Source organism: Novosphingobium sp. G106, assembly GCF_019075875.1.
Classification (GTDB): Bacteria; Pseudomonadota; Alphaproteobacteria; order Sphingomonadales; family Sphingomonadaceae; genus Novosphingobium.
In genome coordinates this window covers 113611-168890 of record NZ_JAHOOZ010000002.1, presented here as the reverse complement: position 1 = coordinate 168890, position 55280 = coordinate 113611, and the positions used below count along the sequence as shown (strand labels likewise).

Below are 55280 nucleotides of genomic sequence, written 5' to 3'. Positions count from 1 at the left end.
ATGATGCGGACTATTTCCTGTGTGGCCCCCGCCCGTTCCTGCGCGCCTTGGTGGCCGCGCTTTCGCTAAACGGCGTCGCCAGCGATCGCATCCACTACGAGTTCTTCGGCCCGGCCGACGAACTGCTGGCAGCGTAAACGGGCGTCAGTCTGCTTCTGGGAGAAGGTGGTGATGGACGACTTCACGCTGGCGCGGATGCTGCATATCCTCGCTATTGTCGTCTGGATTGGGGGTGTCGCGTTCGTCACCACCGTTCTCATGCCCGCGATCAGACGGCATAATCCCCCGAATGCAAGACTAAGCGCTTTCCATCGCTTCGAGGCTGGGTTTGCCTGGCAAGCTCGGCTGTGGGTAGGTCTCGCCGGCCTATCCGGCCTTTGGATGATCCTGCGTGGCGATCTCTGGAACAGGTTTGCTGACGTCCACTTCTGGTGGATGCACGCGATGGTCGCCCTTTGGGTCATATTCGCGGCCATGCTCTACCTGATCGAACCGCTGTTTCTGCATCGGCGGATGGAGCAATCGTCATCGCCGGGTCGTGATTTTGCTCGCATGGAACGGATGCACCGGGTCCTCCTGCTAGCCTCGGTCATTACCATTTTGGGCGCAATGGCGGGCTCCCACGGTTTGCTGTAGCTGGATTTACCCTTCGATCGACAAGGGCGCTTTGCGGTAGGGTCATAGTCCTGCGGCGGGCAAGGCCGGTCAACCGGACGACTTTATCGCCCACCTCCCGTTCGCGGAACGGCTTTTCGAGGATACGATCGAAACCCTAAGCCAGCGCACATCGACGAGGTCGGCGAAGAGATGCGCCGTAATGAGGATCGCCGGGCCCGGCCAGCCGCGTTCCCAGAATTGTGACAACACCGTGAACCCATCGGTGGTGGCGAGCCTGTAATCCGTGATGAATCACCAGGCCTCAAGCACAAGGAGATCACCCGGAAGTGAGCCGCCCTCTCCCAGGACATCGAACCCACCGGCGCAAAGGAGCAACTGTTACGATCGGCGAACCGCTGCGTCGACCTCGACCGCCCTGCACCCTGGTGCGTAGAGTGTTCGGGCTCTATGGCCTGATCCTTGTGCAGAGTTGGTGAAGGTTTTTGGCTGAAACCCGCGCATGAATGAGCTGGAGCGTGGCGGAGACGAACATCATGACGCCGAGGAAATAGGCGGCGCCGACGGTCGCGAGAAACAGTTTTGCCGAGGCGATGATGCCGAAGATCCAGAGCGCCGCGCCAAGGCCCAGGAACCATTTCCAGGGTGAATGGACCGCTACGACCCTACCTTCGTTGCTCCCGACTGCTCGCGTCATAGTCAATTCCTCGATTGATGGTCCTTCGGCTTAGCAGCTCGCCCCCGGTGCCCCATTTCACGGATCGTGCCTTGGCGGCGGCCGTATGAAGCGCGGGCGCGGCCTTTCATGTGGCCGGCACTTTAGCGGTCTCCATCGACCGCTTGCTCTAAGGATTGTTACGGATGGCTGCGAAACGCGGCTGTGCCATTTGTCGGCCCTGGGCGAGGTTCCGGGTCTTTCCGAGGACTCCCGCGACGACACGCCCTGCAATCGCAATTTCTCGGCCCAGAGAGCGCTCGACTTATGCCGTCTGAAGAAAACTGCGCGCGGTCTTTCTCGCTCGATATCGAGGATCTAGGCGACATAACCGCAAAGCTCGCGAATAGTCGGGCCTCGATTGAAACAAAGCGGTCCATGTCGCAAGCTTCCACGCCCCCGTTCCCCGAGCCCGACACACCCGCACCAAGCGGGACAAAGAGCATGCGGGGATTTCTGCGCGCTCTGGGCCCAGGTCTCGTGACCGGCGCTGCCGACGACGATCCCAGCGGCATCGGCACCTACAGCCAGGTTGGCGCGGAATTCGGATATGGGCTGTCCTGGACCATCGTCCTCAGCTTTCCGCTCATGGTGGCGATCCAGCTGATCGCTGCCGAGATCGGGCGGGTCACGGGTGCGGGCATCTCCCGAAACTTGCGGCGCCACTATCCTCGGCCGGTTCTCTGGAGCGTCGTCGTCCTCCTACTGATCGCCAATGTGATCAACCTCGGTGCCGATCTCAGCGCCATGGGCGCGGCTCTTGCATTACTGGTCGGGGGCGACGGCCCGCTCTTTACCTTGTTGTTCGGGATTCTCTGTATCGTGCTCGAGGTGGTCCTGAGCTACCCCCGCTACGCCGCCGCATTGAAGTGGACGACACTTTCGCTCTTCACCTATGTCGCAGTCGTCGCGGTGGCAGGAGTGCCCTGGGCTCATGCTTTGCGGTCGCTGGTCGTGCCGGAGCTGCAGTTCAACATAGCCTATGCGACCGCCCTAGTTGCCGTTCTGGGGACCACAATCAGCCCCTACCTCTTTTTCTGGCAGGCCGGACAAGAAGTTGAGGAAGAGCGTCGACATCATGCCAAGCCGTTGTGTTTGACGCCTCGCAGCGCAGGCCCGGAACTGAGACGCATCCGCCTCGATACGCTGACCGGCATGGCCTTCAGCAACATCATCTCGCTCGCGATCATTTTTGCCACGGCCGCAACTCTCAATGTCAATGGCGTCCATAAGATTCAAACGTCTTCGCAGGCGGCGGAAGCCTTGCGTCCAATCGCCGGCCATTTCGCCTTTGCCATGTTTGCGCTGGGTATCATCGGCACCGGACTCCTGGCAGTGCCCGTGCTTGCAGGGTCTGCCGCCTATGCCGTCACCGAGATGGCGGGGGTTGCAGGCAGCCTCGATGCGAAACCCTTTTCCGCCCGGCTGTTCTACGGTACCATAGCCGCGACGACCCTCGCGGGTGCCTCACTCACCGCCCTTGGCATCGATCCCGCGCGGGCGCTTTACTGGGCGGCTATCGTGAATGGCGTTCTCGCAGGCCCGCTCATGGTCGTCATGATGCTCATCGTGCGCAATCCACGGGCCATGGGCCGACTTGTCATTTCGCGGCGCCAGGCGGCGTTTGGGTGGGCTGCTACGCTTGTAATGATCGCGGCATCACTCGTCTTCCTGGGGTTCCTGCTGAGCGGCGCGGTCTGAGCTAGCGAACACCGCGGGCCGACCGGCTGATCCTATTGTGATTGATCCGCCCGGTTCGCGTTGCAAACCTTTTGAGGCCATCGGCGGCGGCCAGATAGGTCCCGACCAGAACCGCGATGAAGGCCAGGAGCCCAGCCTCCGGGAGAAAATGGCAAGGAAGAAGCAACGGCCAGTGCCGTCAGCGCCGTCATGACCAGAACCTTATCGGGACGGGCAAGCCATGCCGGCTTTACCGAGCGAATGACAAATACCAAGCGCCGAGGAACGCCATTCCGACGAAACCGAGAGCTGCGGCATTAAGGGCGGCTTCGACGCCGCGGTCCGATATTCCAAGGAAAAGGAGGGCGAGCGGTACGAGCACGACCAGCCGGCCGAGCCAGGTGAGAGTGCCACCGGCCAGCAAAGCGCTCTGAAGGGTCAAGCTGCGCTGCGTGACGATTGCGAAAATCATCGAGATTGCAACGCACAGCGCCATCTCGAGGAAGACGCCGCGCAGGAAGCCTCTTTCGCCAAGATCCCGGGACGGCGGCGCGATCGTATCGATGCCGATGATTTCCGGTCTCATCATCATTGCTCCTCGAACAGAGTCTTCAGCGAGAAGAGCAAAGGGAGCGATCAAACCGAATTCGGTAAGATACGTAGCCAATCGGCGGCTGCGCGCCGTTAGTCTGCTACACGACGATGCTTCGCGAGAGTGCATTTGGCATGGCACGAAAAAGCAGACCGCAGGAAGCCGCGCTCACGGGATGGCGCGCCTGGTTCTTCGGACTCCTGTTGCTCGCCGCGCTCTTCGGCGCCGTCGCGCATTGGGGCGAGATCCAGCGATTCGCCGCTCTTGCACGCCACACCCGACCTGGTTGGCTCGCGCTGGCGCTCGGCTTCCAACTATCCACCTACCTCTGTGTCGCCAACGGCTGGCGGGCAGTTCTCGAGCGCGCGGGCACGCCTCGCGGGCTTGGTCCGCTCATGCGGATCGCGGTGACGAAGCTCTTCGCCGACCAGGTGCTTCCCACGGCGGGCATCGGCGGAAACGTCCTGCTCGTAGATCAACTACGCCGGATCGGCGTGTCATCGAGCACTTCGGTCGCGGCGCTGCTGCTCTCCATGGTCGGCTTCTACGCAGCTTATGGGCTTTTCGCGGTCGCGATGCTCGTCCTGCTGTGGCTTCACGACCAGGCGACGCCTCTGATGGCGGGCCTCGTGACGATATTCCTCGTGATTGCGCTCGGCATCCCGGGACTGGCGCTCTGGCTGCGTCATCGCGGCAGCCGACCGCTTCCCCGCCGTCTCGAGCGTATCGGCTTCATGCGGTCGCTGCTCGAGGCCGTCGGAGAGGCGCCCTCCCGGCTGCTGCGCGACCGGGTCCTGATCGCACGCGTCACCGGCTGGAACGCCCTCATCTTCCTCGCGGATGCCGGGACCTTCTTCGCATGCCTTCACGGCCTGGGTCAGGACGCGTCCTTCGCGACCGCCTTCATCGCGCTCATCATGGCCTCGATGATGGTCACCCTGGGCCCGATTCCGCTTGGGCTCGGCAGTTTCGAGACCACGGCAACGGCAACTCTGCGGCTTCTGGGCGTGCCATTCGAGGCCGCCGTCACGGCCACTCTCCTCTTGCGGCTGCTGACACTTTGGCTTCCCCTGCTTCCCGGTCTGGTGCTGATGCGCAAGGCCGTCAAAAAGCGCACGCACTCCTCGCGCCGTCCCAGCCATGCCGGCAAGCATTCAAACGGAGCCATCGATTCCTAAAGTCCGGAAAAGGTGACGGCACGCGCACTCCCTCGCGGCGATTGAACGGCCTCAGGCCCCACCGGAACTCGGACATCCTTTCCGCCGGCCAGGTGTTCGCCGAACGGGCGCTGAAGCGCCGCTTCAAGCCGCCAGAAGCCCGGATACGTCCAGTGTCGCCGCGAGGAGGCGATCGTTATGGATCAGTCCAAAGGGTCCGGGCACGGCATCGGTCGCGGTCAGCGCCGACAGGCCGCCTCCGAGCAGTCGCTCGGTCGCGCAGGTCTTCGGGTGCATCGGCCTCGTTTCGCAGGACCGTCAGGACGTCGCGCGCCTCGAGGACCGGCCCCACGCCGCGTGACATCGTCGTTCTCCTTTCGGCGACTGGAATATGCAGCCCCGCAATGAGATTGCATTGATCTAGGTCAAGGAGCGGTCATTGGATTGCCCTCGGCTATCGACTTGGCCGACGGCAGGGTCCCTCCCCTTTCGATGCCCCATTAGACCTGTTCCTCGGCGCGGCGCCTGAAGTAAAGGGTTAGATATGGACCTCTTCCCGGACGAACTGATCACGCTGCCGGCCGTGTCTGCGCTGACCGGGCTCTGCCGCCACCGCCTATCACTTCTCATTCGTCTCAATCTCTTCCCGTGGCCCGCCAGCGCTTCGAACCGGCGCTGGAACAAGCAGGAAGTGCTCGAGTGGGTGCGGCTGCAGAGCGAAAACAGCTAGCGGACCGACTGCTCGAACGGCCGGTAAGCCATTCGGCATCGGACAATTACCTAAAGCATGGAGCCCCGGTCCTGTGCTTGCCATCAAGTGCGCGGATAGCGCCGCTTTGGGACCAGGAGGCTGATGTGGACGAAGCACTTCGCAACAAGATCCTTCAACTGTTGAATTGAAATCGTAGGCGGCCTGGAAACCCTGGCGACAGGTCCGCGCCAGAGTTGACCTACTCGGACATGGCAGGCGGGTCGCCGGATCGCTCCATTAAGCCCGCTCCCGCGACGCGCCGATCCAGGCATCAACCGATCGCCGGCCCCAGAGTGCCGGACGCCGAAGACCGGGAAGCCGGTGGCAAGCCCCCTCGACTTCGCGGAGCCGATCCTGTGCGTCCGCGAACCGTTGCTCGCGCCCCGCCTCGCCCCGTCTCGCGCCTAGTAGGGGCGCCGAGACTTTGCGCTCCGTCAATGTTTGCAGTGCCCAGGCGGCATAAGTTCGATCCGAACGCCGGCAGGCCGATGCGCCCCGCCGGCTCCGAGACAACTCAGAGGATCCACAGGACGATGAATGGAACGAGCGCTACCACCCTGCTGGCAGGCTATCGCTGGGATTTGTCGCTGATCGCCGCAGCCGGGATCCTGGTTGCGAGCCTCATCGGCAAGCAGATCGTCTTGCTCTCTCCCACCTTGCGCGAAGCCTACGCGCTCAACCAGGCGACATTTGCCGCCAAGATGGGACGACCGACCTATGCCGCGAACCAGAAGCGCAATCGCCGTTGGGGCCTATTCTATTGGCTCGCGATCTTCGGCCTGATCCTGCCCTTCTGCCTGACCGCGGCGCCGCAGCCGTGGTGGAAGGTGGTGACGGATGTGGTCGTCATCCTGATGTTCTACGACTTCTTCTACTACCTCGTGCACCGCTTCCTGTTTCATGACGGCGGTTTCCTCGGCGGCCCGCTCATGTGGGTTCACGCGGTACACCACCGGCAGCACAATCCCTGCCGGGGGGGATTCGAGCTATATCCATCCGCTCGAGGTCGCGCTTGGCCTCGGCCTCTACGTCGCGAGCATCTTCGTGCTCTCGCGGATCATGGGCAATTTCCACGTCGTCACGATCGTGATCACCTGGATCGCCTTCTCGCAGATCAACCTGCACAATCACGACCTGTGGACGGCGGACCGCTTCCCCTTCCGCTACCTCGCGACCATGTCGAAAATGCACCACAATCACCATGCCCGCTTCACGGGCGGCAACTACGCGACGATCTCGCTGCTTTACGACTGGATGTTTGGCACGCTCGACTACGGACAAGGCTTCAAGCGCAAGACCGCGCGGAATTCCTCGCCGAGACAGGCCTCGTGATTGCGGCCCGTGCGCACCTCGGAGCTGCCGCGCTGCTCCTCGCCGCACCGGCCGCGCTGCTGTCGTTCGGCGCACAGGCGCAGCCGGCACCTTCCGACAGCGACAAGGAGATCGTCGTCGAAGCGCCCCGCTCGGTGCCGCCTGCCGAGGCGGCCGAGAGAAGCGAGCATACGAGTGCGCAGTTCATAACCACGACGGTTAGGATCGGCGCTCTCTACGGCGATCTCGACTTGTCCCGCCCGGACCATGCGATGCGCCTCAGTACCCGATCGAACGCGTCGCGCTGGCTGCCTGCCGTCAGCTCGACCGGCTCCTGCCGCTCGACCCCGATCCCGATTGTCTATCAAGCGCGGTCGCGAACGCCCGGCCTACCATGGAAGCCGCGATCGCCTCGGCCGCGCGCTGATTGCCAGGCACGTTTCTCAAACCCAAAGGCCCGACGACATGCAAACGAGCACTCAAGCGACCGCCCAGCCCCGCACTGCCTACGACCTCGTCGGCGGCCGCAGCGTGGTTCGAGATTTCGTCGACCGCTTCTACGACCTGATGGCTGCCGATCCTGCCTATGCCGAACTGCGAGCGCTTCACGCACCGGACCTTGCACCCATGCGCGCGTCGCTCACTGACTTCCTCTCGGCCTGGCTCGGCGGCCCGCGCGACTGGTTCGACGAACGCCCCGGCGTCTGCATGATGTCCGCCCATCGCGGCGTCGCGATGAGCGAAGCCGCCGCGCGGCAATGGGCCGAGGCGATGACGCGAGCGGTGACGGAACGTGTTCCGGACAAAGGCCTGGCAGACAAACTCGCTGAGGCGCTGTCGTCCATGGCGCTCGGAATGGCGGGTGTAGAGGCAGCCTAGCTGCCGGGCGGCCGAGACCGGTGAAGACGCAGAGGCCGTCCACCTCAGGGGAACAATAGCGTGCTCGTCCAAAAGCCGGCGCTGCGGGAAAAGCGGCGCCGTTCGTGCAGCCGGTGCGGCCTGTCGAGCCAGAACTCCATGGCGAAAGGCACGATGCGATAGCCCGACCAGTAGGCGGGCCGCCGGACTGCCTGATGCGCGTGGCGGCGGCGCTCATCCTCGAAGCGCTCCAGGAGCACGGCCCTCGATTCGAGGGGGCTCGATTGGTCGGATGCCAGCGCGCCAAGCTGCGAGTCTATCGGTCGGCTGACGAAGTACGTGTCCGCCGTTTCTTTGTCGACGCCCACCACGATGCCTTCGATCCGGACTTGCCGCCGCAGCGACTTCCAATGGAAAAGCAAGGCCGCCTTGGCGTTGTCCTCTAGTTCCCGGCCCTTCCGGCTCGCGCTGTTCGTGTAGAAGACGAAACCGTTAGGGCCGTGCCCCTTGAGCAGAACGGTGCGGACGGACGGCGTCCCGTCGAGCGCGGCCGTTGCCAGAGCCATGGCATTGCTGTCGCTAGGCTCGCTGGCGCGCGCTTCCTCGAGCCACGTTCCAAACAGGTCGATGGGGTCGCCTTGCGAGATGAGAATGTCGGCGAGACCCGCTGTCACGACGATCCGCACTCGAGTCCCAGGTCGAGGATCGGACCATCGAAATTGCCACCGAGCATTCGGTTCGCCGCGGCGAGCCTGGCTCCCGGCTCACCCGCGATGTAGGCGTCGATGAGTCGCTGGTAGTTGCTGATCAGGCCTTCGCGTTCCCGCGACAGGCGCAGGACATCGAGCCCCTCCGAATGCAGGCCTTTCTGCTGGATCGGGATGTTCGAATAGTCCTGCCGCGGGATCATCGGGAAATCGCGGCTGTCGAACGGCAACATCGTCGGCTCGCGCAGCGGCTCTGGCTCTTCGCCCTCGGGATAATGGGTCAGCGACCATATCTCGAAAAGGCAGGTCTCGGGTCCCAAGGGCCGGACGCGGTAGCTCGACATAGAGGTGAAGTAGGTCAGCAGGAAATAGTGCGGGAACAGGAATTCGACCGCCTCGACCGGGTGTTCCTGCATGACCTGCACAAGGTCGGGCACGTCTTCGCCGCGCTCGCGCAGTTTCTCGGTGATGGCCTGGCAGACGAGACCGTACCACGCCATCATCCCCGTTTGCGGATCTTTGGGAAGTTCTGCTTCCGCGAGGCTTCGGGCGATTTCGACCTCCTTGCCGTGGACGAGCCCGGCCATGCCTTCGCTGAGCAATTCCATCGAATCGAGCGCTTCGCAGACATTCTGCCGAACCGTGAGGTTGGGGTTGAGCAAGGACCCAAGCCCCCCGGTTTCGTTACCGTAGCGTGCGTTGTAGAGGCTGGGCTGCGCGTGCTGAAGCTGCGGATGGGTCTTCATCACATGATAGCCTTCCATGAAGGCTTCCATCGCGACTTTCCAGTTGGCCGGCAGGACGGTTGCGAACCACCATTCGGAGCGAAGCTTGCTCATGCCGTGAGCCTCGAGCCGATCTAGCACGGGCCCGAGGCTCTCGCGCAGCGAGGGCGCCTCGGCATCATGGTTGATGAAGGCGCAGCCGCCCCAGGTCTCGACGCGAACCGGGCGCAGCGCGAGTTCGTCCTTCTGGAGCAGTTCCTCGTCGAATAAATGACGGCCGTAGACGAAGGTGCATTCGCCTTCCATGTTCCAGCGCCAGCCATGAAACGGACAGATGAACCCGCTCTTGGCACAGTTGCCATGCGCGCTGGCGCCCTCGGCGTTGCCCTCCCCGCCGGCAATCGGCACGCCGCGGTGCCGGCAATGGTTCTGGTGCGCCTTCACCCCGTCCTTAGTGCGCACGACGATCACCGACTTGCCGACGTTCGAATACTCGATCCAATCGCCGACATTGGGGATCTGTTCCAGCCGGCAAGCCATCTGCCAGGCCTTCGGCCATAGCCGCTCGCATTCGAGACGGTAGAATTCTTCGTCATAGTAGCGTGCGGCGGGGATCAGCGCGGGGTTCTCGATCCTGAGCGCGTTGCCCGGGCGCAGGTCGGTGAGATCCATTTCGGCCATCGAGGCACCTCTTGGTTTGACGTTGGAAGGTCAGGCGAAAGCCTCTTCGCCCTGGAGGATCGTGCGGTGCAGCAGCCGGCCGCAATCGGGATCGTAGGGCATCGCGCGGTGCAGCGTGCCGGTGTTGTCCCACATCACGGAATCGCCGACCTGCCACTTGTGCGCATAGTGGTAGGGCTCCGACGTCGCGATCTCGCGCAGGCCATGCAGGATGCGCGCGCTTTCCTCGGGCTCGAGCCCGACGACATATTGCGCGGTGTTGCCCAGGACCAGCGACTTGCGGCCCGACTTGTGCTTCCACACCAGCGGCAGTTCGCGCTTGCCCTGCCCGCGGCTCTGCCAGTTCGAGAGCTGGGCCAGCGTCGGCTCGGGCGTGTGATAGAGCTGCGAGGCCCACATCGTGTGAACGACGCGAAGGCCGTCGATCCGCGCCTTGGTCTCTTCGGGGAGATCGTCGTAGGCGGCATAGCAGTTGGCGAATTCGGTATTCCCGCCCCAGCTCGGAAGCACCTTGCTGGTCAGGATCGAGCCGCGCACCGGCACGTCGTTCATCGTCCCGTCGATATGCCAGAACAGGGAGCCCTTGAGGTATTCGACGACCTCCTGGTTGACGCTGCGATCGAGCGAGATGGGGAAGACCGCCTGCCCGCGAAAACCGATCTCGGTGGCATTCCCGCCCAAGGCGTTGGTGAAAGCGACCTGTTCATCGTCGGTGAAATGGAGCTGCTTGAAGACCAGGACGCCGCGCTGTTCGAGCAGTTCATTGATCTCGCCCGTCAAGGCGCCGCTCAGCAGCTCCTCCTTGGTATTGAGGATGCGGCTGCCGATCTTCGGTTTGATCTCTTCGGCGCGAAGCCGGGTAAGCGTGGTCGTGGCCATCTGGCGCTCTCCTGTGATTGGGTGCGAATGTGGACCCGCCCGACGCGCGCCGCTTTGATCTGACGCAATTACCGGCGGGGTTGGACAATCAGTCGAGTGGGCGCGGCGAGCCGGTGCCCATGTATTTCGCAAGGCCCCGATGAAGGTTGGTCACCTTGCGCTCCTGCCACGGGTTCGGAAGGTTGCCGCGGAAGCCGCGCGACTTGTAGCCGCGGTGGACCTCGACCATGTTCGAGATGTCCTGCGAGATGACGTAAGGCCATTTGTCGAGGTCCTGCTCGACGTAGATCCATTCGGTTTCGGGCTCCTCGCCTTCGGCAAACCGGTCGAGCGCGACCGCCTCGAAAATGCACTTGTCGGGGTCGGTGCCGAAGGGCCGCACCCGGTAGGCCAGAGCAAAAGTCGGGCCCGGAATGAAATTGACGTTGGGGAAGATCGAAAGCGCGAGGCCCGCGGCGGCGACCTGCGCGTCTGTCAGGTCGGGCCATTTTACACCGCGCGCGGCGTCCTCGGCCACGGCCATTTCCATCCAGCGCCTGTGGACCTCGGCCGCCGGCGTTCCTTCGGGCAGTTCCACCGGCAGGCGCTGGGCGGTGCGCACCAGCGTCTCGCTGGTGCTGGCGCCAATCGTTTCCCAGTACTCGGCCTGCATCTGCGCGATCGTCGTGCGCGGATCGCCATCGCCAGCCGCGCGGTGGACCGAGGTCTCGACCGCGGTGCCGCTATCCCTGTGCGTCTTCGAATCGAAGCCCGTCTGGCCGTGCAGGCCGAAGGCCTTGCTGAACGAATAAAAGTCCCCGTACTTGATCAGTTGCGGGTGCGTGCCCTGGACGTGATAGGGTTCGAGGAAGGCCTCGAGCGCGACCTTCCAATTGCAGTCGAAAATGCCCCAGTAGCGGAAGCGGTAGCGCATATTCTCGAATTCGAAGGGATCGATCAGCGAGGCCACGGGCTCGAGCCATTCGCGCAGCGGCCCGGCGCCGAGGTCCATGTTGATCCAGATCCAGCCGCCCCAGCAGTCGACCTGTACTGGCGCCAGGCTGGTGCGGACGCTGTCGAGCGCGCCGTTCCAGTCCACGCGGTCGGGAATGTAGGTTGCCTCGCCGTCGAGATCGAAAGTCCAGGCATGGTAGTTGCAGCCGAATTTCAGCCGGTTGCCGCGCGCGCTGTGCGTGCCCGTGTCCTGCGCGATCGTCTTGGGACCGCCGCCGGTGTTGTTGCCCACGAGCCGCCGGCCGCGATGCGGGCAGACGTTGTGGAACGCCTTGAGCGTTTCGGGAGTGTCGCGCACGATCAGGATCGAGTCGTGGCAGATGTTGTAGGTGATGTAATCACCGACGACCTTCAGCTCTTCTACGCGCCCGGCCTGCTGCCAGACCTTCGACCACAGCCGTTGGGGCTCCGCCTCGGCATAGTCACGGCTGATGAATGCCTCGGAGGGGTAGGTCAGCGCTTCCGACAGGTCCTCGGAGACGATCTTCTCGGGCTTGTTCATGGCCGCTTCCCTCAGACCGCGACGGCTTCGCGGGTCAGCGCGAGGCCGTCCAGCGTTCCGGCATCGCGCCAGCGCTGCAGCATGTCCTCGAACGCATAGTAGCCCTCGCCCCAGGGCTCGCCGAAGATGGAGCGCTTCTTCTGCTGGTCGCCTTCATTGTTGAAATAGGAAGGCGTGCACTCGGTCTGGAACACGGAGTTGTCGACCGCGACCGAGCGCAGGTGCCGGATATAGGCGTCCTGCGCTTCCTGCGTGGGCTCCACCGTCTCCGCCCCGCGCCTCAGCGCCTCGCTTGCGACGTAGCCAATATGAAAACCCTGATCGATGAAGGTCTTGGAATTGGACGCATTGGTTCCGGCCTGGGTGAAGCCGGTGAAGAACATGTTGGGAAAGCCGTGCGCCATCATGCCCTGGAAAGTCCGATAGCCCTCGCGCCAATAGTCGTAGATCGATAGGCCATCGCGGCCTTCGATCGTGTCGATGCCCCAGCGCCGGTCGAGGTCGTTGGTCACCTCGTAGCCCGAGGCCATGATCAGGCAGTCGATCTCGTATTCGTCGCCGTTGTGTACGAAGCCCTTCTCGGTCAGACGCTCGAGCCCCCTCGTCTCGGCCACGTCGATCAGCGTCACGTTCGGTTGGTTGAACGCGGGATAGTAATTGTCATTCGAGGCCGGCCGCTTGCAGAGGTAGCGGTAATAGGGTTTGAGCGCTTCGGCCGTCACCGGATCCTCGACCACGTCGCAGCGGCGGCGCAGCCGCTCCATAAGCCGGTAGTCCATGATCTCGCGGCGCGCGGCATATTCCTCGGGCGCGACATCGGGCCAGCCCTCGGCTTCGAGCTGCGCCGCGCAGTTGCGGCTGATCTCGGTCCAGATGTCCTGCACCATGTCGGGCTCGCCCGGGGACAGCCGCTCCATCGCCGCGTGGTGGAAATTCCTGATGCGCTCCTGCTGCCAGCCCGGCTTCAGGCCGGCGAACCATTCGCGATCGATCGCCCGGTTGTCGCGTGCATCGATCGTCGAGGGGGTGCGCTGGATGACATAGGTCTGGCCGGCGTACTTTGCGAGATAGGGGACGACCTGGATCGCCGTGGCGCCCGTGCCGATGATCGCCACTTTCTTGTCGCCGAGCTTGTCGAGAATGGGCTCGCGCCAGGCGCCGCCGGTATAATCATAGTCCCAGCGGGCCGTGTGGAACACCTTCCCTTTGAATTGATCGAGGCCGGGGATGCCGGGCAGCTTCGGCTTGTTCAAAGGCCCCATAGCCAACACGACGAAGCGCGCTTTAATATCGTCGCCCCGGTTCGTGCCGACGTGCCAGCGGTTGATGGCAGCGTCCCATTTCAGCGTCTTGATCAGCGTGTGGAACAGCGCGTTTTCACGCAAGCCGAAGGTGTCGGCGATGATCTGGCAATGGTCGTGGATCTCGTAGCCGTCGGCGAACTTCTTCGAAGGCATGTAGCCCGTCTCTTCCAGCAGCGGCATGTAGACGAGGCTGTCGTTGTCGCACTGTATCCCCGGATAGCGGTTCCAGTACCAGGTGCCGCCGAAATTGCCGCCGTGGTCGATATTGTGGAACTTGGTGATCCCGGCCTTCTTGAGCTGCGCCGCGACCATCATGCCGCAATAGCCGGCGCCCAGGATGACGACGTCGGTTTCACCCGTGATGGGATCGCGCGGCGCGACCGGGGTGTAGGGATCGACTTCGTAGATTTCGCCCCACTTGCCGCTTGCAGCGACATACTGGTCGTTATGGTCGCGCTTCAGGCGCCGGTCGCGCTCGCGCCGGTATTTGGCGCGCATCGCGGGAATGTCGATTTCGCTGGCGGGAGGACAGTCGGACGGTTTGCAGATCATCTCGCGTGTTCCCTTAATCAACAGGTCTGTTGATTTGAGGTCTAGCACGCCCGGTCATGTTGGCTTTGATCGGGATCAAAAAACGGCGTTCACGGCCCGACTAAACAAAATCGTCGATGTTTGATCAGCGTCAATGTCGCTCGGTAATGCCTGGCTCACAACCCACTTACCAAGTGCAGATTTCCGAACCTCGACCCGTTTGCACTTGTTCTCCCGCCTCGAGCGGCCGGTTCCAGCAATCGGCCGCTCATTTTTTGGCCTTATGCATCTGTCCGTCGCAGCGGGTCGAACGCGGCAAGTGTTTCCCGTCCGCTCGGTCCCGGCATTGCAAGCGCGGCCGATGTTTGACCGAGATCAATGCAACATCGGCCGCCTCGGCCGAGCGTTCTCGTAACAGGCGCATGGCCTGACGGAGAACCCGCTATGCAAATGAACGATATGGTGGTGATCAGCACCGACGACCACATCTGCGAACCGCCGACGTTGTTCGACAACCAGCTTTCGGGCGACCTACTGGCTTCGGCCCCCAAGCTCAAGACCGACGCCCAGGGCAAGAACTTCTGGCAATACCAGGGCTATATTCGCCCCTCGGTCGGCCTCAACGCCGTCGTCGGCCGGCCATTCGAGGAATACGGTATGGAGCCGACCTCGCTCGACCAGCTCCGCGACGGCTGCTGGGACGTCCACAAGCGCATCGACGACATGGACGTGAACGGCATCGCCGCCTCGATGTGCTTCGGCAACTCGATCGGCTTCGACGGCCAGACCTTCCACAAGGCGGCCGACAAGGCGCTCGCGCTGCGGCACATGCAGGCCTACAACGACTGGCACTACGACGAATGGTGCATGGCCTATCCTGGACGCTTCATCCCGCTCGCCATCCTCCCGACCTGGGACGCGGCGGCGACCGTCGCCGAAATCCATCGCTGCGCGAAAAAGGGATTTCGCGTCGTCTCGATGAACGAGAACCCCACCGTCCAGGGCTTGCCGTCGATCCACAACGACTACTGGAACCCGGTGTTCAAGGCCTTGATGGACAACGACATGACGATCGCGCTTCACATCGGAAGCGGCAATCCCGCCCCGCACGCCTCGATGGAATCGCCGATCGAGGCCTGGATTAGCACGATGCCGATGTCCGTCGCCCAGGGCGTAGCCGACTGGCTCCAGCTCGAGGAACTGCACCAGTACCCCGACATGCGGATCATCGTCTCCGAAGGATCGATCGGCTGGGTGCCCTATCTGATGGAACGCGCCGACTTCTCGAACTGGCGCCACAAGGCCTGGACGCGATCGCGTTTCCAGAACGTCAAGCCCAGCGAACTGATGAAACGGCACTTCGCGCACTGCTTCCTGTGGGATCCCTATGGCCTCAAGAACTTGTCCGAGGTGGGCGAGGACAATGTCACCTACGAAGTCGACTATCCCCATTCCGACGCGCTCTGGCCCGATGCCGCCGAGCTTCTGTGGGTGCAGGTCAAGAATCTCACCAACGAACAGATCGACAAGGTCACGCACCTAAACGCCATCAAATGGCTGCGTCACGACGCGCTGTTCACGTACAACAAACGCGACGACATGACCGTCCGGGCCTGCCACGCGCGTGCGCTGGCCAAGAACGTCGACATCGCCCCGAAGAGCTCTGGCGGTTCGACCCCCACCACCGAGACACGCCCCGTGACCTCGGGCGATATCATGGAGATGTTCAAAGCCCATGCCGAGAAGCGGGCAAGGGAGGCCGAACCGGCCTGACGCCTCGCACATTTCTGGAGCAAAGCGCCGCCTCGAACTCTGTCCGGGGCAGCGTTACTTTTCCTCTTCTGCCGCCAGCAAGGCCTTCGCTGCCGGGGTGGCCTTGGCGGCGGCGCGAGACACGCAATCGGGATCGGGGCTGAGTGGATAGAGCCGGTCGAGCGTGACGCAGGCGTCGTGCGCGACGCGCTGTATTCGGGTCATCAACCTGGCCGCGCTTTCGGGCTGCTTCAGGTCGAGGTCGCCGTAGAGGACCGAAATCCGCACGACAGTCGTGACAATCTGTGCACCCGTGAACGGGCTCTTTTCGCCGGGCGACGCGGGGAGAGGGGATGGCAGCGTCCGCGGCGCTTCGACGACGATCGCCGGCTCTTCCGCCGGTTGCGCTGCCAAGGCTGCGCCCGGGACAACAATGGCCAGAGCGGCCAACTCGGCCGCCACGACGTAAAATGCGATACGAATAGAGTTCATCGGTCCGTCCCCTTCAAATCCGTGCTTTGCGCTCAGATGAGAGGAAGGGGCCTGCGCCGCGATCCGGAATGTCCCTTAGTCAGGTCATTCCCGGATCGCGGCCGAGAAGTCAGAACCGAAAATAGACCCCGCCACTGACGACCCAGGGGTCGAGCGAATGCTTCGTGGTCAGAGCCTCGGTCCCGCTGACCGTGAAGAAGTGCGCGGTCGTGTCCATGAAATATTTCTTGGCTTCGAGGCTGACGCCCATCCCCGAGCGGTTGATCGGTACGTCAACGCCGGCTTGCAGGGCGACGCCAAGATCGTTGCTCATCCGGACCCGGGTCACGCCGAGCGTGCGCGCGGTCGCGCCGGGCTTCTCGCCGAAGAACATGAACATGCTGGGACCTAGGCCGACATAGGGCCGGACCGGCCCGGCGGCGAGATGATACTTGAAAGTGAGCGTCGCTGGCAGGATCAGCACGTGATCGACGATCCTCGTGCCGGCGATGGCCCCCGCGCCGTCGACATGATGCTGGGTGAAGCAGCAGATCGTCTCGACCGACAGATTCGGCGCCGCGAAATATTCGATCGCGAGCGTCGGTACGACGTTGTCGTCAGCCTTGGTCTGGCTGGCCGCGGGGAGGCCCACGGCGTTCTTCTTCAGCTCGGCGATCTTGCTGTCGGGGCAACACGCCGCTGCCGAGCACCTTGACCTGCCAATGGCCCTCGGCGCCTTCGGCAAAAGCCGGGGTCGCTGCGGCAGCGGCGACGACTGCACTCAATACAATAAAACTGCGCATGATCCTTCATCCGGCGCCGCAGCGTTCGCCCCTCGCGAACCAGGATGTTTGCGGCGTCAGGCGCAATTCTCGCGGCGGTGAACCTGCCGGTGCTTTGATCCCGCGCAAGATCAGGGACTTGTGGAAATTACGGATACGCCGGGATTTTGATTCCCCTCAAGGAAGAGCCTGCAAACGGCGGCCAAGGGGCCTTTCATCTTCATCTCCATCGAGGGGGCGTCTTCCATGGAAACGGTTCTAACGCGCGCCGGCTGGTGGTCGGCGGCGCTGCTCATCGCGATCATGGCCACGGCCAACGCGGCGGACAGCGGCTTTGCGGTCCACATGGTCATCATAGCCATTGCCGCCGGCATCGGTCTGTGGGTTTCGATCAGCCGCGTCGACTACGCAGCGCTGGCGCGCGGCGTCATTCACGCACCGGTCGATCTCGGAAAGTACGACGACGATCCTATCCGCTGGGGGGTCATCGCCACGGTCTTCTGGGGAATGGCCGGCTTCCTGGCGGGCCTCTACATCGCGCTCGAGCTCGCGTTTCCCCTGCTCAACCTCAACCTCGAATGGACGACTTTCGGCCGGCTGCGCCCGCTGCATACCTCGGCGGTCATTTTCGCCTTCGGCGGCAATGCGCTCATCGCGACCTCGTTCTACGTGGTTCAGCGCACCTGCCGGGCAAGGCTCGCCTTTCCCCGCCTCGCCCGCTTCGTTTTCTGGGGCTACCAGCTCTTCATCGTGCTTGCAGCGACGGGGTATCTGCTCGGCATCACCCAGTCGAAGGAATATGCCGAACCCGAATGGTACGTCGACTGGTGGCTGACCGTGGTCTGGCTCGCCTATCTTGCCGTCTTCGTCGGCACGATCGTCAAGCGGTCCGAACCGCATATCTACGTCGCCAACTGGTTCTACCTCGCCTTCATCGTCACCGTGGCCATGCTCCACGTCGTCAACAACATCGACATCCCCGTCAGCCTTCTCGGCTCGAAGAGCTACCCGCTATGGGGCGGGGTCCAGGGAGCCCTGGTGGAGTGGTGGTACGGGCACAATGCTGTCGGCTTCTTCCTCACCGCCGGCTTCCTGGCCATGATGTACTATTTCGTGCCCAAGCAGGCAGAACGGCCGATCTATTCCTACCGGCTCTCGATCATCCACTTCTGGGCGCTCATCTTCCTCTACATCTGGGCGGGACCCCATCATCTTCACTACACCGCCCTGCCCGACTGGGCGCAGACGCTCGGCATGGTCTTCTCGGTGATGCTGTGGATGCCGAGCTGGGGCGGCATGATCAACGGCCTGATGACGCTCAACGGCGCCTGGGATAAGATCCGCACCGATCCGATCATCCGCATGATGGTGATCGCGCTGGCCTTCTACGGCATGAGCACCTTCGAGGGGCCGATGATGTCGATCAAGTCGGTCAACAGCCTCTCGCACTATACCGACTGGACGATCGGCCACGTCCACTCCGGCGCGCTCGGCTGGAACGGCATGATCACTTTCGCGGCGATCTACTATCTCGTCCCCCGCCTCTGGCACCGGGAACGGCTCTATAGCCTTCGCTGGGTGAACTGGCACTTCTGGCTCGCGACCGTGGGCATCGTCTTCTACGCCGCCTCGATGTGGGTCGCGGGGATCACCCAGGGCCTGATGTGGCGCGAATACGGTTCCGACGGCTACCTCGTGAATTCTTTCGTCGATACGGTTGCCGCACTTCACCCGATGTTCGTGCTGCGGGCCTTCGGAGGCCTGCTCTATCTCACCGGCGGCGCGATCATGACGGCCAATGTCTGGCTGACCATCCTGGGCAAGCAGCGCGAGGAAGCCCCCCTCCACCAGGCGAGTTTCGATCCTGCCAGGGATCGTCCGATCACGGCGGCGCGCGCGGTGCCGATCTCGCAGGATGCCGGTCCATCTTCGGGCGGCGATGCAGCCGATCCAGTTCCAGCCGAATGAGGCCAAACGCCATGACCGCCAAGACATCGCCAGTGCTCGAAGGGCACAAGAAGATCGAGCGCAACGTGACGCTGCTCGCCCTGTTCGCCTTCATCGTAGTCGCCATCGGAGGCATCGTCGAGATCGCGCCGCTGTTCTGGATCGACAACACGATCGAGAAGGTCAAGGGCATGCGACCCTATACCCCGCTCGAACAGGCGGGCCGCGACATCTACGTGCGCGAGGGCTGCTATGTCTGCCATAGCCAGATGATCCGGCCCTTCCGCGACGAGGTGGAACGCTATGGCCACTACAGCCTCGCCGCCGAGTCCATGTACGACCATCCCTTCCAGTGGGGCTCGAAACGCACGGGGCCGGACCTCGCCCGCGTCGGTGGTCGCTATTCGGACGAGTGGCACGTCCAGCACCTCAAGGACCCGCGCTCGGTCGTGCCGGAATCGATCATGCCCCCTTACGCGTTCCTCGCCGACAGGGACCTCGATACCGGCGACCAGACGGCAAAGCTGACCGCGCTCTACCGCGTCGGCGTTCCGTATACCAAGGCGGACCTCGCCAAAGCGGAGGCGGACCTCAAGTCGCAGGCCGACCCCGACGCCGACAATATGGACCTCATCAAGCGCTATCCCAAGGCGCAGGCGCGGGACTTCGACGGAGATCCCAAGCGGCTCACTGAAATGGATGCCCTCGTCGCCTATCTCCAGGTGCTGGGAACCATGGTCGATGTCGATGCCGCGGCTGCGCAGGAAGACCTCGCCAAGGAAAAGGGCCGGTGAGCCTCCACTCCACTTATGACGCGCTGCGGCACCTCGCCGACAGCTGGGGCCTGGTCGTGATGGCAGCCGTCTTCCTGGCCTTTGCCGCCTGGCCTTTCCGCCCGGGCGCCGGCGATCGCAACGCCGCGGCAGCCCGCACTATCTTCGAAAGCGACGATCAATGACCAAGCGCATCGACGAACCCACGGGCACCGAGACCGTCGGCCATGAATGGGACGGCATCGAGGAACTCGATACTCCCATGCCGCGCTGGTGGCTCTGGACTTTCTACCTGACCATCCTCTTCGCAGCGGGCTACGTGGTCGCCTATCCGGCGATCCCGCTGCTTCACAAAGGCACCGATGGACTGCTGGGTTGGTCGAGCCGGGGCCAGCTCGCCGCCGAGATCGCGCAGGCCAATGCCGGCCGCGAGGGCGTGCTCCGTCAGATCGCCGCTACCCCGATCGACCAGCTGCCGGGCAAGCCCGCATTGATGCAGGCTGCCGTTGCGGGCGGGCGCGCCGCCTTTCGCGTCAACTGTGTGCAGTGCCATGGTGCTGGCGCCGCGGGCGTTCCCGGTCTCTATCCCAATCTCAACGACGACGACTGGCTCTGGGGCGGCAATCTCAAGGAAATCGAACAAACGATAACCCACGGCATCCGGCAGCCTGGCGACGACCAGACCCGCAGCAGCCTCATGCCCTCGTTCGGCCGCGATGCGATGCTGACCCCCAGCCAGATCGAGGACGTCGTGAGCCACGTCCGAAACCTGTCCGGCAAGGAAAGGCCAAGCGCGTCATCGACGCGGGGCGCTGCGATCTTCGCCGATAATTGCGCGGCCTGCCACGGCCCCGCCGGGCATGGTGGCCGGCAGGTCGGCGCACCCAATCTTACCGACGCCATCTGGCTCTATGGCGGCAGCCGCGAGGCGATCGCGGCGAGCGTTACGAACGCCCACGCCGGCGTGATGCCGGCATGGGCGCACCGCCTCGATGCGGTCACCATCAGAATGCTGGCAGCCTATGTCCACTCGCTGGGCGGCGGCGAGGGCTTCGCGGCCCCGCCGCCAGCGCCAAGTTCGGGAGCGCCGGCCGATGCCAGGCCTTGAAGCTCCTCCAGTCGCCCCGTTCTACGAGAAGCGAAAGTCCGTCTTCCCCAAGGCGATCGATGGAAAGTTTCGCCGGATCAAGTGGCTGTGGATGGGTGTCACGCTTGCGATCTACTACGTGACGCCCTGGCTGCGGTGGAACCGCGGCCCCTATGCGCCCAGCCAGGCGGTCCTCGTCGATCTGGCGCACCGGCGTTTCTACATGTTCGGCATCGAGATCTGGCCTCAGGAGTTCTATTTCGTCGCGGGCCTTCTCATCATGGCCGGCATCGGCCTGTTTCTGGTGACGAGCGCAGTCGGGCGCGCCTGGTGCGGCTATTCCTGCCCGCAGACCGTCTGGACGGATTTGTTCCAGCATGTCGACCGCATCGTCGACGGCGATCGCAATGCCCAGATACGGCTGCAGAGCGGACCGTGGAATGCTCAGAAGATCGGCAAGCGCGCAGTCAAATGGTCGATCTATCTTTTCATCAGCTTCTGGACCGGCGGCGCGTGGATCCTCTATTTCGCCGACGCCCCCACGCTCGTGCGCGACTTCTGGGCGGGTGAGGCAGCGCCGGTAGCCTATGCAACGGTTGCGGCACTGACGGCGACGACCTTCGTCCTTGGCGGCTTCCTGCGCGAGCAGGTCTGCATCTACATGTGTCCCTGGCCGCGCATTCAGTCGGCGATGCTCGACGAGAATTCGCTCATCGTCACCTACAAGGATTGGCGCGGGGAACCGCGCGGCAGCGTCAAGCAGGCAAGCGGCGCGGCGCCCCCGCTGGGCGACTGCGTCGACTGCAACCAATGCGTTGCCGTCTGTCCCACCGGTATCGACATCCGGGACGGACCGCAGATCGGCTGCATCACCTGCGCGCTCTGCATCGATGCCTGCGATGCCGTCATGGCCCAGGTCGGCCGCAGCCGCCGTCTGATCGACTACGTGACGCTCGAAGGGGCGGAAGCGGAAAAGGCGGGCGCGGCCCCGCAGAACGTGCTGGAGACGATCCTGCGTCCGCGAACGCTCGTTTACTTCGGCATTTGGTGTGCGATCGGTCTCGCCTTGCTGTTCGCGCTCGGCGTGCGGCGGCACATCGACCTGTCGGTCGCGAAAGATCGCAATCCGCCGTTCATGGTGCTGAGCGACGGATCGCTGCGCAACGCCTTCACCGTGAAACTGCTCAATATGGAAAGCCGCCCCCGCCCCATGGAGATTGGCCTTTCCGGCCTGCCGGGCGCGGTGATGTGGCGCGACGACATGCCGCGGTCTGCCGCGAGCCGCGTTCTGCGACAAAAGGTCGAGGCGGACCAGGTGTCGGTCCTGCGCGTCTATGTTGCCGCGCCTCCCGGCAGCTTGCCTCAGGATTTCAGCTTCATGCTTCGCGCTCTCGATAAGGAAGGGGAAGGCGACGCGCACACGACCCGTTTTGATGCTCCGGGAGAATCCGAATGAACGATCCAGCGCCCCGCCCTTTCACCGGCCGGCACATGGCCATGATCATGGTCTCGTTCTTCTCCGTCGTCATCGCCGTCAACGTTTTCATGGCGCGAGAGGCCATTTCCACGTTCAGCGGCGTCGTGGTCGAGAACTCCTATGTCGCCAGCCAGCACTTCAATCGCTGGCTCGACGAGGCCCGCGCCGAGCGTGCCCTGGGCTGGAAAGCCGCTATTTCGCGGCGCAGCGACGACCGCGTCGAACTGGCCCTGTCGGGCATGGCGGCCGCGCCGGCGGCTGTCTTCGCCGTAGCGCGCCACCCTCTCGGGCGCGCTCCCGACGTGGCCCTGCGCTTTCTTCCAGGCGGCGGAGGCCGCTGGCTGTCGGTGCAGCCGCTCCCGCCTGGCCGCTGGCGCCTGCGCATCGAGGTTCGAAGCGCGGCAACCAAGGGCACGACGACCTGGCGCAGCGAGGGAGACGTGCGGTGAACGCCGCGGTCTCCATCGTCGACGAGCCCTTGGCCGAGACCGTCCTCGTCGTCCCCGGCATGCATTGCGCGAGCTGCATGGCTAAGGTCGAGCGGGGCCTCGAGCAATTGCCGGCCGTCGCCAAGGCGAGGGTCAACCTTTCCGTACGCCAGGTGCGCGTCGCGCATCATCCGGCGCTGACAGCACCCGAACTCGTCGCAGCGCTCGAGGCTATCGGTTTCGTCAGTCAGCCGCGCCTTGAAGATGCCGGTCCCGCGGCTTCGGCCGTCAGACCCCTGCTCGCCCCGCTTGCAGTGGCGGGATTCGCATCGATGAACGTGATGCTGATGTCGGTCTCCATCTGGTCGGGCGCCGATGGCGGCACGCGTGACCTGTTCCACTGGATCTCAGCGCTGATCGGGGTCCCGGCGACCGCCTATGCCGGCCGGCCCTTCTTCGCTTCGGCCTGGAGAGCGCTCAGGCGGCTGCACACCAACATGGACGTGCCGATATCGATCGGCATCCTGCTTGCCACCGCGCTCAGCCTCTATGAGACGATGACTCACGGCCGCACCGCGTGGTTCGACGGCACCTTGATGCTCCTTCTGTTCCTGCTCGCGGGCCGTGCGCTCGACGCGATGATGCGCGACCGGGCAAGGGCCGGTGTGGATGCGCTCCTGCGCCAGGCTGCTCCTGGTGCACTGGTCCTGACGCCGGAGGGAGAGCTCGCCTGGACCGAGGCCCGCGACCTCGAGCCTGGCATGCTCATGCGCGTTGCCGCAGGAGAGCGACTGGCCGCCGACGGAGAAATCGTTGCGGGCCGGACCAGCCTAGACCAGTCGCTCCTGACCGGCGAAAGCGCGCCCGTCCCGGCCAGTGTGGGCGAAGCGGTGCATGCAGGTACACTCAACCTCGATGCGCCCATCGACGTGCGGGTTTCCGCGACCGGCGAGGACACCTCGCTTGCCGAGATCGCGCGGCTGATGGAGGCGGCCGGGCAGTCGCGCTCGTCCTACGTACGCATAGCCGATCGTGCCGCGGGGCTCTACGCTCCCGCCGTACATACGCTGGCGCTTGCAAGCTTCGCGGGCTGGATGATCGCAGGAGCCGGACTTTACCAGTCGACCGTGATTGCGATCGCCGTCCTTATCATCACCTGCCCCTGCGCGATCGGGCTCGCGGTGCCGGTTGCACAGGTGGTCGCCTGCGGCGCGCTCATGCGGCAAGGGGTGATGGTCAAGGACGGCAGCGCGCTCGAGCGCCTCGCCCGCGTCGATCGCGCCCTGATCGACAAGACCGGATCCTTGACCATGGGCCGCCCGGCGCCCGATGCCATCGCGCTCGTAGCACTCTCGCAGAGGGACGCAGGAATCGCGCTGGCCCTGGCCTCCCACAGCCGCCATCCGCTGTCGCGCGCTCTCGCAGATGCCTTGGCCGGTCATTCGCCCGCTCCGCTCACCGACGTGACCGAAACCCCTGGCTACGGTGTGCGAGGCGTCTGGAACGGTCGGCCCGCGGCGCTGCGGCGTCCAGACAGCGCTGGGACGATCGCGGTCGCCCTCGACATCGCCGGCGAGCCGGTGCGGCTCATCGCCTTCAGTGATCTCCTGCGCCCGGACTGCAGGACCGCGATCGACGAATTGGCTCGTCTCGGCGTTCCGTCCTCGATCCTTTCGGGCGACAACGCGCGCTCCGTCGCCGAGGTCGCGCGCGCCATCGGCCTCACCGGGCAGGCAAGCGCCAGTCCCCGGGACAAGACCGAGGCGATCGTTCGGCTGCAGAACGGCGGCCACAGCGTGCTGATGGTAGGCGACGGGCTCAACGATGGTCCCGCCCTCGCCGCCGCCGACGCTTCGATCGCGCCGGGCACGGCCAGCGACGCCGGCCGCCAGGCGGCGGATATCGTCTTCCTCGGAGACTCGCTGAGCGCCCTTCCGCGTTCGCTGCGGACCGCGCGCCGGACCATGCGCGTGGTACGGGAGAACTTCGCGCTCGCCGTCGGCTACAACGTCCTTGCCGTGCCGCTGGCGATCTTCGGCTACGTGACGCCGCTGATCGCGGCCGTGGCCATGGCGACAAGCTCGATTCTCGTGATCACCAATTCGCTTCGCCTGGTGAGGGCGGCGCGATGACCAGCCTTGCCGCTCTGATACCCATCGCGCTGTTCCTCGGGCTCTGCGGCCTCGCCGCCTTCTTCTGGGCGCTTCGGGAAGGCCAGTTCGACGACCTCGAAGGTGCGGCCAGCCGCATCCTGATCGACGAGGAGGGCGAGGAACTGCCATGAGCTGGCGCACCGTCTTTGCGCTGCTCAGCCTGGGTCCCGCGGCGCTCACGGCAACGGTTCCGGCCGCGATGGCGGTCTCCGCCCCGACCTGCGCCGGCGGCTACCGTGTGGCAATCATACCCTTCGCTCCTGGCGCGCCCGCACGCGAAGGGACGCAGCCCTGCTGCGCCAAGGGCTGTCACACCGGCGGCTCGCGCAAAAGACGGTATCGCTGCTGCTGACTCCGCAATTTTTGACCTGCCGCAATGAACAAGGCCCGGCCCTCTGCCAAGCAAAGCGGCATGTGGCATTATCATCCCGATCTGCTCGCCGCGCCCGTCCCGCGCTACACCAGCTTCCCGACGGCGGCAGAGTTCGGGCCGAGCGTCGGCGCCGGGGAGTTCGAGGCGGCGCTCGCCCGGACGAGCGGCGATGTGTCGCTCTACGTCCATATTCCTTTCTGCGAGGAAATCTGCTGGTACTGCGGTTGCAACACCGGCCGCAGCAATCGCCACGCGCGGCTGGCGAGCTATCTCGATGCGCTGCACCGCGAGATCGCCCTCGTAGGGACGCTGCTCCCTCCATCCGCCAAGGTTCGCCGCCTCGCTTTTGGCGGAGGCAGCCCGAATGCGATTGCACCCACGGACTTCGTCCGCCTCATGCTCTCTCTTACCCATGCCTTCGCGCTCTCTAACCCGGTCATATCGATCGAACTGGATCCGCGCTCGCTCGATGAGGCCTGGGGCACCGCGCTCGCCGGCGTCGGCGTGACGCAGGCAAGCCTCGGCGTCCAGACGACGGATGCCGGAATCCAAGCGGCAATCGGCAGAATACAGCCTCTGCATCTCGTCGAGGCCTGCTGCGACCTCTTGCGCAAGGCGGGCGTGACGTCGCTCAACTTCGACCTCATGTACGGCCTGCCCGGCCAGACCGCCGCCGCGCTTGAAGATACGCTTCGCGAGGCCGTGCGCATGGGTGCCGATCGCATGGCTCTTTTCGGCTACGCCCATGTCCCGCACATGCTTGCGCGTCAGCGGCGCATCGATGCCAGCGCGCTGCCCGACCAGCAAACCCGGTTTCGCATGGCAGAGCAAGGATACAGCCATCTCGTCGCTGCCGGTTACCTGCCGGTCGGGTTCGATCACTTTGCCCTGCCGGGCGATCCTCTGGCCAAGGCGGTGCAGGACGGCCGCCTCCATCGCAATTTTCAGGGTTTCACGGACGACGCGGCCCCGGTGCTCGTCGGTCTCGGTGCCTCTGCGATCAGCGCGTTTCCCGAAATCATCGTCCAGAACGAGAAGAACGCGGGCCGATACCAGATGTTGCTGTCGCAGGACCGGTTGACCAGTATTCGCGGCATAGATCGCTCCCGGGTGGATCAATCCCGCGCCAGGATCATCGAAGACCTGCTTTGCCACGGCCGGGCGGAAATCGACGAAACCTTGCTGGGGGAGACGGCTTCGCGCCTGGCCCCATTCATCGAGAAAGGGCTGGTCGAACGCCAGTCGAGCGGACTCGTCCTGCGGGAGGAAGCGCGTCCTTATGCGCGTTCGGTCGCTGCCCTGTTCGATCCCTACCGAGCCGACCCCATCCAGCGCTTCAGCACCGCGATCTGAGCGATTCCAACTTCAGACCCCTTCGGTAAATTACGGATACCTGGCTGCGAACCGCCGGCCGATAGCATTTGCAACGAAAAGATCGACGAGGCGGTGAGATAATGAATGCCTGTGCCCAATGCTCTGTCCGCGAGACGGCAATCTGCAGTTCGCTGTCGCCAGAGGAACTCGGCGCGCTCAACAGTCTGGGCCGTCATCAGCTGCTCAGGCGCGGCCAGACCATGGTCTGGCAGGGCGACGAGTCGCTGCTCGTGGGCAATGTCATCGAAGGCGTTCTCAAGCTCAGTTCATCGACGGTCGATGGCCGCGAGCAGACGCTCGGGATCATCTTTCCCAGCGACTTCATCGGCCGGCCCTTCGGTCCGACCGCAACCCACTCCGTCGTTGCCCTGACCGATGCCCAGGTCTGCACGTTCCGGCGCTCGGCCTTCGACGAGTTCGCCCAGCAGCACCCCCACCTCGAGCATAGCCTGCTTCAGCGTACGCTGACCGAGCTCGACCGCACGCGGCAATGGATGCTACTGCTGGGCCGCAAAAGCGCTACGGGGCGCGTGGCCTCCTTTCTCCTCGAAATGGCAAAGCGGGCAACACCCTATGCGGGCGCCGGAGGCGGGGCGGAAACGATCGAGTTCGACCTGCCGCTCGGCCGGCAGGACATCGCCGACCTCCTTGGCCTTACGATCGAGACGGTCAGCCGCCAGCTTACGGGTCTCAGGGACCAGGGGATAATAGCCATCCCCAACCGCAGGGCGATCGAGGTCCTGGACATGGAGCGCCTCGAGAGCTGCGCCGAAGAAGCCTAGGCCGGCCAATTCACCTCAGACACGACATTGGAGACGAGATGACCGCTCCCACTCTTACGATCCACGGCGCGGCGCAGACCGTCACGGGCTCCTGCTTCGAATATGCCTTTGGCGGCCGGAGAATCCTGGTCGACTGCGGCCTGTTCCAGGGCTCTCGCAGCCTCGAGGCCCTCAATCGCGCGCCGTGGGATTTCGATCCCAAGCAGATCGCCGCAGTGCTCGTGACCCACGCCCATATCGACCATAGCGGACTCCTGCCTCGCCTGATCGCGGAAGGTTACGACGGACCAATATGGTGCACCCGGCCCACGAGCGACCTCCTCGCAGTCATGCTGCCCGATGCCGCGCGGATCCAGGAACAGGACGTGGAGAGGCGTAACCGCCGCGCAGACCGCGCCGACGAGAACGGCATCGAGCCGATCTACACCGTGGAGGATGCCTCGCGCGTCCTCAAGCTCATCCAGACTGTCGAGCTCGGCAAGCCGTTCACGCCCTGCCCTGGCATATCCGCCCAGTTCTGGAACGCCGGCCACATCCTCGGTGCCGTTTCCATAGAGATCAGCGCGGGCGACGTGCGCACGCTCTTCTCCGGCGACCTGGGCCCTGAAAACAAGAGCTTTCATCCGGACCCCTCCGCGCCTTCGGGCTTCGATCATGTCATCTGCGAAAGCACCTACGGTGATCGCGACAGGGACACGGTCACGATCCCGCAGCGGCGCGATCTTCTCGAGGCGGAAGTATCCGCAGCGCTAGGACGCGGCGGAAATCTGGTCATTCCCGTGTTCGCGCTCGAGCGCACGCAGGAACTACTCCTCGATCTCGCCATGCTTATCAACACGGGCAAGCTTCGCGGGATCTCGGTTTTCATCGACTCCCCCCTCGCAAGCAGGGCCACCGAAGTTTTCTGGCGTCATCGCGGCGAGCTTGAGGACCTCGGCGGCGCGGAGATATTCAAGCATCCCTCGTTCCATTTCGTCGAAAGCACGCTGGAATCGATGCACCTCAACACCGTGTCGGGAGCCGTGATCCTCGCCGCCTCCGGCATGTGCGAGGCTGGACGGATCCGCCACCATCTCCTTCACAATCTCCCCCGGCGCGATTCGACGGTCCTCTTCGTCGGTTTCCAGTCGCAGGGCAGCCTGGGCCGGGCCATCGTCGACGGCGCGGAGCGCGTGCGGATTTCAGGGCGCGACGTTGCGGTTCGCGCTCAGATACGGCGGATCGATAGCTATTCGGCGCATGCCGATCGCAGCGAGCTCATGGATTGGATCAGGAAGCGCTCGCCGATCGCGGGCACCCTGTTCCTCGACCACGGCGAGGCAGGCGCGATTGACGCGCTGCGCCAAGAGATGGCGAAGACCTATCCAAGCGTGGTCGCATTCGAGATCGGCGAAACCTTCGAGCTGTGCGCCGGAGCGCCGGCACGGCGCCTCTGCTCCGGCAAGGCGGAGCTGAGGTCCGTGCTCGCCAAGGATTGGCAGAACGCTTACGCGGACTTCAGCGCCAATCTGAAGCGCGAGCTCCAGCGGATCGAATCCGCCGAAAAGCGAGCGGAAGCGATCAAGCTGATGCGCGAAGTCATTGATGGCATGGCTGAATTCCGCGAGCGCAGAAAAGCCTGAAACGAGAGCGCCTTCTCTCCATTCGTCCCGGCGCTTCTGTTACGCTCGCTAGAACCATACCCATCCCACTCCGGCAAAAATGGCAAGCGCGGTGACGGCCAGACTGGCCGCAGCCAGGCCGGCCCGCCGTCCCGCCACTGCCAGCACGACGCCCAGCTTCAGCAGGGTATTGAACAGGACGGGGCCGACGATGGCCAAGGCGGCGAGCGGCTGCGCGAGCGTGCCCGCCGGAAGCGCCCCGACAGCCGCAACCGAGCTGTCGACGTCGACCATCCCGCCAAGAGCTATGACGAGTGCTCCGCTTTCGCTGCCATAGCGTTGCCCGGCCCAGCGCGCGCCGAAGGACAGCGCCGCGACGAGCCCGGCAAAGAGAAAGGCCAGGGCCAGGCTCGGGGGCCGCGCAACGGTCTCACGTTCCCCAGCGCCGGCAAGCGCCCGCTTCAGGCTGAGAGCAAGGACGACCAGGGACACTGCAAGCGCTGGACCGAGCAAGCGCAGGAGATCCCCCGCAACTGCGGGAGCGATGGCAAGGGTCAATACGATCACGCGAACGAGCATGATCGTCGAGGCGAGCGAGACCGCGCCGTCGTCGGCCGGACTGGTTCCGCTTTCCCGGATTCGCCGTGCCGCCTCGATAGTGACGGCGGTCGAGGATACGAGCGCACCGACCAAGGCGGCCATGAGGGGCCCACGCCGTCCGCCCTGCCAGCGGGCCAGGACATATCCGCCGAAGGAAATGGCCCCGACTACGACGACCACGAACCATATCCGGCGCGGATTGATCCCGCCCCACGGTCCGATGTCCGCGTCGGGCAGGATCGGAAGAATGAGGAACGTGACGAGCGCCAGCCGGAGAAGCGCGGTCATTTCCGCCTGGCTCGTGCGGCCGATCGCGCCGTGCAAGGCCTCGCGCGACGCCAAGAGGGCTACCGCCGCGCCAGCACCGACGCAGGCCAGGGCCATGTAGCCGGCTGCCGCCAATCCCCCGAGCAGTATCGTGGTGACGCCGGCGATGGCCGAAGTGGCGCTCAGATGCGCGGCGGAGCGCATCTCGCTGTGATAGCCGATGAGCAGCATGGCAATCGCCCCCAGAAGGACGAGGAAAGCGAGCGCGCCGAGGCCATGGGCCGAAGCGATCGTGGCGAGGCCGCCGAGAAGACCCAGGAGCGCAAAAGTGCGCACTCCGGCGACCCGGGTGCCCGGCTCCTCGTGGCGCATGCGCCAGCCGCGCTCTGCTCCGATCAGAAGGCCGATCGCGGTCGCGAGAGCGAGCCCGCGCGCACTGGCCGCGATGTCCATGACGGAAGCCCCGCTCGGCAAGCCAGCAACGGAACTTGCGAATGGCTCCATTGCGGCCGCTTAATGCGCGAACAGCATGGGAAACGATGCAGCTTCGAGCAGTTCGCGTGTCACGCCGCCGAATGCTGCCTCGCGCAGCCGGGCATGCCCATAGGCGCCGAGGACCAGGTAGTCCCCCTCGATACTTGCAACGATGCTCTGCAGGACATCGCTGACACCGTGTCCATCGGCCTGCCATTCGCTCGTGAAAGGGATCACGCCGTGTGCCACCAGATAGGCTGTCGGCCGCTCGGCCGAGACACGAATGCCATCGCGAATCACGGTTACCACTTCGACGGACCGCGCCTTTTGCAGCAGCGGTCTTGACGCCCGCAGGGCGTGGGATGCCGCCGGCGAACCATCCCAGGCGACGACAGCCGCTCCCGCGCAGTCGAAGTCGCCCGTCCCCTCCGGGATCGCCAGTACCGCCGACGGTATGGCCGTTGCCACATCGGCGACGAGCGATCTCATCTCATGGCCGCCGGGCCCATTCGTAAGTCCGACCACCACGAGATCGACCAGTTGCCCCAGGTCGACAAGCGCAAGCGTGGCGTCACATTGGCGGTCCAGCCATGACGGCATGAACCCCGACGCCTCGAGCTGCTTCCTGACCAGCGCGCGGCGCTGCTCTGCCTGCCAGTGAAGCTCTCCGAGACGCTGACGCGGCGAAGCCGGCCAGAGGCCGAAGTAGCTCTGTTGCGCGATGAGATTGGCGGCGGGCGCGGCTTGATAGCAGCTCAGGCTGGCGCCGAACAATCGCGCCACCGACACGGCCGCGCGAAGCCTGGCGTCCATCGCGGGGTCATCCCCGACATGCAGCAAAACCGATTTCATAGCGGGCCTTTCCAGGAGACGATCGGGCTTCTTCTCGCGCCGCCGCGGCCCAGTCACTTAGGAATATTCCGGATGGTCAGGGTACTTCGTCGAGTTCGCGGTCCACGAGCGAGGCCACGACCGGACCATCCCGCCCATAGATGTCGGGGAAGGTCGCTAAGTCGCCGTTGTCCTCGATCGCGGCGGTGAAGTAGGCCACATAGATCGGAAGCGGGCTCGCAAGGTTGGATTGCACGGTGCGGCCCTCAGCGATAGCCTGGTCGATCTCGCGCCTGCCAACTCCGCCAAGGAGTGACGCCGCGAGGCCGGCCGCGTCCTGCACCCGGATGCAACCGTGGCTGAACGCTCGCACATCCTGGTCGAAGAGCGGCTTGCTCGGCGTGTCGTGCAGGTAGACACTGTAGGGATTGGGCATGACGAGTTTGACTTGGCCCAAGGCATTGTCAGGCCCGGGAGCCTGGCGGTATCGCCCGCCGGCCATGACGTACCCCCTCGCCTGCGCCTGAGCCGGATGGTTTCGCAGGAGCGCGCCGACGCTCTCGCGCACGATGCTTTCGGGTACCTGCCACCAGGGGTTGAAGACGACGCCGGAAGCCTTTGCGGCGAACTGCGGTGTGGGGGTCGAGCGCTTTCCGACGATGACCCGGCGCCGCTCGATCACGCGGCCTTGGTCGACCAGACTGACCGTGAATGCCGGAACGTTGACCAGCAGGTATCGGGTGCCGAGGTCGCGTGGCATCCAGCGCCAGCGCTCGAGATTGGCGCGCAGCCGCTCTATTCCTGCCTTGTCACGTGGCGGCGTGGTCGCAAGCGCTGCCTTGAGCAGCCTGTACTGCCGGTGCTGGGGAACGAGGCTCATCAGCGTCTGGCGAACCTCGTGGGTCGCAAGAGCCCGCGCCAGCAGGCCCCGTGCTGCGGGATCGCCAAGCGCCGGACCGTCAATGTGCCAGGCGACCGTGCTGCGATCGCGCAGGTGGCCATTGCCGAGGTCGCCTGCCAGGCGAAGAAAGGCCGCCGACGCGCGCTCGCTCCAGTCGCTTTCGCCGCCTCTGGAAATGGCATCCTGAAGCGCGCGCATATCGTAGTCGGCGGGATCGAGGCCATCGCTGCCGATGGCCTCGATCACCGCGAGGAGTTCCGCCGCATCCGTGCGAGGCCACGGTTCCGCTGACCGTGCCGGCGACGAGACGCCGCACAGCAAAATCAGGAATATCGGCAAGACGATGCGTGACATGAGGCCCCCACTCCGGGCCGCGTCAGGCACGGCCGAGGGCGAGAACTAGGACGTCGGCGCTGCGAGCCTATTAGGAACATCCCGTATTGGGCGCGCCAATCCAGCTGGGCAATCTTCCGGCATGACATGGAAGACCATTCGCCTCGAACTGGCCCGAACCGAGGACCATCCGGAAGGATCGTCCCGCCACATCTATATCCTGCACCTCCCGCTGTCGGAGGATGGAATGATCGACGAAACCGAACTGGGCCACCAGCGCGGGCAGGCGACCGTGCGCAAACACTGGGGCGAGGATCATCCGAGAAACGGCTACGTCGTGCGAACTCCTGCGGGGTGGGCGTTGTCCTACGAGCGCGGTCCCGACGACGACGAGACGCTGTTCCACCTCGAGAATCATAGCTTGAAGGTCGGCGAATACATTACGGTCGCCGACACGGACGGCGTCCTGTGGCCTTTGCGGGTCGTAACGTCTCTGGCGCTTGCCGATGCGCCGTCGGGGAGCTTCGGAGGAACGAAGGGATCGTGACGCGGATCGCGATCATCGACGGCCATCCAGATCCGGCTCCGGAGCGCTTCGTCCACGCCTTGGCCAAAGCCTATGCCTCCTCCGCGCTCGAAGCCGGGCACGAGGTCCGGCGCGTGGATGTCGCGCAAATGGACTTTCCGCTCCTGCGCTCGGCGCGGGAATGGGAAGATGGACCGCCGTGCGCCACTATTCGGCGCGCACAGGAGGACCTGATCTGGGCCGACCACGTCGTGCTTGCCTATCCCTTGTGGCTTGGCGACGTTCCTGCCTTGCTCAAGGGTTTCCTGGAACAGGTTGCCCGACCGGGATTCGCGATCGCGCGGTCCGGTGGGACCGGACCCTCCAGGCTTCTTGCAGGAAGATCGGCGCGCATCATCGTGACGATGGGAATGCCCGATCTGTTCTATCGGCTCGTCTACCGCGCGCACAGCCTCAAAAGCTTGGAGCGCAACGTCCTCGGGTTCGTGGGGTTTTCTCCTGTGCGTCACTCGATCGTCGGCAATGTCGAGAAAAGCGACGAACACCGGAAGAAGTGGCTCAGGCGGGTGGCGGCACTGGCTCTGGAAGCCATCTGAATCCGATCTTGGCGCGGCGCCCCGCTGGTATCCAGGGACCTTCCGGCGGCAAGGGGGCCTTCCGGCCGCCTTGCCGCCGGACTGCCTCAGTGTCCGAGAACGAGCGGGATGGGGCTCGCGGCGAGCAGGCGCTTCGTTACGCCGCCGAAGGCTTCTAGAAGTCGCCCGTGGCCGTAGGCGCCCATGATCACATAGTCGGCGCGGAAACGGGTCATCTCGTCGGTGATGATTTCGTCGGCCGGCGTGAGCCCGTCCGTCACGATCCGCACTTCGGCGTGGATATTGTGACGCGACAGGTAGGCGGCGGCCTCGGCCGGCTCGATGTTTTCCGCGCCGTCGCGAACCATGAATATCTCGACTTCCTTGGCCAGAGAGAGCAGCGGAATACAGGCCCTCACGGTTTCGGCGCAGCATGCCTGGCCGTCCCAGGCGATCAGCGCCCTGTCGAGATCGAACCGCCGCGCGCTGTCGGGCACCGCGACCACCGGCTTTCTCGCATGCATCACGACCTCGCTCGTGACGTCGCGCATGTTCGGCGAGCGGGAACTGTCGAGCTTCCGGTTGAGGACGATGATGTCTGACATGTCCGCGGCTTCGAGCACGCCTGCGGACAGACTTTCCGTGATGTCGATCCAGGTCCAGGGAAGGCCTTCCTCGCGCAGCCGCTCCTCGACTCGCGTCTTGTTCGCGTGCTCGCGGTCGCGCTCGACTTCGAGAAGCAGGCCCGTGCCTGCACCGCCGCCGTAATAGTCGCCGGCCACCGGAATCGGCAGAACGGAGACGTCGACACAAGTGAGATGGCCGCCCAGGGCCCGGGTGAGGTCGAGAGCCGACTGGAACCGCGCCTCCTGGCCCTCATCGTCATGCACCAGCAAAAGAACATTCTTCATAAGTCACCTCCAGCTTCCTGGCCCGAAACTAGGTGCGCCCCGGCGCGGCCTGTATTGGGAATGCTACTTAGACCGCAGCGTGCCCGGGGCGGGCAACAGCCCGATGGAAGCGCCATCCGAGGACGTCAGCCGCTGCAGTGCAGCGACCAGCACATGATCCTTGAGGGGCTTTTCGAAGATCTCGCTGTAGCCGGCCGATATGGCGCGGGCGCGAAGTTCTTCTGTGCCGAACGCGGTCATCAAAATCGCCGGGCCGTTCCATCCCCCGGAGCGGAGGGCTTCCAAGACTGCAACACCGTCCGAGGCGCCGAGACGATAGTCGGCGACTAGGCAATCGATCCCGGCGAGCTGCGGATCGGAAAGGAGTGCGGAGGCGCTGGCATAGGCCTTCACGGCGAAGCCCCGCCCCTGGAGCAGCATCTGAAGCGAACGCCTTACCCCGTTGTCATCCTCCAGCAGCATGACCTTCGGCCCTGCCGGCATGCGTACATCAACGCTCATGTCCATCTCAAGCATCCTTGTCACAGGACGGACATGACACGCGCGCCAACTGAGATCGCTACGTAATAGTCCCGAGTGTCCTAGCTTCCCAGGCCCGCAGCGAAGGCTATTCGAAGCGCATCCGACAGGGTATGCACTTCCAGCTTCACCATAAGATTCGCGCGGTGGACCTCGACGGTCCTTGGCGAAATTCCGAGATCATAGGCAATGGTCTTGTTGGGGAAGCCCCGGGCAAGACCTTCGAGGACGTCCCGCTCGCGCGCCGTCAGCGCGGCGAGCATCGTTGCCGCATCGGCCGCACGCGCCGATGCCGAGGTCGCATTCGCGATGCGCGCGAAGGATTCCTCGATCGCGCCCAGTAGCGCCGCCTTTTCGAACGGCTTTTCGAGAAAATCGACCGCCCCGCCCTTCATCGCCCGGATCGCGATGGAAATGTCTCCATGCCCCGTCATGATCACGATCGGCATCGTCACGCCCCGTTCGGCGAGGAGGCGCTGCACCTCGAGGCCATCGATCTCGGGCATGCGAATATCGAGCAGGATGCAGCCGTGCTCGGCGTGCTTTACGTCCTTCAGGAAAGCCTGGCCGGAGTTCCAGGTCTCGACCTGATAACCGGAGGTCTTGAGCATGAAGCTGACCGAACGGCGGATCGAGTCCTCGTCGTCGACGATGTGGACCAGTTTCTTGTCACTCATCACGCACCTTCCGTCTGCTCTCTCTGCAGGGTAAAATTGAACACCGTGCCGCCGCCTTCGCGCGGCTCCATCCAGATCCGTCCCCCGTTCGCCTCGACTATCGTGCGGCAGATCGAGAGGCCGAGGCCCATGCCTTCGCTTTTCGTCGTGACGAAAGCGGTGAAAAGCTGGTCCGCGACTTCGGGCGCGATGCCGGGTCCGGTATCGGCCACGGAGACCCGAACGAAACCCGGCGCATCGTTTCGCGTGCGGACGGTAAGGCGGCGCGTGGCCCCGCCAGTCATCGCCTCGCAGGCATTGCGTATCAGGTTGATGACCACCTGCTGGATCTGAACCTTGTCGACGAATACCGGCGAAGCATAGGGGTCGAGATCGAATTGCACGTCGACGCCGCGCTCGCGTGCGGCCATGAGCCCCAGTACGGAAGCTTCGTTGATGAGAGCGGGCAAGGCCTCGATCGTCTTTTCGACCTCGCCGCGGGCGACGAAGTCTCGTAGGCGGCGAACGATGTGCCCGGCGCGCAGGGCCTCCTTCGCGGTCTCGTCCAAGGCTTCGCGCATGAGAGCAAAGTCGTCCTGCGCAGGATCTGCCAGCATGTCGCGCACGGATTCCGCATAGTTCGCGATTGCAGCGATCGGCTGATTGAGCTCGTGCGCGATCGTCGAGGCCATCGTCCCCATCGCGCTGACTCGGGATACGTGGATCAGCTCGGACTGGAGGGATTCGAGGCGTTCCTCGGTTTGGCGGCGTTCGGTCAGATCGCGGATGAAGCCGGTGAAGAGTCGCTCGGTGCCCGTGACGGCCTCGCCGATCGATAGTTCCATCGGAAAGGTCGTGCCGTCCTTGCGCTCGCCGTAGACGATGCGGCCGATCCCGATAATCCGCTTTTCCCCCGTATCGAGATACCGCCGGACATAAGCGTCGTGGCGCTCGCGATCGGGCGAAGGCATGAGCATGCTGACATTGCGCCCGATCGTATCGGCTTCGCTGTAGCCGAACAGCACTTGCGCCGCGGCGCTGAAGGACATGATGAGCCCGCTCTCGTCGATCACCACCATTGCGTCCGGAACCGTAGAAAGCACGCTCGTCAGGAGGTTCTCGCGGACGCGCAGTTGCTCCTCACCGGCCCGCCGCTGCGTCACGTCGCAAACGACCTTCGCAAAGCCGCGCAAGGTCCCATCGCCATGTTGGAGCGCGGTCACAGTAATCGCAGCGAGGAACTCGGAGCCATCCTTGCGGAAGCGCCAACCTTCTTCGTCGAACTGTCCTTCTGCGGCCGCGGTCGACAGGACGAACGCCGGCTCGCCGCGGGCGACCGCATCGTCCGGAAAGAACAGCGAGAAATGCTTGCCGATGACTTCCTCTTCCGGCCAGCCGGTCAACCGCTCGGCTCCGCTGTTCCAAAGCGTCACTCGGCCTGCGGTATCGAGCATATAGATGGCGTAGCCTCGCGCGCCATCTATCAGGAGGCCGAGTTCTTCGGCCAGGCGGGCAGCTTCCTCACCGGTCGCAATTCCCCGGTTGTGCAGGGACGCTGCCGCGCTTCCAAGAACGATGATGCCAGCTGCGGTCAGCAGAAACACGGCCGATTGGGTCAGGTCGGTTACGTCGAGCCCGTCCCGGCTCGCGAGCAACAGACCGATCGCGGTGGAAAACAGTGCCGAGAAAATGGCCGGGGCCGTTCCGCAGCGAAGGGTCGATGCCAGGACGGCCAGTCCGAACAGTTCGAACCCGGCGCCTGCGCCCCACCACGGATCGACGAGCAGGCGAACGCCCAGCAACAGCAGTACGAACACTGCTGCCTCGATATAACGCAGTGCAGCCGAGCGTTCCCACGCAGGCATCCGTATACGTACTCCCCGCCGCATCATGCCGGCCCCCCAAGCGATCCCGCACTTGGGCCATCCATCGTCTTATGCAGCAAATTGTGTCCACTTGAAAACACTAGTGACGTCCTTCAACCGCGCCGGCCTTAGGGGCACCTGCCCTTCAGGCATCATTGTGGAGATTACGGATATCGAGGCCGCAGCACGACGCGCATCACATGTCAGGCTCGCTTTCGAGAGCATTTCCAAGAGACCTCGACCATGACGATCCGCAATCTGGCGCCCTTGCTGCGCCCCCGCAGTCTTGCCCTCATCGGTGCCTCGGACCGTCCGGGAAGTCTTGGGAATCTCGTTCTGGAGAACGTCCTCGACGCCGGATTCGCCGGTCCGATTTCGGTCGTAACGCTTCACCCTTTCGAACGCTCGGGCATTCACTGCGTCAGATCGGTCGATGATCTCGGCGAGGCACCCGATCTGGCGATCGTCATGACGCCGGCTCCCACCGTCCCGGAGATCATCGGACAACTTGGCCGCCGCGGAACGAAGTGCGCGGTCGTCTTATCGAGCGGGCTGACCAGGACCAGCGGACTGCAACAGGCCATGCTCGACGAGGCGCGGCCGCACCTGCTGCGCGTCGTCGGCCCGAACTGCCTGGGCATCGTGTCTCCGCGCGCGAAGCTCGATGCGACCTTCGCCCGGGCGAAATCGAAGCGCGGCCGCCTCGCGCTTATTTCCCAAAGCGGCGCGCTCATCACGGCGATGCTCGACTGGGCCGACGCGCGCGGCATCGGCTTTTCCGGGATCGTATCGGCGGGCGACATGGCCGATGTCGACCTCGGGGATCTCATAGATCTGTTTGCGACCGACCCTGAAACCGATGCGATCCTGCTTTACGTGGAAGGCGTGAGCGATGCGGCGAAATTCCTCTCCGCGGCGCGCGCTGCCGCAATTCTCAAGCCCGTCGTCGCCATCAAGGCGGGCCGATCTCCCGCAGCAGCCAAGGCGGCTTTCTCGCATACCGGCGCGCTGGCCGGATCGGACGCGGTCTATCGTGCAGCATTCGAGCGGGTCGGCATCGTCACGGTCGAAACGCTGACGGAACTCTTCGACGCCGCCCAGACGCTGTGCCTGTGCAAGGGACTGCGCGGCGATCGCCTCGGCATCGTGACCAACGGCGGCGGCGCCGGCATCCTAGCGGTCGACGCGCTTGCCCTGGCCAGAGGACGGCTGCCCGAATTGAGCGCCGCGACGCTCGCCTCGCTCGACGCAGTATTGCCGCGCGAATGGTCCCGGGCGAATCCGGTCGACCTTATCGGCGATGGCGGGCCTGCTCGCTATGCTGCTGCCATTCCGCCCATGCTGTGCGATGACAATATCGACGCGCTACTGGTCATGAACTGCCCGACCGGCCGGGCCACGTCTGCAGCGTTTGCCGCGGCAACGGTGGGCGCGGTGGACGCGGCGAGATGCGAAGGGCGGGTCAAGCCCGTCCTCGCCTGCTGGCTGGGCGATACGAACGCCGCGGAGGCGCAAGGCGCGATGGAGCAGGCCGGGATACCGCTCTTTTCCGCGCCCGAGGATGCAATCGCCGGCTTCAGCGATCTGCTCAGGGCCCGCAGGGCGCGGAGCGATCTTACCGACCGTCCGGCCGCCTCGCGCGAAGTCAAACGCGACCTCGAACGCGCCAGGCGCGTTCTTGCAAACGTGCGCGGCCAGGGCCGCACGCAGCTTACGGCGCTCGAGACCAAGGAACTTCTTACCGCCTATGGCATCGTCGTCGCGGAGAGCCGTTTCGTGGCCGATGCCAGTGCGGTGGAAGCCGCATGCCGGTCGCTGAAGCCGCCGTTCGTGGTGAAGATTGCCTCGCCAAACCTGTCGCACAAGTCAGATGTCGGCGGCGTCGTCCTCGGGCTTGGCACTGCAGCCGCCGCGGCAGCAGCTGCCCGCGAAATGGCGGCCAGGCTCGCGCGGGAACGGCCGGCGGCCCTGATCGCTGGTTTCGTGATCGAGGAGATGATCGAACGCCGCGATGCGTTCGAGCTGTTGGCGGGGATCGCCAGCGACGAGGCCTTCGGTCCGCTGGTTCTGATTGGTTCCGGCGGGACGGCAGTCGAGATCGTCGCCGACAAAGCGCTGAGCCTCGCGCCGATCGATCATGCCGACGCCCTTGCGCTCATTGACCGGACAGCGATCGCAAAACGACTGAAGGGATACCGGAACGTGCGGGCCTGCGATCTCGACGCCGTGGCCGCGGTTCTCGATGCGCTGAGCGCGATGACGGTCGATCTTCCAGACATTCTCGAGCTCGATATCAATCCCCTCCTCGCGAACTACGATGGCGTCATCGCGCTCGACGCGCGGGTATGCCTCTCGCCCCAGCCGGTCGCCAATCCTAGGCACGCGATCACGCCGGTTCCGATGAACTGGTCGGCAGATCTCGTGACGCGAGACGGCGTTGCCATTCACGTGCGCCCGGTTCGGGCGGACGATGAAGCTCTGCTGGCCGAGTTCTTCAAGCACGTTTCGCCGGAGGATCTTCGCTTCCGGTTCCTGTCCGGCGTCAGCGAGGTCGGGCACGACAAATTGGCAATGATGACGCGCGTCGACTATCGCCGCACCATGACCTTTCTGGCATTCGGCACCGATCCTGGCACGGTGATAGCGACTGCCATGCTCGCTGCTGAGCCGGACCGCAGCAAAGCCGAAATCGCGCTCACCACTCGCGCGGACGCGAGAAAAAGCGGCGTAAGCTGGACCTTGTTCGAACATGTCCTGCGCTACGCCCGGGCGGAGAAAATCGCGAAGATCGAAGCGATTGAGTATGCCGATCACGACGCCGCGATCAGAATGGAACAGGAACTCGGTTTCGTAATCGAGAGCGATCCTGAGGATCCCACGCTTCGCATTGCCACGCGCTCGCTCTGAAGGTCCTGGCGCAGCGGGGTGGAGCGCTCCGCTGCGCCAGGGCGGTCTGGACCGAGCTGCGAGTGGCCGATGCCGCGCCGCAAGCGGCTGCGCGGCTTTCGCGGCCAGGCTGGCTCAGGCGGCGAACACGGTCTGCGCCTGGGCCATTTCGCGGATAGCCTTCTGCACCTTCGTGAAGGCCTTCACCTCGATCTGGCGGATGCGCTCTCGGCTGACGTGGTACACCTCGCTGAGCTCCTCAAGCGTCTTTGGTTGTTCTGCGAGGCGCCGCTCGGTGAAGATATGGCGCTCGCGGTCGGTCAGCCGGTTCATGGCCTTGCGCAGGAAATCGGATCGCATCGCAAGCTCCTCGGCATCGGCCAGGGCAATGTCCTGAAGCGGGCGGTCGTCGGCGAGAATATCCAACCATTCGCCTTGCCCCTCGTCACCCATGGTCACGTTGAGCGATGCATCGCCGCCCATGATCATTCGCCGGTCCATACTGACGACTTCGTCCTCCCGGACTCCGAGCTCGCTCGCTACGCGTTGAACCTGGTCGGGACGAAGGTCCGTATCCGCGTAAGCTCCGAGCTGCTTCTTCAGGCGGCGAAGATTGTAGAAGAGTTTCTTCTGGCTGCGGGTGGTGCCGAGCTTGACCAAGCTCCAGCTACGAAGGACGAATTCCTGGACCGAGGCCTTGATCCACCACATCGCATAGGTCGCGAGACGAAAGCCTCGATCCGGATCGAAAAGCTTCACGCCGTGCATCAGGCCAACGTTGCCTTCGGCTATGAGGTCGGAAATCGGCAAGCCATAACCGCGATAGCGCATGGCGATCTTGGCCACGAGCCTGAGATGACTTGTGACAAGCTCTGCCGCGGCCTCTCTGTCGTCATAGTCGCGATATCGCTTCGCCAGCATGTATTCCTTCTCTGCCGACAGAAAGGGAAATTTCTTGATTTCGGCCAGGTAGCGATTGAGGCCCTCGTCGCTCGCGAGCATCGGCAGGGTGCTGCGGACTGAAGCATTCGTCATGATGGTACCCCCCTACTTTTCGGCATGGACTGTAAGGAGCGAGCATTCGCGCGCCTTCGCTCGAGATAGTCCATCCGGCGAGGGCCCTTCCCTATTCGTAATGTTCCGTAGCGGCCGCGCTTTCGCCGGAATTCGGCCCGCAGCGATCGCGGCGGGACCGCTCTATCCGGATACTTCCAAACAGGACGCGGCACCCGGCATAGGCTTCAATGACCTTTGGACGATCGCCCGAAGCGCCGCATTGAAGCGCCTTTTCGGGCCGCCGGCGAGGTCCCGAGATGCTGGTGCCGCATGGACCGCCCGCCGGATCGACCTACCGGCTTCCAGGATCGCCAAGCAACGGCGTCATGCCGCGACCGGATGCCGGACGGGCGCGTGAATGAGCGCCTTCGGCTTTTCAAACGCCGGAAAGGCCGGTCGCATCGCGGACGTCGGTGCGGCGACCGCGCCGGCTGGAAAAATCAGGGCGAAGGATGTCCCGCCGCCGGGACAGCTGCGAATAAGAGCCCGCCCGCCACCAGCCGTCATGAACTGGCGGACCCGGGCAAGACCGCTGCCATGGGCAAGACCGAGGTCGTGACCGCGGCGCGCGCGTTGGAGCGTGGACGCGGACATACCCGCGCCATTGTCGGAAACCAGCAGCCAGACATCGCTGCCGCACAGGCGGGTGCGGACCGTTACCGAACTGGCGCCGGCCGCAGCGGCATTCGAGACCAGTTCGAGGAGCGCCGCATCGAAATCGGCGGGAACGGCGCGGATGAAGAGCTGGGCCGAGCGACAGGCCCGGGCAAGATTGATTTCGGTATCGGCGAGCACGCGGAGCATCGGCGCGAGCCTTGCCAGCCGGTCGATCAGGTCGAATAGAACTGGTTTCGGTTGCTCGGCGCAGTTCGCCAGAAGTTCCGTGGTCAACTGCCCGCCCTGACGGGTCGCTTCGCCGATCGCGGTCAAGAGCTCTTCCCGCCGCGCCGAATTTGGATCCCGCTCCAACAGCCCCTTGGCCGCGCCTATGATTGCGAAAAGATTGCGCAAATCGTGGATCACCTTGCGCTGTGCGGGACTAGCCGGGCGAGACACCGGTTCGGCAGCTGTATCCTGTCTCATCGTCACCCTCCGTCTTCATGGGCAGCACTCTGAGGTAGCGTTGGCACCGGACCTATCCGCAATTTCCCGTAACCGCTGCGGCACCGTAGCATTACGAAGGGACGTCGGTTGCCCGCGAGGCTAGGCCTGGCCTTGCCGGACAAGCGAGGAGACCTAGGATGGAGCAGATGTTGGCCATGCAAATCGATGCGCCAGGCCGGGATCTGCGCGCCGTAACGCGCCCGGTTCCCTGCCCCCGCGACGGCGAGGTGCTCGTCAGAGTTTCAGCCTGCGGCGTTTGCCGGACCGATCTTCATGTGTTCGATGGTGAAGTCCGTGCCAGATATCCGATCATCCCCGGCCACGAGATAGTGGGGCACGTCGCCGCCGTCGGCGGCGACGTCGAAGGCTTCGAAACCGGTCAGCGCGTCGGCATACCCTGGCTCGGGCACACATGCGGCCGATGCCTCTATTGCCGGTCGGCTCGAGAAAATCTCTGCGACAACGCCGAATTCACCGGAGCGACGCGCGACGGCGGCTATGCCACGCATGTGCTGGCGGACCCGCGCTATTGTTTCTCCATTCCCGATCGCCTGTCCGACGTCGAGGCGGCACCCCTGCTGTGCGCCGGCCTGATCGGCTGGCGGGCCTTGCGCCTCGCTGGCAAGGGCAAGCGTTTGGGTTTCTTCGGCTTTGGCGCTGCTGCTCATATCCTGACCCAGGTTGCGCGTTGGCAGAACAGGCAGGTCTATGCCTTCACGCGCGCTGGCGATGCGGCCGGCCAGTCCTTCGCGCTTTCGCTGGGCTGTGCCTGGGCGGGATCCTCCAACGAGAAGGCACCGGCCGAACTCGACGCCGCGATCATCTTCGCCCCGGTGGGAGACCTCGTTCCGATAGCTCTGCGGTCGGTGGCGAAGGGCGGCAGGGTCGTTTGCGCGGGCATTCACATGAGCGACATTCCCGCCTTCGCCTACAGCGATCTTTGGGAAGAGCGGCAGATCCTGTCGGTTGCAAACCTAACCCGCGAGGACGGCCTATCGTTCTTCGAGGCGGTCGAGAAAACGAACATCCGTACGGTGACGACGCCTTATCCGCTGCGGGAAGCGAACAGGGCGCTTGCGGATCTCAGGGCCGGCGGGATCACGGGAGCAGCCGTCCTCGTCATGTAAACGTCAGCGAGGCCCGGGTTCAAGCAACTCCGCCAGGGCGCCCAGCAGCGGATCTTGACTGGCAAGGATGCAGTGGCCGGCCTCGCCGAGCGACATCCAACGCGCCGCGTCGATTTCGGGAAACGCGGCCATCGTGCCGCTGCCCGGGGGCCATTCGATCTCGAAGCTGTTGCTATGGAGCGCTTTGACGTCGACGTCCTGATGGAGCGCGAAGGCCTCGACGACCTTCCCTCCCTTCTGCCTGATCGTCGCGAGCGGGACCGGTATACCGTCGATCCTTATGCCTAGCTCTTCTTCGGTTTCGCGGCAGGCTGCGGCGAGCGGCTCTTCTCCGGCCCGGACCAGTCCTTTGGGGATCTGCCAGGCCCCGCGGTCGCGTCCGCGCCAAAACGGGCCGCCGGGGTGAACAAGCAAGACCTCGACCCCGTCCTTGGCGCCGCGATACAAAAGGATGCCTGCACTGTGCCGAGCCATCGACGCCTCACGAAGATCGACAAGGATATCCGGGGATCGCCAGGCGGATAAGCGGCCGTTCGCCCGATTGGCTCCGCCTGCAACCCCGGTCTCGCACTTGCCGCCCGCCATCTCGAAACAGGATAGGTAGAGCCGCATCTTTCGCCAACAGGCCTCGTCAGCTCGGAAAGTGTCACGGGCGGATGGCAACCTTCAGCACGCCGTCCCGCTGATGCGAGAACAGATCGTAAGCGGCTTCGATGTCGTTGAGGACAAAGCGGTGTGTCACGAGCGCAGCCGGATCGAAGCGCCCGGCGGCAACGGTCGCCATCAGGCGGCGCATGCGTTCCTTGCCTCCGGGACAGAGCGACGTGATGATCTTGTTGTCCCCGAGACCGGCGGTAAAGGCGTCGACCGGTATCCTGAGATCGGTCGAGTAGACGCCCAGCGATGACAGCGTTCCGCCGGGACGCAGCACGCGGAGAGCAGCCTCGAAGGTTTCCTGCCGCCCCAGGGCCTCGATGGCGACATCCACGCCTCGCCCGCCTGTCAGCTTCAGAATTTCGGAAACGGGATCGACTTTGGTAAAATCGACAATGTGATCCGCCCCCATGTTGCGGGCGATCTCGCCGCGCACTCCGATGGACTCCACGCCGATTATCGCGGCCGCGCCCATCAGCCGCGCTCCCGCTGTGGCACAGAGCCCGATGGGTCCTTGGGCGAAGATGGCCACGGTGTCGCCGATGCGTATGCGAGCCGCCTCGGCGCCCGCGAAGCCCGTCGACATGATGTCGGGGCACATCAACACCTGCTCGTCCGTCAAGTCGTCGGGTATCGGGGCGAGATTGGCCATGGCATCCGGAACGAGCAGAAACTGTGCCTGGGCGCCGTCGATCGTATTGCCGAACCGCCATCCTCCCATCGGCTTCCAGCCATGAGCAGTCCCGGCACCGCATTGCGAATGGCAGCCGTCGAGAGATGCGTTGGACCAGCCCGAGGGCGTTATCGCGCCGGCGATCACCCGCTGGCCTTCGCGGTAGCCTTGAACCGCCGATCCCAGTTTTTCGATGACCCCCACGGGCTCGTGACCGATGGTAAGGCCGGGTGCGACCGGATACTCCCCCTTGAGAATGTGGACATCGGTCCCGCATATCGTGGTCGTCGTGATGCGCACCAGGGCATCGAGGGGGCCGATTTCCGGAATGGGCTTCAAGTCCAGCACGATACGTCCTGGCTCGACGAACACGGCGGCTGTCATCTTCGACATAATGGTTTCCTTCTTGATCGCGGCTGCGCTGCTGCGCGCCGCCAAACTGGTCCTGACGCGTCTAGCGCAGGGTCGGATTCCGGAGCCCCAGACCGGATGCCGCTCTCTCCCAACGCTCTGCGTTCGCAGCTGCGCAGACACGATCCGCGAATTCGTCCACCCGGCTGAGCTGCGACGCGGCGTAGTGACTGTCCATCGCTTCCAAGATCATTCCCAGGTGCAATCGCAGGACTTCCTTGGCCCCGAAAACCTCGGCAATGTACTGATCGTAAAGCGTGTGAAGTGCTCCCTTCACACCCTTCTCAGCGAGCCAGGGCTCGCTCGAGGCTGACGTTGCGATCTGCACGACGCGCACGTTGGCGAGGGCTTTCGCGGCCTGTTCGCCTTCCTTGAATGCAGTGCCGCACCCGACTACGCGTTCGAAATAACCCTTGAGAATGGCAGGCGGCGAGCCGAACCAGACGGGATAGACAAAGACGAGAACCTCTGTGTCCTGCAGGCGCCGGCATTCGGCGACATTGTCAGCGCTAGGTGCGAAGCCGATCTTACCCGGTTGCTCGGTGGCCCGAAGAACCGGATCGAAACCGTCGCGATAGAGATCTCTGAGTTCGCAGATCTGATGATTGCGCTCCGCGCGTTCCTGCCAGCGCCGCGCGATTGACGAACAGAAACTTTGGGCACTGGGATGTGCCAGTACGACGAGCTGCTTCACTGCCTGCGGCGGCTCCATGGCGAACTCCATTCCGATCGATCTAAGCGTTTTGGTTCGAACGGCGCGGCTCTCGGCCCTCAAAGACCCGGCACATGCCTTGCGTTGTTGCATGCCTACCGGACGATACCGTCAGGCGTGGGTGTACGCCGCGTTCTTCGATCGGAAACTACGGAATATTACGGTCTTGTCGCACGCTGCCGTGGGACGAACCGGGCAATTCTCGGCGGCTTGGTGCCTTGGCCGCACTTCGGTGCACGCGCTGCTCCCGGAAGGCCGCGACCGGGAGCGCCTTGCTTACCGCCTTGGCGGCAGTGGTTCTGCCAAAGTGTCATACTACGGGATATTGCGAATGGGCGGCGGCCTTGCCTTGAGCCCTAAATGGCCCTGCAGGTAACCCGAGTCCCCGCAACCACCAATATCTCGAGCGCCTGCTTCTGTTTCTTGAAACGATGGAGGAGTTCATGAAAAGCGACAGTCAACTGCAGCACGACGTGATGTCCGAACTCGAATGGGAACCGAGCGTCGACCACGAAGACATCGGCGTTTCGGTGACCGACGGCGTTGTCACGCTCAACGGCTTCGTGAAGAACTATGCCGAAAAGCAGGGCGCCGAAAGAGCCGCGCGCCGGGTATCCCGCGTCAAGGCGATCGCGCAGGAAATCAAGGTGCGTTTCGCTTCCGCGCCGAAGACCGCCGATCACGAGATCGCGAGACGCATCCTCGATGTCTTCACCTGGAGCGTCCTCGTTCCGGACGACATGATGGCGGTGAAGGTCGAAAACGGCTGGGTTACGCTCACCGGCACGGTCGACTGGCACTTTCAGACCCAGGAGGCCGAGAAAGTCGCTGGCAGGATCAACGGCGTGCTCGGGATCATCAACCGGTTGGCAGTGCGCCATCGCCCGACGGCCAGCGATATCCGCAAGAGGATCGAAGACGCCTTCGATCGCCAGGCCGACCTCGATGCGGCTGGTGTCACGATCGCGCTCGACGGCAACAAGGTGAAGCTCGGCGGGCGGGTCAAGGCCTGGCACGAACGCCAGGTGGCCGAACGCGCGGCCTGGGCTGCCCCCGGCGTGACCCATGTCGAAGACCACATCGTCGTGGCCTGATCCCAGCTATAATTTCAGGAGGCTATCATGAATGATATTTTCTCGACCGGCAGGCAGCCCATGCGCTCGGCTTCCCTGCTCCCGCCTCACCCGTTCGGGTGGCTGCGCGGAGAAATCGACCGGCTGTTCGACGATTTCGGATCCAGCGGTCCGCCGCGCGGCATCATCAATCTCCCCTCGATCGACACCATGCGGCCGGTCGCGGATATGAAGGACGAAGGCGGCTCCTATCGGCTTGCCATGGAGCTTCCCGGCATCAAGCAGGACGCCATCAACATCGAGTACCATGACGGCGTCCTGACCGTATCGGGGGAGAAGAAGGAAGAGACCGAAAGCAAACGCGAAGGTTGCATTCTCAGCGAGCGCCGTTTCGGCAGCTTTCGTCGGCAGCTCGCCCTTCCCAGCGATGTCGACGCCGAGGGCATCTCCGCGACGTTCAGCGACGGGGTGCTCACCCTGACGCTGAAGAAGAGCGAAGACGTCTCGACCAAGCCCAAGAAAATCGCCATCGGAGCCTGAAGTTCGCCGGCCGGGCGGTGCACCGCCGCTGCCCGGCCGACGCTACTTGGAAGCGATTGACGTTCGGATGGGAAGCGATGCCAGACGAAAGAGCCGGGCCGCTTTCGGCCATGAACCAAGACGAGGTCATTGCGTTCCTGGAACGCCCGGACAGCTATGGCGAGCTCGAGCGAGTTGAACGCATCGACACCCATGCGGCGATCGTGTTCCTTGCCGGAGATTGTGCCTACAAGCTCAAGAGAGCGGTCAAATTCCCCTATCTCGATTTCTCTTCACCCGCGAAGCGCAAGGCGGTGTGCGAGGCTGAGCTCACGCTCAATCGACGCACGGCCCCCGAGCTTTACCTAGGCGTCCGCAGCATCAATCGCCTCGCCAATGGAAAGCTTGGCTTCTCGCAAGGCGAACCGATCGATTGGCTGGTGGTCATGCGCCGGTTCAAGTCGACCGATCTGCTCGAAGACGTGGCCTCGCGCGGCGGGCTGGACGCTGCGCTAACCGTCAGCCTTGCCGACGAGATCGCACGTTTCCATGATTTGGCGGAAACGATTCCGAGTGAGAGAGGCGCCGAACGAGTCAGCAGGGTAATCGAGAGCAATTTCGAGAGCATGATTCGCCTTGCGCCTGGCATTATCGACGCCGGCGCCTGTCAAAACCTATTCCAGGCGTCGCTCGCAGAATGCGGCCGCGTCAGGGATCTCCTCGACCGCCGCGCAGCTTCGGGTCATGTCCGTCTTTGCCACGGCGACCTGCACCTTGCGAACATTTGCCTCTGGCAGGGAAAACCCACCCTGTTCGATTGCCTCGAATTCGATCCGGAACTCGCCAAGAGCGACGTTCTTTACGATGTGGCCTTCCTCGTCATGGATCTTTGGCAGCGCGGTTATCGCCCTTCGGCGAACTTGCTGTTCAACCGGTACCTCGATCGGCGCGAGGAGGCGGACGGCCTCGGAGCGGTTCCGCTATTCCTTTCGATGCGTGCGGCTATCCGGGCTCATGTCAGCGGCGCAGCTGCCGAGCGGCAGGCCGAGGTCAAAGACCAGGAGCAAAAGGTCGCGGATGCCCGACACTATCTCGATGCCGCGCAGGCGTTCCTGAAACTTAGCAAACCTCAACTCATCGTGATCGCCGGCCTGAGCGGGACTGGCAAGTCCACGCTCGCCCGCGCCCTTGCGCCGCTGGTTGGCGCCGCACCAGGTGCGCGTTGGCTTCGCACTGACGTCCTGCGAAAGCGCCTGGCAGGGCTCAGCCCCGAGACCCGATTGCCCAAAGACGCCTACACCCCGGAACGAAGCGCCGAAGTCTATGCATCTTTGCAGAAAGAGGCCGCGGACGCGATCGAGGCCGGCAGCACGGTGATAGTGGACGGCGTGTTCGCCAAGCCCGAGGAGCGGGCCGAGATCGCGCAGATCGCCGCAACCGCGCGTGCCGAATTTACCGGCCTGTGGCTGACTGCGCCGCCCGAGACCATGCTCGAACGCGTGGGCACGCGCATCCTAGACGCCTCCGACGCGGACGAAGCCGTAGTCGAGCATCAGTTGAGCTATGACCTTGGTTCCCTCGCAGGTTGGCTGCGGATCGACGCAGGGCGCACGCCAGAGGCGGTACTCTCCTCATCCATCGGCCTGCTTCAATCCCGTCTGAATCGGTCATCCGGGAATTGACGGCAATTCCTGCGGGTCGGGCGCGGGAAATTCTACATCGGGATGCGGCGGTTCGAAGCCTGGAGGTTCTTCGCCCGGGGCATTGGGGATGGGAAAGTCGGGGATCGTCTCAGGCGGAGATTGAGGAAAGATCCTGTCGGGCTGGGTAGCCATTACATTTCTCCAAAAGCGAAAGGGCCTAAGCGTCCCTTTTGTCAGTGGGCCAGGGCGAGCGGTAGGGTCGCCATGTCGAGCATCGCGCGGGTAACGCCTCCGAAAAGCGCCTCGCGCAGCCGGCTGTGTCCAAAGGCTCCCATGACGCAATAGGTCGCCCCGACCCGCGTGGCGGCCAGGCAAATCTCGGCCGCGATCTCGTTGCTCGCCGGTGCGATCTCGATTTGCGAGGCGACTTTCTGCCGCGACAGATATTCCGCTGCCTCTTTTGCGGTGACGCTCTCCTCGGGCAAATCGCCAAGCTGGAAGATCGTGACGAGCGAGGCCTTCTTGAGGAGCGGCAGAGCTCGCTCGAGCGCCAGCGAGGCCTGCGCAGAACCGTCCCAGGCAACGAGCGCGGGACAGTCGAGCTGGATGCCGCGGGAGTGCTCGCCCACCGCGACGACGAGAGCGTTCGTGTGCATGAGGACGCTCGAGGTGATGCTGCGCATGTTTGGGCGCGCCGTAGTGTCGAGCTTGCGGTTCAGAACGACGATATCGGCTCTCGTTGCGACCTCGATGAGAGCGGGAACGAAGTCGTCCGTGATGTCGTCCCAATTCCAGGAGATCTTTTCGCTTTCGATTCTTCGTTGCAGATCTGCCTTGTTGACTTCTTCGCGCTTCGCCTCGTCGAGGATGAATGCAGGTGCGAGCGACATTCCCTGGTCGAACACGATTGGAAAGGGGGTGATGTCAATGCAGATGAGATGCCCGGAAAGTGCACGGGTTAGATCGATCGCGACTTTCAATCGCGCCTCCTCACCCGCATCCTGATGAACCAGCAGAAGTATGTTCTTCATTGTGCTCTCCTGTGCGTCCGACCTGAATGCCAAGGGAGCGGTCGCACACATATCCGGAGATATACGGAAGCGGCAGAACGATAAGGGCGCTCCTGACCGGTATGAATACTCGTAGCGATTGCATCCCGTTAAAGGCATCTTCGGGATCGGCTCCGAAGAGGGCTTAAGCTCGATCGGGAGCGTGGTTATGGAATGGGTACTTCGCAAGAACATCGAGCGGCACGAGAGACTCTGTGAAGAGGAGAGCGATCCTCAGAAGCAGCGTATCGTGCGGCAATTGCTTCGCGAAGAGCCTACCAAGCTTGCAATGCTGAAAGCCGGCGAGCCGAAGTCGAGTCAAAACGGGTCTCAATGAGTTTGGATTTCAGCTTCGGGCTCGAATGCCGCGCCATGTCGGACTCTGCCTGTACAGCCTCGGCTTCAGGGTCCGTTGTCTTTCTCGCGGGAAATCATGCGCAGCCTGGCGCGACCGATCAAAGCCATGGTCCGACCTTCGAGGTCGAGTTCCATGGCGTCTGCGCTGAACGTACCGATCGCAGTCTTGCCGGCCACTGGCCCTGAGGCCACCACGCGCTGCGCTCTCAGGTCGATCGCTGTTCGGCTTGACGTGAGTTTGAGGTCATCCGGCGCGACGAACACCGCCTGTCCAGGAATTTGAAGGGTGTTTTCAGCGTAGTCGTAGTCACCGGAGAGCGCTGTCACCTTGGCTGGCCCGCTCTCGAGGTCGATCGCGGCAATGAGCCCCGTCATGCGGACGATTGGTGGGCTCAGCGTCTCTTGTTCCGCATTCTCGACGGAGATCGAGAACGTTCGGCCGCGGGCATCCCGGCCCCGATAGGATGCGCTGGCAACTGCGAACCTTTTGCCGACCGAGGGCACTTTATGACGATCGATGAGAAGACTGACCTCAGGCCGATGCCTCAAAGGGTCCAGCAGCATGATTGCCGCCATCAATCCGATCGCGAACGGCAGGGCGATCGACAGGACCCGAAGCGTATGGTCATGGCTGCCACCTGGCAGCGCGAATGCGCGGCGTTCGTCATCGATCGCGTTCCTCGAGCCCTGCATCGGTCAAGCGGCGCACTTCTCCGCGAAGCCGCCGCGAAGACCAGGAGGCCTTGCCGAAACGCCGCAGAGGCTCCTCGATCGACGCGCCACGCGCACTGCCCTGCCCAGGTCGCTCAGATCGAAAGGTCCGTCGAAGATCGGTCCGTCGGCGCTGGGACGACGGACTTCGCAGGTCCCGGCGTGCAGCATCACGACCGGCGTTCCGATGCTCTCGCAGAAGTACCGCGCCACCGCCGTCGGCGATCCCCAAGAGAGCGCATCGCCGATGACGATCAGGTCGAAATTCTTGGAGCCGGCAACCGCGACGGCCTGCGCCTCCGTCCAGCTATGGTCGAAGCAATCGAAACCCATGCCTGAAAGGGAGGTTTCGATGGCGCGACTGACGGCCATGTTGTCACCAGCAATGAGCGCGCGCGGCATCGGGGCTGCTCCTTATGAGAAGATCGCCCCTTGGTGGCCCATCACCCCGATCGGATCATTCCGGTATTCTACGCAGTTGCCGCGAATGAGATGAGGGAGAGGCTGCCGCGGTCCGGTCGAATTCAACGCCGCGACGACATCTAAGGGACTTTCCCAATCGCAATCCTGCATGTGCGCCCGCAAGCTTTAGCATCACTCCAATCTCGGAGATCCTGCACCGATCATAAGGGCTGCTGCTATGCAGGTTTCGAAGACCATTCGCTGGCAGACATATTTTCGCAGGGCATCCTGTATATGCGCTTTGGCACTTTCGTGCTTTTCTGTCCTCGGTCAGGCAAGCATAAAAACAGATAGCCAGACAGCTGGCGAAGATCCTTCGATCATCAACCCGGTCGCGACAGGCGAAGGACTATTTTCCTATTGCCGAAGCCAGCCGGCGGAACCGATAAGCGCCATTGGCTTCGGCGTATGCCTTGGCTTCATCGAGGGTATCGTCGAGCGCGACGCGATGCTTCCAAAAGATCAGCGACAAATCTGCCCGAGCGACGGCACGCAATGGGGCGATGAATACGAGGTGGTGGTGAATTTCCTTCGCGATCATCCCAAAAATCGCCAGATGCCGGCCCGAGTCCTTGCACTATCGGCGCTTAGCGAAGCCTTCCCTTGTGTCGCGTAGCCTGTCGTAGCTAGCGGACCAGCGGCGGCGCCGAGCATCGAAGCGATAATGCTTGCCCTCCCGGCTCACCCGCCACTTCGCGCTGTCACGCCGCCCTTTGTGCCGTGCGTGAATGCCCGTCTTCGTCGACCATCATGCTGAGGCCTTCGTCGCCCTCGTCGATGTGCACCGTCGAACCGTCGGGAATCTCGCCGCCGAGCAGCTTCTCGGCGAGCGGGTCCTGCAGGTAGCGCTGCACCGCCCGCTTGAGCGGCCTTGCGCCATAGACCGGATCGTAACCGACCCGCCCCAGCCAACGCTCCGCCGCCTGCGTGAGGTCGAGCGTGATCTTGCGATCCTTGAGCAGCGAGGCCACCCGCGCGACCTGGATCTCGACGATCGGCGCCATATGCTCGACCCCGAGCCGGTGGAACAGGATGATCTCGTCCAGCCGGTTGAGGAACTCTGGCCGGAAGTGGCTGCGCACCACTTCCATGACCTGCGGCTCGACGTGTGACACATCCTCACCCTCGCCGAGATTCGCGAGGTACTGGCTGCCCAGGTTGCTGGTCAGGATGATCAGCGTGTTGGTGAAGTCCACCACGCGGCCCTGTCCGTCGGTCAGCCGGCCGTCGTCGAGCACCTGCAGCAGCACGTTGAACACGTCGCTGTGCGCCTTCTCGACCTCGTCGAACAGCACGACCTGATAGGGCCGCCGCCGCACGGCTTCGGTCAGCACGCCGCCTTCGTCGTAGCCGACATAGCCCGGAGGCGCGCCGATCAGACGGCTGACCGAGTGCTTCTCCATAAACTCTGACATGTCGATGCGGACCATCGCGCTGTCGTCGTCGAACAGGAAGCCGGCGAGCGCCTTGGTCAGCTCGGTCTTGCCGACGCCCGTGGGCCCGAGGAACAGGAACGAGCCCAGTGGCCGGTTCGGGTCCTGCAGGCCCGCTCGCGCGCGACGCACGGCCTTCGACACCGCGACGACAGCATCACGCTGGCCGATCACCCGCTTGCCGAGCGTCTCTTCCATCTTGAGCAGCTTCTCGCGCTCGCCCTCCATCATCCGGTCGACCGGAATGCCGGTCCAGCGGCTGACGACGGCGGCGATGTCCTCGCTGGTCACTTCCTCGCGCAGCAGGGCATTGCCGGCCTGGCCCTCGGCCTCGGCTAGCTGCTTCTCCAGCTCGGGGATGCGGCCATAGGTCAGCTCGCCGGCCTTGGCATAGTCACCGCCGCGCTGCGCCTGGTCGAGCTCGATCCGCGCCGCGTCGAGCGCTTCCTTGATCTTGCCTTCGGAGGCGATCTTGTCGCGCTCGTTCTGCCAGCGCGTAGTCAACTCGGCCGACTGCTGCTCGAGGTTGGCCAGCTCGTCGCGCAAGGCGGTGAGCCGGTCCTTGGAGGCCTGATCGGTCTCCTTGCCCAGCGCCATCTCCTCGATCTTGAGCTGGATGATGCGGCGGTCGAGATTCTCGATCTCCTCGGGCTTGCTCTCCACTTCCATGCGGATGCGGCTGGCGGCCTCGTCCATCAGGTCGATCGCCTTGTCGGGCAGGAAGCGGTCGGCGATGTAGCGGTTGCTGAGCGTCGCCGCGGCGACGATCGCGTTGTCGGCGATGCGCACGCCGTGGTGCAGCTCGTACTTCTCCTTGATGCCGCGCAGGATCGAGATCGTGTCCTCGACCGTCGGCTCGCCGACGAAGACCGGCTGGAAACGCCGCTGCAGCGCCGGGTCCTTCTCGACATACTTCTGATACTCGTCGAGCGTGGTCGCGCCGATGCAGTGCAGCTCGCCGCGGGCCAGCGCGGGCTTCAACAGGTTCGAGGCATCCATCGAGCCTTCGGAAGCGCCCGCGCCGATCAGCGTGTGCATCTCGTCGATGAACAGGATGATCTCGCCTTCGGCGCCCTTGACCTCGTCGAGCACGGCCTTCAGCCGCTCCTCGAACTCGCCGCGATACTTTGCGCCGGCGATCAGGCTGCCCATGTCGAGCGCCATCAGGCGGCGGTCCTTGAGGCTGTCGGGCACGTCGCCGTTGGCGATGCGCAGCGCCAGGCCCTCGGCGATCGCGGTCTTGCCGACGCCGGGCTCGCCGATCAGCGCGGGGTTGTTCTTGGTCCGGCGGGCGAGGATCTGCACCGTGCGGCGGATTTCCTCGTCGCGGCCGATGACCGGATCGAGCTTGCCGTCGCGCGCCGCCTCGGTCAGGTCGCGCGCATACTTCTTCATCGCCTCATAGGCGTTCTCAGCCCCGGCGCTGTCGGCCGTGCGGCCGCCGCGCAGCGCCGTGATCGCCGCTTCGAGCGCTTGCGGCGTCACGTTCGCCGCCTTCAGCGCCTGCCCCGCAGCCGTGGTCGTGGCGAGCGCCAGCGCGACGAGCAGCCGCTCGACGGTGACGAAGCTGTCGTTCGATTTCTGGGCGATCTGTTCGGCCTGGTCGAGCACGCGCACGGCATCGTTGTCGAGCCCGGGCGTCTGCTGGGCGCCGCCGCCCGACACCGCGGGTACCTTGGCCAGCGCCTTGTCGACTTCCTGCACGGCGAAGGCGGGGTTACCGCCGGCGCGCTGGATCAGCCCCGCGGCCATGCCTTCCTTGTCTTCGAGCAGCGCCTTGAGGATGTGGTCCGGGGTGATCCGCTGGTGGTTCATGCGGATCGCAACCGTCTGCGCGGACTGCAGAAATCCCTTGGCGCGGTCGGTGAATTTCTCGAGGTTCATAATGGCCTCCCAATTTTGCTCACAGATCGACAGTTAAAGAGGCTTGGCCAAACCTCCATAAGGGATT

General features: G+C 64.0%; 56 protein-coding genes (1 of these 56 running past the window's edge). 29 read left to right on the top strand and 27 right to left on the bottom strand.

What is annotated here, in order from left to right; all coding sequences use genetic code 11:
- Both hmpA and KRR38_RS30950 read left to right on the top strand, forming a co-directional pair.
- Nucleotides 1-137 carry the 3' portion of an NO-inducible flavohemoprotein gene (hmpA, locus tag KRR38_RS30955; protein WP_217407675.1) on the top strand. It extends 1075 nt beyond the left edge of the window, so the window shows 137 of its 1212 coding nt (coding positions 1076-1212); its start codon lies beyond the left edge, outside the window; its stop codon occupies nt 135-137.
- Nucleotides 138-171: 34 nt separating this feature from the next.
- Nucleotides 172-636 carry a hypothetical protein gene (locus KRR38_RS30950; RefSeq protein WP_217407674.1) on the top strand — a complete coding sequence of 155 codons (465 nt, stop codon included), beginning with the start codon at nt 172-174 and terminating at the stop codon, nt 634-636.
- 427 nt (nt 637-1063) lie between these two features.
- Here KRR38_RS30950 and KRR38_RS30945 read toward each other — a convergent pair whose 3' ends face one another.
- Entirely contained in the window at nt 1064-1312 is a 249-nt protein-coding gene (locus KRR38_RS30945) for a DUF308 domain-containing protein (protein ID WP_217407673.1), read from the bottom strand.
- A gap of 462 nt (nt 1313-1774) precedes the next feature.
- On the opposite strand from KRR38_RS30945, the gene KRR38_RS30940 reads away from it, so the two are divergent.
- Entirely contained in the window at nt 1775-3031 is a 1257-nt protein-coding gene (locus tag KRR38_RS30940; RefSeq protein WP_254515790.1) for an NRAMP family divalent metal transporter, read from the top strand.
- A 229-nt stretch (nt 3032-3260) separates the two neighbouring features.
- Here KRR38_RS30940 and KRR38_RS30935 read toward each other — a convergent pair whose 3' ends face one another.
- The gene (locus KRR38_RS30935; protein ID WP_217407672.1) at nt 3261-3677 is read right to left on the bottom strand and encodes a hypothetical protein; all 417 of its coding nucleotides are present in this window, start codon (nt 3675-3677) and stop codon (nt 3261-3263) included.
- Between the two features lie 59 nt (nt 3678-3736).
- Here KRR38_RS30935 and KRR38_RS30930 point away from each other — a divergent pair, with 59 nt between their 5' ends.
- Nucleotides 3737-4780: a lysylphosphatidylglycerol synthase transmembrane domain-containing protein gene (locus KRR38_RS30930; RefSeq protein WP_256449644.1), complete on the top strand. Its 1044-nt coding sequence runs from the start codon at nt 3737-3739 to the stop codon at nt 4778-4780.
- Nucleotides 4781-4903: 123 nt separating this feature from the next.
- Here KRR38_RS30930 and KRR38_RS30925 read toward each other — a convergent pair whose 3' ends face one another.
- The gene (locus KRR38_RS30925) at nt 4904-5056 is read right to left on the bottom strand and encodes a hypothetical protein (RefSeq protein WP_217407670.1); all 153 of its coding nucleotides are present in this window, start codon (nt 5054-5056) and stop codon (nt 4904-4906) included.
- A 247-nt stretch (nt 5057-5303) separates the two neighbouring features.
- Between KRR38_RS30925 and KRR38_RS30920 the strand changes: the two genes are divergently transcribed.
- Nucleotides 5304-5489, top strand: coding sequence for an AlpA family transcriptional regulator (locus tag KRR38_RS30920; protein ID WP_217407669.1), 186 nt, complete (start codon nt 5304-5306; stop codon nt 5487-5489).
- Nucleotides 5490-6262: 773 nt separating this feature from the next.
- Here the strand turns inward: KRR38_RS30920 and KRR38_RS36675 are convergent.
- Nucleotides 6263-6412: a hypothetical protein gene (locus KRR38_RS36675; RefSeq protein WP_254515789.1), complete on the bottom strand. Its 150-nt coding sequence runs from the start codon at nt 6410-6412 to the stop codon at nt 6263-6265.
- On the opposite strand from KRR38_RS36675, the gene KRR38_RS36670 reads away from it, so the two are divergent.
- Both KRR38_RS36670 and KRR38_RS30910 read left to right on the top strand, forming a co-directional pair.
- Entirely contained in the window at nt 6411-6842 is a 432-nt protein-coding gene (locus tag KRR38_RS36670; protein WP_254515788.1) for a sterol desaturase family protein, read from the top strand. The two genes, KRR38_RS36675 and KRR38_RS36670, sit on opposite strands and share 2 nt — an antisense overlap.
- A 444-nt stretch (nt 6843-7286) precedes the next feature.
- Nucleotides 7287-7700, top strand: coding sequence for a group II truncated hemoglobin (locus KRR38_RS30910; protein ID WP_217407668.1), 414 nt, complete (start codon nt 7287-7289; stop codon nt 7698-7700).
- A gap of 44 nt (nt 7701-7744) precedes the next feature.
- Here KRR38_RS30910 and pdxH read toward each other — a convergent pair whose 3' ends face one another.
- The 5 genes from pdxH to KRR38_RS30885 form a co-directional block, all read right to left on the bottom strand.
- A complete protein-coding gene (gene pdxH, locus KRR38_RS30905; RefSeq protein WP_217407667.1) occupies nt 7745-8353 on the bottom strand; it encodes a pyridoxamine 5'-phosphate oxidase in 609 nt (202 codons plus the stop codon).
- A complete protein-coding gene (locus KRR38_RS30900; protein ID WP_254515787.1) occupies nt 8350-9792 on the bottom strand; it encodes an aromatic ring-hydroxylating dioxygenase subunit alpha in 1443 nt (480 codons plus the stop codon). The genes pdxH and KRR38_RS30900 overlap by 4 nt, the downstream gene beginning before the upstream one ends.
- A gap of 30 nt (nt 9793-9822) precedes the next feature.
- Entirely contained in the window at nt 9823-10671 is an 849-nt protein-coding gene (locus tag KRR38_RS30895; protein ID WP_217407666.1) for a TauD/TfdA family dioxygenase, read from the bottom strand.
- Nucleotides 10672-10759: 88 nt separating this feature from the next.
- On the bottom strand, nt 10760-12166 hold the full coding sequence (locus tag KRR38_RS30890; RefSeq protein WP_217407665.1) for an SRPBCC family protein: 1407 nt from the start codon (nt 12164-12166) through the stop codon (nt 10760-10762).
- Nucleotides 12167-12177: 11 nt separating this feature from the next.
- Nucleotides 12178-14022, bottom strand: coding sequence for an NAD(P)/FAD-dependent oxidoreductase (locus KRR38_RS30885; RefSeq protein WP_217407664.1), 1845 nt, complete (start codon nt 14020-14022; stop codon nt 12178-12180).
- Nucleotides 14023-14451: 429 nt separating this feature from the next.
- On the opposite strand from KRR38_RS30885, the gene KRR38_RS30880 reads away from it, so the two are divergent.
- Nucleotides 14452-15774 (top strand): amidohydrolase family protein, encoded by a 1323-nt coding sequence (locus KRR38_RS30880; RefSeq protein WP_254515786.1) that lies wholly within the window; start codon nt 14452-14454, stop codon nt 15772-15774.
- Nucleotides 15775-15828: 54 nt separating this feature from the next.
- On the opposite strand, the gene KRR38_RS30875 is transcribed toward KRR38_RS30880, so the two are convergent.
- Together KRR38_RS30875 and KRR38_RS30870 are read right to left on the bottom strand one after the other, a co-directional pair.
- Nucleotides 15829-16245: a UrcA family protein gene (locus KRR38_RS30875; protein WP_217407662.1), complete on the bottom strand. Its 417-nt coding sequence runs from the start codon at nt 16243-16245 to the stop codon at nt 15829-15831.
- A gap of 109 nt (nt 16246-16354) precedes the next feature.
- Complete coding sequence (locus KRR38_RS30870) at nt 16355-16876, bottom strand: OmpW family outer membrane protein (RefSeq protein ID WP_309141217.1); 522 nt, start codon at nt 16874-16876, stop codon at nt 16355-16357.
- A 376-nt stretch (nt 16877-17252) separates the two neighbouring features.
- Here KRR38_RS30870 and ccoN point away from each other — a divergent pair, with 376 nt between their 5' ends.
- The 12 genes from ccoN to KRR38_RS30810 all read left to right on the top strand — a co-directional run bounded on the left by ccoN (nt 17253) and on the right by KRR38_RS30810 (nt 29022).
- A complete protein-coding gene (ccoN, locus tag KRR38_RS30865; RefSeq protein ID WP_217407661.1) occupies nt 17253-18974 on the top strand; it encodes a cytochrome-c oxidase, cbb3-type subunit I in 1722 nt (573 codons plus the stop codon).
- Nucleotides 18975-18985: 11 nt separating this feature from the next.
- On the top strand, nt 18986-19747 hold the full coding sequence (ccoO, locus tag KRR38_RS30860; RefSeq protein WP_217407660.1) for a cytochrome-c oxidase, cbb3-type subunit II: 762 nt from the start codon (nt 18986-18988) through the stop codon (nt 19745-19747).
- A complete protein-coding gene (locus tag KRR38_RS30855) occupies nt 19744-19911 on the top strand; it encodes a cbb3-type cytochrome c oxidase subunit 3 (protein ID WP_217407659.1) in 168 nt (55 codons plus the stop codon). The genes ccoO and KRR38_RS30855 overlap by 4 nt, the downstream gene beginning before the upstream one ends.
- Nucleotides 19908-20834 (top strand): cytochrome-c oxidase, cbb3-type subunit III, encoded by a 927-nt coding sequence (ccoP, locus tag KRR38_RS30850; RefSeq protein ID WP_217407658.1) that lies wholly within the window; start codon nt 19908-19910, stop codon nt 20832-20834. The genes KRR38_RS30855 and ccoP overlap by 4 nt, the downstream gene beginning before the upstream one ends.
- A complete protein-coding gene (ccoG, locus tag KRR38_RS30845) occupies nt 20821-22269 on the top strand; it encodes a cytochrome c oxidase accessory protein CcoG (protein WP_217407657.1) in 1449 nt (482 codons plus the stop codon). The genes ccoP and ccoG overlap by 14 nt, the downstream gene beginning before the upstream one ends.
- The gene (locus KRR38_RS30840; RefSeq protein WP_217407656.1) at nt 22266-22739 is read left to right on the top strand and encodes a FixH family protein; all 474 of its coding nucleotides are present in this window, start codon (nt 22266-22268) and stop codon (nt 22737-22739) included. The genes ccoG and KRR38_RS30840 overlap by 4 nt, the downstream gene beginning before the upstream one ends.
- A gap of 59 nt (nt 22740-22798) precedes the next feature.
- A complete protein-coding gene (locus tag KRR38_RS30835) occupies nt 22799-24850 on the top strand; it encodes a heavy metal translocating P-type ATPase (protein ID WP_217407840.1) in 2052 nt (683 codons plus the stop codon).
- Nucleotides 24847-25002: a cbb3-type cytochrome oxidase assembly protein CcoS gene (gene ccoS / locus KRR38_RS30830; RefSeq protein WP_217407655.1), complete on the top strand. Its 156-nt coding sequence runs from the start codon at nt 24847-24849 to the stop codon at nt 25000-25002. The genes KRR38_RS30835 and ccoS overlap by 4 nt, the downstream gene beginning before the upstream one ends.
- On the top strand, nt 24999-25223 hold the full coding sequence (locus KRR38_RS30825; RefSeq protein WP_217407654.1) for a hypothetical protein: 225 nt from the start codon (nt 24999-25001) through the stop codon (nt 25221-25223). Before ccoS ends, KRR38_RS30825 begins: the two co-directional genes overlap by 4 nt.
- 60 nt (nt 25224-25283) lie before the next feature.
- The gene (gene hemN, locus KRR38_RS30820; RefSeq protein WP_217407653.1) at nt 25284-26597 is read left to right on the top strand and encodes an oxygen-independent coproporphyrinogen III oxidase; all 1314 of its coding nucleotides are present in this window, start codon (nt 25284-25286) and stop codon (nt 26595-26597) included.
- Between the two features lie 101 nt (nt 26598-26698).
- Nucleotides 26699-27400, top strand: a complete 702-nt coding sequence (locus KRR38_RS30815; protein ID WP_217407652.1) for a Crp/Fnr family transcriptional regulator — start codon at nt 26699-26701, stop codon at nt 27398-27400.
- 38 nt (nt 27401-27438) lie between these two features.
- A complete protein-coding gene (locus KRR38_RS30810) occupies nt 27439-29022 on the top strand; it encodes an MBL fold metallo-hydrolase RNA specificity domain-containing protein (RefSeq protein WP_217407651.1) in 1584 nt (527 codons plus the stop codon).
- A 48-nt stretch (nt 29023-29070) separates the two neighbouring features.
- On the opposite strand, the gene KRR38_RS30805 is transcribed toward KRR38_RS30810, so the two are convergent.
- The 3 genes from KRR38_RS30805 to KRR38_RS30795 form a co-directional block, all read right to left on the bottom strand.
- The gene (locus KRR38_RS30805) at nt 29071-30321 is read right to left on the bottom strand and encodes an MgtC/SapB family protein (RefSeq protein ID WP_217407650.1); all 1251 of its coding nucleotides are present in this window, start codon (nt 30319-30321) and stop codon (nt 29071-29073) included.
- 60 nt (nt 30322-30381) lie between these two features.
- A complete protein-coding gene (locus KRR38_RS30800; RefSeq protein WP_217407649.1) occupies nt 30382-31194 on the bottom strand; it encodes a universal stress protein in 813 nt (270 codons plus the stop codon).
- A 76-nt stretch (nt 31195-31270) separates the two neighbouring features.
- Nucleotides 31271-32428: a L,D-transpeptidase family protein gene (locus KRR38_RS30795; RefSeq protein ID WP_217407648.1), complete on the bottom strand. Its 1158-nt coding sequence runs from the start codon at nt 32426-32428 to the stop codon at nt 31271-31273.
- 121 nt (nt 32429-32549) lie between these two features.
- On the opposite strand from KRR38_RS30795, the gene KRR38_RS30790 reads away from it, so the two are divergent.
- Both KRR38_RS30790 and KRR38_RS30785 read left to right on the top strand, forming a co-directional pair.
- The gene (locus tag KRR38_RS30790; protein WP_217407647.1) at nt 32550-32954 is read left to right on the top strand and encodes a hypothetical protein; all 405 of its coding nucleotides are present in this window, start codon (nt 32550-32552) and stop codon (nt 32952-32954) included.
- Nucleotides 32951-33529, top strand: coding sequence for an NAD(P)H-dependent oxidoreductase (locus KRR38_RS30785; RefSeq protein ID WP_217407646.1), 579 nt, complete (start codon nt 32951-32953; stop codon nt 33527-33529). The genes KRR38_RS30790 and KRR38_RS30785 overlap by 4 nt, the downstream gene beginning before the upstream one ends.
- Nucleotides 33530-33615: 86 nt before the next feature.
- Here KRR38_RS30785 and KRR38_RS30780 read toward each other — a convergent pair whose 3' ends face one another.
- The 4 genes from KRR38_RS30780 to KRR38_RS30765 form a co-directional block, all read right to left on the bottom strand.
- A complete protein-coding gene (locus KRR38_RS30780; RefSeq protein ID WP_217407645.1) occupies nt 33616-34419 on the bottom strand; it encodes a universal stress protein in 804 nt (267 codons plus the stop codon).
- A gap of 63 nt (nt 34420-34482) precedes the next feature.
- Nucleotides 34483-34935, bottom strand: coding sequence for a response regulator transcription factor (locus KRR38_RS30775; RefSeq protein WP_254515785.1), 453 nt, complete (start codon nt 34933-34935; stop codon nt 34483-34485).
- Nucleotides 34936-35000: 65 nt separating this feature from the next.
- Nucleotides 35001-35615: a response regulator transcription factor gene (locus KRR38_RS30770; RefSeq protein WP_217407644.1), complete on the bottom strand. Its 615-nt coding sequence runs from the start codon at nt 35613-35615 to the stop codon at nt 35001-35003.
- Nucleotides 35615-37459, bottom strand: coding sequence for a PAS domain-containing sensor histidine kinase (locus KRR38_RS30765; protein WP_217407643.1), 1845 nt, complete (start codon nt 37457-37459; stop codon nt 35615-35617). Before KRR38_RS30765 ends, KRR38_RS30770 begins: the two co-directional genes overlap by 1 nt.
- A 243-nt stretch (nt 37460-37702) precedes the next feature.
- Here KRR38_RS30765 and KRR38_RS30760 point away from each other — a divergent pair, with 243 nt between their 5' ends.
- Nucleotides 37703-40366, top strand: coding sequence for a bifunctional acetate--CoA ligase family protein/GNAT family N-acetyltransferase (locus tag KRR38_RS30760; RefSeq protein ID WP_217407642.1), 2664 nt, complete (start codon nt 37703-37705; stop codon nt 40364-40366).
- Nucleotides 40367-40480: 114 nt separating this feature from the next.
- Here the strand turns inward: KRR38_RS30760 and rpoH are convergent, their stop codons facing one another.
- Together rpoH and KRR38_RS30750 are read right to left on the bottom strand one after the other, a co-directional pair.
- A complete protein-coding gene (gene rpoH, locus KRR38_RS30755; RefSeq protein ID WP_217407641.1) occupies nt 40481-41380 on the bottom strand; it encodes an RNA polymerase sigma factor RpoH in 900 nt (299 codons plus the stop codon).
- A gap of 345 nt (nt 41381-41725) precedes the next feature.
- Nucleotides 41726-42331, bottom strand: a complete 606-nt coding sequence (locus KRR38_RS30750; protein ID WP_217407640.1) for an ATP-binding protein — start codon at nt 42329-42331, stop codon at nt 41726-41728.
- Nucleotides 42332-42642: 311 nt separating this feature from the next.
- Between KRR38_RS30750 and KRR38_RS30745 the strand changes: the two genes are divergently transcribed.
- The gene (locus KRR38_RS30745) at nt 42643-43632 is read left to right on the top strand and encodes a zinc-dependent alcohol dehydrogenase family protein (RefSeq protein ID WP_217407639.1); all 990 of its coding nucleotides are present in this window, start codon (nt 42643-42645) and stop codon (nt 43630-43632) included.
- A gap of 3 nt (nt 43633-43635) precedes the next feature.
- On the opposite strand, the gene KRR38_RS30740 is transcribed toward KRR38_RS30745, so the two are convergent.
- The 3 genes from KRR38_RS30740 to KRR38_RS30730 form a co-directional block, all read right to left on the bottom strand.
- Nucleotides 43636-44217 (bottom strand): NUDIX domain-containing protein, encoded by a 582-nt coding sequence (locus tag KRR38_RS30740; protein WP_217407638.1) that lies wholly within the window; start codon nt 44215-44217, stop codon nt 43636-43638.
- 61 nt (nt 44218-44278) lie between these two features.
- Nucleotides 44279-45397, bottom strand: coding sequence for an NAD(P)-dependent alcohol dehydrogenase (locus tag KRR38_RS30735; RefSeq protein ID WP_254515784.1), 1119 nt, complete (start codon nt 45395-45397; stop codon nt 44279-44281).
- 16 nt (nt 45398-45413) lie between these two features.
- Entirely contained in the window at nt 45414-46082 is a 669-nt protein-coding gene (locus KRR38_RS30730) for an NAD(P)H-dependent oxidoreductase (RefSeq protein WP_217407637.1), read from the bottom strand.
- Between the two features lie 443 nt (nt 46083-46525).
- Between KRR38_RS30730 and KRR38_RS30725 the strand changes: the two genes are divergently transcribed.
- The 3 genes from KRR38_RS30725 to KRR38_RS30720 all read left to right on the top strand — a co-directional run bounded on the left by KRR38_RS30725 (nt 46526) and on the right by KRR38_RS30720 (nt 49356).
- Complete coding sequence (locus KRR38_RS30725) at nt 46526-47176, top strand: BON domain-containing protein (protein WP_217407636.1); 651 nt, start codon at nt 46526-46528, stop codon at nt 47174-47176.
- 27 nt (nt 47177-47203) lie between these two features.
- Entirely contained in the window at nt 47204-47695 is a 492-nt protein-coding gene (locus KRR38_RS36665) for an Hsp20/alpha crystallin family protein (RefSeq protein ID WP_254515783.1), read from the top strand.
- A 77-nt stretch (nt 47696-47772) separates the two neighbouring features.
- The gene (locus KRR38_RS30720; RefSeq protein ID WP_309141229.1) at nt 47773-49356 is read left to right on the top strand and encodes an AAA family ATPase; all 1584 of its coding nucleotides are present in this window, start codon (nt 47773-47775) and stop codon (nt 49354-49356) included.
- A 194-nt stretch (nt 49357-49550) separates the two neighbouring features.
- Here KRR38_RS30720 and KRR38_RS30715 read toward each other — a convergent pair whose 3' ends face one another.
- On the bottom strand, nt 49551-50348 hold the full coding sequence (locus KRR38_RS30715; RefSeq protein ID WP_217407634.1) for a universal stress protein: 798 nt from the start codon (nt 50346-50348) through the stop codon (nt 49551-49553).
- 187 nt (nt 50349-50535) lie between these two features.
- On the opposite strand from KRR38_RS30715, the gene KRR38_RS30710 reads away from it, so the two are divergent.
- Complete coding sequence (locus tag KRR38_RS30710) at nt 50536-50703, top strand: hypothetical protein (protein ID WP_217407633.1); 168 nt, start codon at nt 50536-50538, stop codon at nt 50701-50703.
- A gap of 65 nt (nt 50704-50768) precedes the next feature.
- On the opposite strand, the gene lptC is transcribed toward KRR38_RS30710, so the two are convergent.
- Together lptC and KRR38_RS30700 are read right to left on the bottom strand one after the other, a co-directional pair.
- Complete coding sequence (gene lptC / locus KRR38_RS30705) at nt 50769-51416, bottom strand: LPS export ABC transporter periplasmic protein LptC (protein ID WP_217407632.1); 648 nt, start codon at nt 51414-51416, stop codon at nt 50769-50771.
- A gap of 3 nt (nt 51417-51419) precedes the next feature.
- Nucleotides 51420-51836 (bottom strand): hypothetical protein, encoded by a 417-nt coding sequence (locus KRR38_RS30700; protein ID WP_217407631.1) that lies wholly within the window; start codon nt 51834-51836, stop codon nt 51420-51422.
- A 238-nt stretch (nt 51837-52074) separates the two neighbouring features.
- Here KRR38_RS30700 and KRR38_RS30695 point away from each other — a divergent pair, with 238 nt between their 5' ends.
- Entirely contained in the window at nt 52075-52512 is a 438-nt protein-coding gene (locus KRR38_RS30695) for a Rap1a/Tai family immunity protein (RefSeq protein ID WP_217407630.1), read from the top strand.
- Nucleotides 52513-52597: 85 nt separating this feature from the next.
- Here KRR38_RS30695 and clpB read toward each other — a convergent pair whose 3' ends face one another.
- Nucleotides 52598-55213, bottom strand: a complete 2616-nt coding sequence (gene clpB, locus KRR38_RS30690; protein ID WP_217407629.1) for an ATP-dependent chaperone ClpB — start codon at nt 55211-55213, stop codon at nt 52598-52600.
- Nucleotides 55214-55280 lie beyond the last annotated feature (67 nt).

Coding starts and splice junctions, on each gene's coding strand:
- KRR38_RS30770 (WP_217407644.1), bottom strand. CDS start 35,615: ATGAGTGACAAGAAACTGGTCCACATCGTCGACGACGAGGACTCGATC.
- KRR38_RS30790 (WP_217407647.1), top strand. CDS start 32,550: ATGACATGGAAGACCATTCGCCTCGAACTGGCCCGAACCGAGGACCAT.
- KRR38_RS30740 (WP_217407638.1), bottom strand. CDS start 44,217: ATGGCGGGCGGCAAGTGCGAGACCGGGGTTGCAGGCGGAGCCAATCGG.
- lptC (WP_217407632.1), bottom strand. CDS start 51,416: ATGCAGGGCTCGAGGAACGCGATCGATGACGAACGCCGCGCATTCGCG.
- KRR38_RS30700 (WP_217407631.1), bottom strand. CDS start 51,836: ATGCCGCGCGCGCTCATTGCTGGTGACAACATGGCCGTCAGTCGCGCC.
- KRR38_RS30885 (WP_217407664.1), bottom strand. CDS start 14,022: ATGATCTGCAAACCGTCCGACTGTCCTCCCGCCAGCGAAATCGACATT.
- KRR38_RS30900 (WP_254515787.1), bottom strand. CDS start 9,792: ATGGCCGAAATGGATCTCACCGACCTGCGCCCGGGCAACGCGCTCAGG.
- KRR38_RS36665 (WP_254515783.1), top strand. CDS start 47,204: ATGAATGATATTTTCTCGACCGGCAGGCAGCCCATGCGCTCGGCTTCC.
- KRR38_RS30825 (WP_217407654.1), top strand. CDS start 24,999: ATGAGCTGGCGCACCGTCTTTGCGCTGCTCAGCCTGGGTCCCGCGGCG.
- KRR38_RS30775 (WP_254515785.1), bottom strand. CDS start 34,935: ATGCTTGAGATGGACATGAGCGTTGATGTACGCATGCCGGCAGGGCCG.
- KRR38_RS36675 (WP_254515789.1), bottom strand. CDS start 6,412: ATGAAACAGGAAGCGGTGCACGAGGTAGTAGAAGAAGTCGTAGAACAT.
- KRR38_RS30780 (WP_217407645.1), bottom strand. CDS start 34,419: ATGAAGAATGTTCTTTTGCTGGTGCATGACGATGAGGGCCAGGAGGCG.
- KRR38_RS30800 (WP_217407649.1), bottom strand. CDS start 31,194: ATGAAATCGGTTTTGCTGCATGTCGGGGATGACCCCGCGATGGACGCC.
- KRR38_RS30840 (WP_217407656.1), top strand. CDS start 22,266: ATGAACGATCCAGCGCCCCGCCCTTTCACCGGCCGGCACATGGCCATG.
- KRR38_RS30710 (WP_217407633.1), top strand. CDS start 50,536: ATGGAATGGGTACTTCGCAAGAACATCGAGCGGCACGAGAGACTCTGT.
- rpoH (WP_217407641.1), bottom strand. CDS start 41,380: ATGACGAATGCTTCAGTCCGCAGCACCCTGCCGATGCTCGCGAGCGAC.
- KRR38_RS30890 (WP_217407665.1), bottom strand. CDS start 12,166: ATGAACAAGCCCGAGAAGATCGTCTCCGAGGACCTGTCGGAAGCGCTG.
- ccoG (WP_217407657.1), top strand. CDS start 20,821: ATGCCAGGCCTTGAAGCTCCTCCAGTCGCCCCGTTCTACGAGAAGCGA.
- KRR38_RS30795 (WP_217407648.1), bottom strand. CDS start 32,428: ATGTCACGCATCGTCTTGCCGATATTCCTGATTTTGCTGTGCGGCGTC.
- KRR38_RS30920 (WP_217407669.1), top strand. CDS start 5,304: ATGGACCTCTTCCCGGACGAACTGATCACGCTGCCGGCCGTGTCTGCG.
- KRR38_RS30745 (WP_217407639.1), top strand. CDS start 42,643: ATGGAGCAGATGTTGGCCATGCAAATCGATGCGCCAGGCCGGGATCTG.
- KRR38_RS30835 (WP_217407840.1), top strand. CDS start 22,799: ATGCATTGCGCGAGCTGCATGGCTAAGGTCGAGCGGGGCCTCGAGCAA.
- KRR38_RS30950 (WP_217407674.1), top strand. CDS start 172: ATGGACGACTTCACGCTGGCGCGGATGCTGCATATCCTCGCTATTGTC.
- clpB (WP_217407629.1), bottom strand. CDS start 55,213: ATGAACCTCGAGAAATTCACCGACCGCGCCAAGGGATTTCTGCAGTCC.
- ccoS (WP_217407655.1), top strand. CDS start 24,847: ATGACCAGCCTTGCCGCTCTGATACCCATCGCGCTGTTCCTCGGGCTC.
- KRR38_RS30895 (WP_217407666.1), bottom strand. CDS start 10,671: ATGGCCACGACCACGCTTACCCGGCTTCGCGCCGAAGAGATCAAACCG.
- ccoP (WP_217407658.1), top strand. CDS start 19,908: ATGACCAAGCGCATCGACGAACCCACGGGCACCGAGACCGTCGGCCAT.
- KRR38_RS30925 (WP_217407670.1), bottom strand. CDS start 5,056: ATGCACCCGAAGACCTGCGCGACCGAGCGACTGCTCGGAGGCGGCCTG.
- KRR38_RS30725 (WP_217407636.1), top strand. CDS start 46,526: ATGAAAAGCGACAGTCAACTGCAGCACGACGTGATGTCCGAACTCGAA.
- KRR38_RS30765 (WP_217407643.1), bottom strand. CDS start 37,459: ATGCCTGCGTGGGAACGCTCGGCTGCACTGCGTTATATCGAGGCAGCA.
- ccoO (WP_217407660.1), top strand. CDS start 18,986: ATGACCGCCAAGACATCGCCAGTGCTCGAAGGGCACAAGAAGATCGAG.
- KRR38_RS30805 (WP_217407650.1), bottom strand. CDS start 30,321: ATGGACATCGCGGCCAGTGCGCGCGGGCTCGCTCTCGCGACCGCGATC.
- KRR38_RS36670 (WP_254515788.1), top strand. CDS start 6,411: ATGACGGCGGTTTCCTCGGCGGCCCGCTCATGTGGGTTCACGCGGTAC.
- KRR38_RS30910 (WP_217407668.1), top strand. CDS start 7,287: ATGCAAACGAGCACTCAAGCGACCGCCCAGCCCCGCACTGCCTACGAC.
- KRR38_RS30930 (WP_256449644.1), top strand. CDS start 3,737: ATGGCACGAAAAAGCAGACCGCAGGAAGCCGCGCTCACGGGATGGCGC.
- KRR38_RS30730 (WP_217407637.1), bottom strand. CDS start 46,082: ATGGAGCCGCCGCAGGCAGTGAAGCAGCTCGTCGTACTGGCACATCCC.
- KRR38_RS30715 (WP_217407634.1), bottom strand. CDS start 50,348: ATGAAGAACATACTTCTGCTGGTTCATCAGGATGCGGGTGAGGAGGCG.
- KRR38_RS30940 (WP_254515790.1), top strand. CDS start 1,775: ATGCGGGGATTTCTGCGCGCTCTGGGCCCAGGTCTCGTGACCGGCGCT.
- KRR38_RS30695 (WP_217407630.1), top strand. CDS start 52,075: ATGCAGGTTTCGAAGACCATTCGCTGGCAGACATATTTTCGCAGGGCA.
- KRR38_RS30760 (WP_217407642.1), top strand. CDS start 37,703: ATGACGATCCGCAATCTGGCGCCCTTGCTGCGCCCCCGCAGTCTTGCC.
- ccoN (WP_217407661.1), top strand. CDS start 17,253: ATGGAAACGGTTCTAACGCGCGCCGGCTGGTGGTCGGCGGCGCTGCTC.
- KRR38_RS30720 (WP_309141229.1), top strand. CDS start 47,773: ATGCCAGACGAAAGAGCCGGGCCGCTTTCGGCCATGAACCAAGACGAG.
- KRR38_RS30815 (WP_217407652.1), top strand. CDS start 26,699: ATGAATGCCTGTGCCCAATGCTCTGTCCGCGAGACGGCAATCTGCAGT.
- KRR38_RS30945 (WP_217407673.1), bottom strand. CDS start 1,312: ATGACGCGAGCAGTCGGGAGCAACGAAGGTAGGGTCGTAGCGGTCCAT.
- hemN (WP_217407653.1), top strand. CDS start 25,284: ATGTGGCATTATCATCCCGATCTGCTCGCCGCGCCCGTCCCGCGCTAC.
- KRR38_RS30880 (WP_254515786.1), top strand. CDS start 14,452: ATGAACGATATGGTGGTGATCAGCACCGACGACCACATCTGCGAACCG.
- KRR38_RS30810 (WP_217407651.1), top strand. CDS start 27,439: ATGACCGCTCCCACTCTTACGATCCACGGCGCGGCGCAGACCGTCACG.
- KRR38_RS30875 (WP_217407662.1), bottom strand. CDS start 16,245: ATGAACTCTATTCGTATCGCATTTTACGTCGTGGCGGCCGAGTTGGCC.